This window comes from Acinetobacter sp. ANC 3781 (assembly GCF_004331285.1).
Lineage (GTDB): Bacteria > Pseudomonadota > Gammaproteobacteria > Pseudomonadales > Moraxellaceae > Acinetobacter.
Map to the genome: position 1 here is coordinate 115,344 of NZ_SJOH01000007.1, position 47,453 is coordinate 162,796.

The 47,453-nt window shown below is 40.0% G+C and carries 44 protein-coding genes (1 of these 44 only partly in view); 24 read left to right on the plus strand and 20 right to left on the minus strand.

Features of this window, described 5'->3' with window-relative positions:
* Positions 1-743: the 5' portion of a dicarboxylate/amino acid:cation symporter gene (locus E0H89_RS07130; RefSeq protein WP_131215876.1), read on the minus strand. The gene continues 601 nt to the left of window position 1, outside the view; the window shows 743 of its 1,344 coding nt (coding positions 1-743); its start codon is at positions 741-743; its stop codon lies off the left edge, out of view.
* 426 nt (positions 744-1,169) lie between these two features.
* Between E0H89_RS07130 and E0H89_RS07135 the strand changes: the two genes are divergently transcribed.
* Complete coding sequence (locus tag E0H89_RS07135) at positions 1,170-2,174, plus strand: glycosyl transferase family protein (RefSeq protein ID WP_131215878.1); 1,005 nt, start codon at positions 1,170-1,172, stop codon at positions 2,172-2,174.
* Positions 2,175-2,472: 298 nt separating this feature from the next.
* Here the strand turns inward: E0H89_RS07135 and E0H89_RS07140 are convergent, their stop codons facing one another.
* Together E0H89_RS07140 and E0H89_RS07145 are read right to left on the minus strand one after the other, a co-directional pair.
* Complete coding sequence (locus tag E0H89_RS07140) at positions 2,473-2,745, minus strand: YeaC family protein (RefSeq protein WP_131215880.1); 273 nt, start codon at positions 2,743-2,745, stop codon at positions 2,473-2,475.
* Positions 2,746-2,748: 3 nt separating this feature from the next.
* Positions 2,749-3,690, minus strand: a complete 942-nt coding sequence (locus E0H89_RS07145; RefSeq protein WP_131215882.1) for an NAD(+) kinase — start codon at positions 3,688-3,690, stop codon at positions 2,749-2,751.
* 415 nt (positions 3,691-4,105) lie between these two features.
* Here E0H89_RS07145 and mrcB point away from each other — a divergent pair, with 415 nt between their 5' ends.
* Complete coding sequence (gene mrcB, locus E0H89_RS07150) at positions 4,106-6,502, plus strand: penicillin-binding protein 1B (protein WP_131215884.1); 2,397 nt, start codon at positions 4,106-4,108, stop codon at positions 6,500-6,502.
* A gap of 34 nt (positions 6,503-6,536) precedes the next feature.
* Positions 6,537-7,085 (plus strand): tetratricopeptide repeat protein, encoded by a 549-nt coding sequence (locus E0H89_RS07155; protein ID WP_131215964.1) that lies wholly within the window; start codon positions 6,537-6,539, stop codon positions 7,083-7,085.
* Positions 7,086-7,156: 71 nt separating this feature from the next.
* Here E0H89_RS07155 and E0H89_RS07160 read toward each other — a convergent pair whose 3' ends face one another.
* Positions 7,157-8,056: an NUDIX domain-containing protein gene (locus E0H89_RS07160; RefSeq protein ID WP_131215886.1), complete on the minus strand. Its 900-nt coding sequence runs from the start codon at positions 8,054-8,056 to the stop codon at positions 7,157-7,159.
* A gap of 139 nt (positions 8,057-8,195) precedes the next feature.
* Here E0H89_RS07160 and hemP point away from each other — a divergent pair, with 139 nt between their 5' ends.
* Positions 8,196-8,366 (plus strand): hemin uptake protein HemP, encoded by a 171-nt coding sequence (gene hemP, locus E0H89_RS07165; protein WP_131215887.1) that lies wholly within the window; start codon positions 8,196-8,198, stop codon positions 8,364-8,366.
* Between the two features lie 65 nt (positions 8,367-8,431).
* Here hemP and E0H89_RS07170 read toward each other — a convergent pair whose 3' ends face one another.
* The 4 genes from E0H89_RS07170 to tfpB form a co-directional block, all read right to left on the minus strand.
* Positions 8,432-9,775, minus strand: coding sequence for a sensor histidine kinase (locus E0H89_RS07170; protein ID WP_131215889.1), 1,344 nt, complete (start codon positions 9,773-9,775; stop codon positions 8,432-8,434).
* Between the two features lies 1 nt (position 9,776).
* On the minus strand, positions 9,777-10,436 hold the full coding sequence (locus E0H89_RS07175) for a response regulator transcription factor (RefSeq protein WP_131215891.1): 660 nt from the start codon (positions 10,434-10,436) through the stop codon (positions 9,777-9,779).
* Between the two features lie 150 nt (positions 10,437-10,586).
* A complete protein-coding gene (locus E0H89_RS07180) occupies positions 10,587-10,949 on the minus strand; it encodes a NirD/YgiW/YdeI family stress tolerance protein (protein ID WP_131215893.1) in 363 nt (120 codons plus the stop codon).
* Between the two features lie 96 nt (positions 10,950-11,045).
* On the minus strand, positions 11,046-12,803 hold the full coding sequence (tfpB, locus tag E0H89_RS07185) for a type IV pilus assembly ATPase TfpB (RefSeq protein WP_131215895.1): 1,758 nt from the start codon (positions 12,801-12,803) through the stop codon (positions 11,046-11,048).
* A gap of 254 nt (positions 12,804-13,057) precedes the next feature.
* Between tfpB and E0H89_RS07190 the strand changes: the two genes are divergently transcribed.
* A complete protein-coding gene (locus tag E0H89_RS07190) occupies positions 13,058-14,308 on the plus strand; it encodes an MgtC/SapB family protein (protein WP_131215966.1) in 1,251 nt (416 codons plus the stop codon).
* Here E0H89_RS07190 and tsaA read toward each other — a convergent pair.
* Positions 14,305-15,027 carry a tRNA (N6-threonylcarbamoyladenosine(37)-N6)-methyltransferase TrmO gene (gene tsaA, locus E0H89_RS07195; protein ID WP_131215897.1) on the minus strand — a complete coding sequence of 241 codons (723 nt, stop codon included), beginning with the start codon at positions 15,025-15,027 and terminating at the stop codon, positions 14,305-14,307. The two genes, E0H89_RS07190 and tsaA, sit on opposite strands and share 4 nt — an antisense overlap.
* 105 nt (positions 15,028-15,132) lie before the next feature.
* On the opposite strand from tsaA, the gene E0H89_RS07200 reads away from it, so the two are divergent.
* Both E0H89_RS07200 and E0H89_RS07205 read left to right on the plus strand, forming a co-directional pair.
* A complete protein-coding gene (locus E0H89_RS07200; protein ID WP_131215900.1) occupies positions 15,133-15,912 on the plus strand; it encodes a ferredoxin--NADP reductase in 780 nt (259 codons plus the stop codon).
* Between the two features lie 125 nt (positions 15,913-16,037).
* Positions 16,038-16,826, plus strand: coding sequence for a DUF2071 domain-containing protein (locus E0H89_RS07205; protein WP_131215902.1), 789 nt, complete (start codon positions 16,038-16,040; stop codon positions 16,824-16,826).
* A gap of 326 nt (positions 16,827-17,152) precedes the next feature.
* Here the strand turns inward: E0H89_RS07205 and E0H89_RS07210 are convergent, their stop codons facing one another.
* On the minus strand, positions 17,153-17,785 hold the full coding sequence (locus E0H89_RS07210; protein WP_131215904.1) for a cation efflux transmembrane domain-containing protein: 633 nt from the start codon (positions 17,783-17,785) through the stop codon (positions 17,153-17,155).
* Positions 17,786-17,861: 76 nt separating this feature from the next.
* Here E0H89_RS07210 and E0H89_RS07215 point away from each other — a divergent pair, with 76 nt between their 5' ends.
* From E0H89_RS07215 to E0H89_RS07225, 3 genes are all read left to right on the plus strand, one after another.
* A complete protein-coding gene (locus E0H89_RS07215; protein WP_131215906.1) occupies positions 17,862-18,269 on the plus strand; it encodes a Cd(II)/Pb(II)-responsive transcriptional regulator in 408 nt (135 codons plus the stop codon).
* Between the two features lie 89 nt (positions 18,270-18,358).
* Positions 18,359-19,768, plus strand: a complete 1,410-nt coding sequence (gene trhP / locus E0H89_RS07220; protein WP_131215908.1) for a prephenate-dependent tRNA uridine(34) hydroxylase TrhP — start codon at positions 18,359-18,361, stop codon at positions 19,766-19,768.
* Between the two features lie 14 nt (positions 19,769-19,782).
* The gene (locus E0H89_RS07225; RefSeq protein WP_131215910.1) at positions 19,783-20,049 is read left to right on the plus strand and encodes a YfhL family 4Fe-4S dicluster ferredoxin; all 267 of its coding nucleotides are present in this window, start codon (positions 19,783-19,785) and stop codon (positions 20,047-20,049) included.
* A 265-nt stretch (positions 20,050-20,314) separates the two neighbouring features.
* Here E0H89_RS07225 and ahpF read toward each other — a convergent pair whose 3' ends face one another.
* Positions 20,315-21,880, minus strand: coding sequence for an alkyl hydroperoxide reductase subunit F (gene ahpF / locus E0H89_RS07230; protein WP_131215912.1), 1,566 nt, complete (start codon positions 21,878-21,880; stop codon positions 20,315-20,317).
* A gap of 268 nt (positions 21,881-22,148) precedes the next feature.
* Between ahpF and E0H89_RS07235 the strand changes: the two genes are divergently transcribed.
* Both E0H89_RS07235 and E0H89_RS07240 read left to right on the plus strand, forming a co-directional pair.
* A complete protein-coding gene (locus tag E0H89_RS07235) occupies positions 22,149-22,370 on the plus strand; it encodes a DUF1653 domain-containing protein (protein ID WP_131215914.1) in 222 nt (73 codons plus the stop codon).
* Positions 22,371-22,433: 63 nt separating this feature from the next.
* A complete protein-coding gene (locus E0H89_RS07240; RefSeq protein WP_131215916.1) occupies positions 22,434-23,024 on the plus strand; it encodes an O-methyltransferase in 591 nt (196 codons plus the stop codon).
* Between the two features lie 64 nt (positions 23,025-23,088).
* On the opposite strand, the gene E0H89_RS07245 is transcribed toward E0H89_RS07240, so the two are convergent.
* Entirely contained in the window at positions 23,089-23,295 is a 207-nt protein-coding gene (locus tag E0H89_RS07245; RefSeq protein WP_131215918.1) for a KTSC domain-containing protein, read from the minus strand.
* A 263-nt stretch (positions 23,296-23,558) separates the two neighbouring features.
* Positions 23,559-24,122 (minus strand): alkyl hydroperoxide reductase subunit C, encoded by a 564-nt coding sequence (gene ahpC / locus E0H89_RS07250; RefSeq protein WP_131215921.1) that lies wholly within the window; start codon positions 24,120-24,122, stop codon positions 23,559-23,561.
* 528 nt (positions 24,123-24,650) lie between these two features.
* On the opposite strand from ahpC, the gene hrpA reads away from it, so the two are divergent.
* From hrpA to E0H89_RS07275, 5 genes are all read left to right on the plus strand, one after another.
* Positions 24,651-28,538, plus strand: a complete 3,888-nt coding sequence (gene hrpA, locus E0H89_RS07255) for an ATP-dependent RNA helicase HrpA (RefSeq protein ID WP_502698404.1) — start codon at positions 24,651-24,653, stop codon at positions 28,536-28,538.
* Positions 28,539-28,566: 28 nt separating this feature from the next.
* Positions 28,567-29,676: a beta-ketoacyl-ACP synthase III gene (locus E0H89_RS07260; protein ID WP_131215924.1), complete on the plus strand. Its 1,110-nt coding sequence runs from the start codon at positions 28,567-28,569 to the stop codon at positions 29,674-29,676.
* 11 nt (positions 29,677-29,687) lie between these two features.
* Complete coding sequence (locus E0H89_RS07265) at positions 29,688-30,446, plus strand: lysophospholipid acyltransferase family protein (protein WP_131215926.1); 759 nt, start codon at positions 29,688-29,690, stop codon at positions 30,444-30,446.
* Positions 30,447-30,528: 82 nt separating this feature from the next.
* Positions 30,529-32,535, plus strand: a complete 2,007-nt coding sequence (locus E0H89_RS07270) for a hypothetical protein (protein ID WP_131215928.1) — start codon at positions 30,529-30,531, stop codon at positions 32,533-32,535.
* A gap of 88 nt (positions 32,536-32,623) precedes the next feature.
* Positions 32,624-34,339 carry a DEAD/DEAH box helicase gene (locus tag E0H89_RS07275; protein WP_131215930.1) on the plus strand — a complete coding sequence of 572 codons (1,716 nt, stop codon included), beginning with the start codon at positions 32,624-32,626 and terminating at the stop codon, positions 34,337-34,339.
* 92 nt (positions 34,340-34,431) lie between these two features.
* Here E0H89_RS07275 and E0H89_RS07280 read toward each other — a convergent pair whose 3' ends face one another.
* Positions 34,432-35,379 (minus strand): 3-carboxyethylcatechol 2,3-dioxygenase, encoded by a 948-nt coding sequence (locus E0H89_RS07280; RefSeq protein ID WP_131215932.1) that lies wholly within the window; start codon positions 35,377-35,379, stop codon positions 34,432-34,434.
* 450 nt (positions 35,380-35,829) lie between these two features.
* Here E0H89_RS07280 and E0H89_RS07285 point away from each other — a divergent pair, with 450 nt between their 5' ends.
* Together E0H89_RS07285 and E0H89_RS07290 are read left to right on the plus strand one after the other, a co-directional pair.
* Positions 35,830-36,192 carry a hypothetical protein gene (locus E0H89_RS07285; RefSeq protein ID WP_131215933.1) on the plus strand — a complete coding sequence of 121 codons (363 nt, stop codon included), beginning with the start codon at positions 35,830-35,832 and terminating at the stop codon, positions 36,190-36,192.
* 951 nt (positions 36,193-37,143) lie between these two features.
* Positions 37,144-38,064, plus strand: a complete 921-nt coding sequence (locus E0H89_RS07290) for a LysR family transcriptional regulator (RefSeq protein WP_131215935.1) — start codon at positions 37,144-37,146, stop codon at positions 38,062-38,064.
* A gap of 66 nt (positions 38,065-38,130) precedes the next feature.
* Here the strand turns inward: E0H89_RS07290 and E0H89_RS07295 are convergent, their stop codons facing one another.
* The 3 genes from E0H89_RS07295 to E0H89_RS07305 form a co-directional block, all read right to left on the minus strand.
* Complete coding sequence (locus E0H89_RS07295; protein WP_171459140.1) at positions 38,131-38,799, minus strand: hypothetical protein; 669 nt, start codon at positions 38,797-38,799, stop codon at positions 38,131-38,133.
* Positions 38,800-38,829: 30 nt separating this feature from the next.
* On the minus strand, positions 38,830-39,537 hold the full coding sequence (locus tag E0H89_RS07300) for a hypothetical protein (RefSeq protein ID WP_131215937.1): 708 nt from the start codon (positions 39,535-39,537) through the stop codon (positions 38,830-38,832).
* Positions 39,538-40,302: 765 nt separating this feature from the next.
* Positions 40,303-40,755 carry a DUF441 domain-containing protein gene (locus E0H89_RS07305; protein WP_131215939.1) on the minus strand — a complete coding sequence of 151 codons (453 nt, stop codon included), beginning with the start codon at positions 40,753-40,755 and terminating at the stop codon, positions 40,303-40,305.
* A 140-nt stretch (positions 40,756-40,895) separates the two neighbouring features.
* Between E0H89_RS07305 and E0H89_RS07310 the strand changes: the two genes are divergently transcribed.
* Entirely contained in the window at positions 40,896-41,606 is a 711-nt protein-coding gene (locus E0H89_RS07310) for a pseudouridine synthase (protein WP_131215941.1), read from the plus strand.
* Here the strand turns inward: E0H89_RS07310 and E0H89_RS07315 are convergent.
* The 3 genes from E0H89_RS07315 to E0H89_RS07325 form a co-directional block, all read right to left on the minus strand.
* A complete protein-coding gene (locus E0H89_RS07315; RefSeq protein ID WP_131215943.1) occupies positions 41,599-42,042 on the minus strand; it encodes a GNAT family N-acetyltransferase in 444 nt (147 codons plus the stop codon). The genes E0H89_RS07310 and E0H89_RS07315 overlap by 8 nt on opposite strands.
* An 89-nt stretch (positions 42,043-42,131) precedes the next feature.
* Positions 42,132-42,467 carry a type II toxin-antitoxin system RelB/DinJ family antitoxin gene (locus E0H89_RS07320; RefSeq protein WP_131215945.1) on the minus strand — a complete coding sequence of 112 codons (336 nt, stop codon included), beginning with the start codon at positions 42,465-42,467 and terminating at the stop codon, positions 42,132-42,134.
* Between the two features lie 114 nt (positions 42,468-42,581).
* The gene (locus tag E0H89_RS07325; protein ID WP_131215947.1) at positions 42,582-43,487 is read right to left on the minus strand and encodes a pseudouridine synthase; all 906 of its coding nucleotides are present in this window, start codon (positions 43,485-43,487) and stop codon (positions 42,582-42,584) included.
* 151 nt (positions 43,488-43,638) lie between these two features.
* Between E0H89_RS07325 and tsaE the strand changes: the two genes are divergently transcribed.
* From tsaE to hfq, 4 genes are all read left to right on the plus strand, one after another.
* Entirely contained in the window at positions 43,639-44,115 is a 477-nt protein-coding gene (tsaE, locus tag E0H89_RS07330) for a tRNA (adenosine(37)-N6)-threonylcarbamoyltransferase complex ATPase subunit type 1 TsaE (protein WP_131215970.1), read from the plus strand.
* Complete coding sequence (gene mutL, locus E0H89_RS07335) at positions 44,108-46,066, plus strand: DNA mismatch repair endonuclease MutL (RefSeq protein WP_131215949.1); 1,959 nt, start codon at positions 44,108-44,110, stop codon at positions 46,064-46,066. Before tsaE ends, mutL begins: the two co-directional genes overlap by 8 nt.
* Before the next feature lie 6 nt (positions 46,067-46,072).
* A complete protein-coding gene (gene miaA / locus E0H89_RS07340) occupies positions 46,073-47,017 on the plus strand; it encodes a tRNA (adenosine(37)-N6)-dimethylallyltransferase MiaA (RefSeq protein ID WP_131215951.1) in 945 nt (314 codons plus the stop codon).
* A 91-nt stretch (positions 47,018-47,108) separates the two neighbouring features.
* A partial coding sequence (gene hfq / locus E0H89_RS07345) for an RNA chaperone Hfq (protein ID WP_131215952.1) occupies positions 47,109-47,453 on the plus strand: 345 nt, incomplete at its 3' end.

Sequence of the window (47,453 nt, forward strand, 5' to 3'; positions counted from 1 at the left end):
AACAGCAGACAAGTAATGTAGAAACAGATGATTAACTGGGCCAACTGCGCCAGTGAACCAATACCGTATTTACCAATAGTAAATGCCATCGCACCAAACGCACCAATCGGTGCTAACTTCATAATCATGTTTACGATATTGAAGAATACATGGGCAATTTGGTCGACCAGTTTCAATACTGGTTTACCGGCATCACCAAGTTTATGCAGCGCAAAACCGAACAGAATAGCGAAAAGCAATACTTGTAGAATTTCACCTTCAGCAAATGCACCCACCACCGTATTCGGGATGATATTCATCAGGAAATCGAGAGTCGATTGCGATTGGCCTGATTCTACATATTTAGAAATACCTGAGGTGTCTAAAGATGCAGGATCAATATTCATACCTACACCCGGCTTGGCAATATTAATTACCAATAAACCGATGAGTAAGGCAATCGTTGATACAATCTCAAAGTAAAGTAAAGCAACGCCACCAGTTTTACCTACTGACTTCATGCTTTCCATACCAGCAATACCGCTGACCACTGTACAGAAGATTACTGGGGCGATGATCATTTTAATCAAACGAATAAAAGCATCACCTAAAGGTTTAAGTTGTTCACCTAAGCCTGGAACATATTGTTCTGCACCATTAATTATTTGCGTTCCGCTTGGCGAAAAGTGACCCACCAGAATACCCGCAATAATGGCAACAATCACTTGAAAATAGAGTGACTTATAAATTGGTTTTTTAGCCATGACATTACTTCACGATATATTTCTAAATAAGAAATATTCAGTTTTTGTCTATTTTCAACAAATAAACAGCCCAAAACCCTTTTGCCAAGCAAAAGAGCACCAAAGCATTGAATTCATTCAATACTGAACAATAATACGTATTATAAATGTGATTAAAACCACGATATTCTGAACTTTTCCAAATTCAAAACTGTTAGATAAGCAGGATTGAAATGCAACAAAGGTCTAACATAGGTCAAATTTTACCTAATTTTTTAGCTTTTGTTCTCCCTTATTTGTTAATAAGACTAAATAATCGCCTATTTTTTATTAGACATTGGTCTAAACTCGACCCATCAAGTTTTGTTTGAATTTAGCTGAAATATTTCTATCAACTTTATAAAATAACCGCATACTTATTTTACTTGCCTATTTAAAGTCAGTCTTATGCAAACCAAAAGAAATATCTACAAAGATTTTGAACATCCTTTTGCACAATATGTCCGTATTGTAGGTAAAGGAAAAAATGGTGCACGTTCGCTTAGCTATGAAGAGGCTTATCAAGCCTTTAGCATGATCTTAAAAGATGAAGTGCTGGATGTTCAGCTTGGTGCTTTTTTAATGCTATTACGCGTTAAAGAAGAATCTGTAGATGAACTGGCCGGTTTTGTACAAGCCACCCGTGATCAACTCAATTTTAAAAACTTAGATGTTGACTTAGATTGGTCATCTTATGCAGGTAAGCGCAAGCATTATCCATGGTTTTTACTGGCTGCCCTGACTTTGGCACAACAGGGCTATAAAGTGGTGATGCATGGTGCATCAGGTCATACCATTAACCGTCTTTATACTGAACAGGTATTGGAATACCTCGGTTATGCTATTTGCCAAAATGACACAGATGTGGAACAACAATTACAACAACGCAATTTTGCCTATCTTCCTTTAGAAGCAATTTCACCTATTTTAAGTGACTTGATTGCCTTACGTAACGTGATGGGCTTACGCTCCCCAATTCATACCCTTGCCCGTTTGATTAACCCTTTCAATGCCAAAGCAACGCTGCAAGCGATCTTCCATCCTGCCTATCGTGGTTCGCACCAACAGGCGGCTTTTAAATTAGGCTATAACAATAGTGCGGTCATTAAAGGTGAAGGTGGTGAATTTGAACGCAATCCCGATGCTAAAACTTTAATTTGCGGCATTAAAAATGGCGAGCTATACGAGCACGAATTACCTAAATTGACTGAAAACCGGAGCCCGATTGAAGAAGAACTGAATTTGGCAGTTTTTAAAGCCGTTTGGGAAGGTAAGCAAAGTCATGAATATGGTGAAATTGCCGTGACTGAAACCATTGGGATTGCCTTATATACAATGGGAGCATGTGCTTCTTTTGATGATGCAATGTTAAAAGCCAAAGAGCTTTGGGTGAAACGTCTCCAAGTTATTTGATTGGGTATGTCGATAAATGCCTGAGCAAGTGATGCGCTATTTTTCCTTATTGTTTTTTAGACGTTAAAATAGCATTTAATCACATGAGATCGGCAGGATGCCGATCTCATGTGCTGTGATACAAGGATGTATCATGAGTACAACAAAGGCTTTTGTTTACTTTTGCCCTGTCAAAAGTAAAACTTGCCTATGCAAAGCCATTTGAAGACTTGAGACTTCGTGTGGCCGTGATGTGCTTTAGTTTAAGCTAGGGATCAATAAAAAAGACACCGCAGTGTCTTTTTTTATAACGAAGTACTTAAATAAAACGAATCGGCTTGAATTCTTCGTCTTGCTGTGGGTCATGTGAATCACAATGTTCATCTTCTTCTTTGGTACCGCGGTCAATATAGCCACTACGTTCAGTTTCAGGCAAATTTTTCATTTCCCAAGCATAAACTGCCTGCATACAGGTTTGACGCTGTTCAGCCGTCAAAACAATCCCGTTAGGCCATTTACCAATTTCTACTGCTGTTTTTAAACGCGAAACAATTTCAGGATCGAGTACGGCCAGCATTTGTTCAATATTCATCATTTAATCCTGCTGTTGTAAAGAGTCAAAATCTTGATTCCACCCCAGTTTGGTACGACATGCCATATAGAAGTCATACCCTGGCGGATGAAGTAAATTCAATTTAAATGGATGTTTACGGATATGTAAACTATCACCGACATTCAATGAAACGCTATGCTGACCATCGGCACTAACCATGGGTAACACGCGATTTTCACGAATTATAATCTTAATTTCACTATGTCCACCGACCACAATTGGACGTGAAGACAACGTATGCGGATGCATCGGTACTAAAGAAATAGCATCCATACCCGGATGGACAATCGGCCCACCACCCGATAAGGCATATGCCGTAGAACCTGTAGGTGTCGAGACAATCAGACCATCACTATGCTGACGATAGACATATTGACCATCAATATTCAATTCGAAGTCAATCATGTGAACAGAGCGACCGGAATGTAAAACTATATCATTCAGAGCGATGGCATCATAAATACTCTCACCTTTAGAGCGAATTTCCATTTCCAGCAAGAAACGGCGATCCAGCTGAAATTCACCCTTCAGCACCTGATCGAGTTTGAATATAACTTCGGTCGGCTTAATATCGGTTAAAAAGCCCAAACGACCACGGTTCACGCCAATGACAGGCGTATTATGTTTTACCAGTGCACGTGCGGCATGCAATAAAGAGCCGTCGCCACCGACCACAATCACCAAATCAACCACTTCCCCCAGTAAAGCACGACTGACAGTTTGCGTATTGGGATATGGCACCAGCGCTGCTGTTTGAGAATCAAAAACAGGATGAAGTCCTAAACTTAAAAGATGGTCATGAATGAGACTTAAAGTTTCAACGACGGAGGATTTATCTGGACGTCCTATTAATCCGATGTTTCGAAAAGTTTTATGTGAAATTTGCACCTGAGTGATCGCTCCGCTACGATTCCTGCCTATCATAGCACTAACCCTATTCATTTTAAAAAACTTTAAAGTTGGATATAACCCGTTACCTAGATGAATATGTTACTCAATAACGATTTGCTTTCCCCTACATAAGTGAAGTGTAGTAAACCTCCTGACTGGTTTAGGCAATATTGATTTTTTATGATAAAGATCACATTTTATCAGCGGCATCTTGAAACCTATAATTTTGCCTGTCTCCCCAGAACGAATAATGGGTTTTAAAATTGACCCGATTTTGCCCAATACAGGCTGTACTATAAAAACAGTATCTTATTTAAAATCAAAAGTTAATTATAAATTTTCTTACTTTTTAATTATTATATTTTCTCTTCATTCACAGATTAATTATTGCAAAAAAATTAAAAGCTTCGCATGATTAGCACAATTTATCAGGATCTTACAATAATTGATGAAGTCTGAACGTGGTATCGGTTTACTAGCGCTTATTTTTTCAATATTAGTCATTGGTGCTTTCTTGGCCTTTAGTATCTATTTAATCCGAATGGATAATATTGTGCGGAATAAGTTTGAAGGACAACGCTGGGATATTCCTGCGAAAGTATTTGCGCGTCCTTTGGAAATTTATACCAATGCGCCGGTTAATCAGACAGACTTTACTCAAGAGCTGAAATTACTTGGCTATAAAGGCTCTGATAGCTATACCAAATCAGGTAGTTATGTCACTTCAGGTGATGCACTCTATGTGCATACCCGTGGTTTTGATTTTGGCGATAGCGCAGAACCTGAACAAGTTTTAAAAGTCACTTTTAACAATAATCAAATTGCTGAAGTTAGTGCGACAAAGCCCTCGTCTACCGGTATTGCTCGTTTAGAGCCTTTGTTGATTGGCGGTATTTATCCGCAGCACAATGAAGACCGTATGCTGATTAAACTCGCTAAAGTCCCTAAACCTTTAATTGAAGCACTCATCGCGACGGAAGACCGTAACTTCTATCATCATTATGGCGTTTCAGTCCGCGGTACAGCACGTGCTTTAGTCAGTAATATCACAGGTGGTAAACGTCAAGGCGGTTCAACCCTGACTCAACAATTAGTGAAAAACTTCTATTTAAGCCCTGAAAGAACATTGAAACGTAAAGTTAATGAAGCTTTGATGGCTCTGCTAATTGAACTGCATTATGATAAAGATGAAATTTTAGAAGCTTATTTAAATGAAGTAAATCTGGGCCAAAATGGGAGTTACTCTATTAATGGCTATGGTCTGGCTTCACAATTTTACTTCGGTTTACCACTGAGAGAATTAAATATCGCTCAACAAGCCTATTTAGTCGGTTTAGTTCAAGGACCTACTCTTTTTAATCCGTGGAAAAATCCTGAAGGCGCAAAAAAACGTCGTGATATTGTTTTACACAATATGCTGGTTATGGGTTATCTCACTCAGGAACAGTTTGAGCAAGAAGTCGCACGACCTCTCAATGTAATTGCAAAACCAACCTTAGGCCCGGCTCGCTTCCCCGACTTTCTGGATATTGTCCGTCGCCAACTGCGTACCGAATATCAAGAAGGTGATTTGACCAATCAAGGTTTAAGAATTTTCACTACGCTTGATCCAATTGCCCAAACTAAAGTCCAAGAGGCGTTTAAAACATCTGTTTCCGGTTTAGCCAATGCCAATCCTAAACGCTTAAAAGATTTACAGGGTGCAGTTTTAATTTCGCATCCTGAAAATGGTGAACTGGTTGCAGCAGTAGGTTCTACACAAGATTTTACCGGTTTTAACCGTGCTTTGGATGCCAAACGTCAGGTGGGCTCTTTACTTAAACCAGTGATTTATTTAAGTGCGATTGAATCGGGACGCTATACTTGGGCCAGCCCTATTGAAGATAGTGCGCTGAATATTGCAAGTGGAGGAAAAAGCTGGACGCCTAAAAACTATAGCGGTGGCGAGCATGGTGTAGTTCCCATGGCGGAAGCGCTGGCAAATTCATACAACCTTGCTGCAGTGCGTTTAGGTCAGGAATTTGGCGTTTCAACTTTCAGTAATCACCTGAAAAAGTTTGGCGTAACCTCAGACATTCCTACTTATCCATCTATATTCCTCGGTGCAGTTGATATGTCACCGATGGAAGTAATGAGTATTTATAGCAACTTTGCTACGGGTGGATTTAAATATCCAATCAAATCGATTCGTTCTGTGGTGGATTCAAATGGGCGTTTACTAGACCGTTATGGACTGACCGTACAGCAAACTATTGATCCTTCTGCCGCCTATATTCTGAATTACGGCTTACAACAAGTGATGAGTTCAGGTACAGGTCGTTCGGCTTATAACGCCTTATCTGGCGATTTGAAACTGGCAGGTAAATCGGGAACCACCAACGATACGCGTGACTCATGGTTTGCAGGCTATTCTGGTAATTACCTAAGTGTGGTGTGGCTAGGCCTGGATGATAATAAAGTGACTGGCCTAACCGGTTCATCAGGTGCTTTGCCTGTTTGGACCAATGTCATGAAGCAACTGCGTCAGAAACCTGTAAATTTACGTCAAACAGAAAATGTGCAATGGCACTGGATTGACCGCGCAACTGGGCATTTGTCTGCACAAGGTTGTGAAGGCGCCATGTACATTCCGATACTACGCAATAATGTGCCACGTCAAGCAACCGGATGTGGTTTACCTTATTACCAAGTAGAACCGGTTTACAATTCTGACACTGAAAACAATCAGGCCGAACCTGAACAAAACGATAGTATTGAAAACTATATTCGTGAAAGTGAAACTGAAATGCCACGTGACTCTTCTAATAACAGTCAGGTCATTTCAAGCGGTAGCTATGATAACTAGTGGTGACGATTCAATAATGAAGCTTCGATTCAACATGTATAAGTTGGCTGTGATCGGTTTAGGTCTAATAGGTTTGGTGGGCTGTCAAAGTCTGCCAACGCCTGAGACCAACAAAGCAGAACCCACACCATCTTCTGAAAAGAAAGAAATTAAAACTCCTTCTGGTGTGGTCATTACCCCTTATGACCGTGAAGAAATTCAACGTAAAAAAATGCAAGTGGTGATTCCTGAACAAAGAAGCAGGCAACAATTTGATGATGGCCGAAAACTTCCTGCATTTAAAAAACTCATGCAAAAATCTCAGCTTGCTTATAAACAAGGTCAATGGAATCAAGCTGAAGCTGCAGCACTCCAAGCACAGCGCTTGGCTCCCCAAGCTGCCGAGACTTATTTGTATTTGGCTTTGGTGGCGAACAAGAAAAATAAACCCGCAAATGCAGAGGCTTTAGCGCAACGTGGGCTGAGCTATGCTCAAAGTAATGCAATGAAGAAACAGCTCTGGTTAGCCATTTTGAAAGCTGCACAACAGCAAAAAGACCCAAAAACCATTCAACAAGCACAAACGGCATTGAAAGGCTTATAACTTTTAAGATGTATTGAGTCGTTAAAGCCTAGCTCAATACATCTCCTTCTGTAGTTTATAAATTCTACATTTTATAAAAATCGAATACCCGCAATTCCATAAGCACCCTGCTGCTGAGCTTCTGGCAAATCACCTGCTTGCATTCCACCCAAAGCAAAAACAGGAATTTCGACTTGTGAAGTAAGAACTTTAAACTGTGCCCACCCTAATGCTCGAGTCTCTGGATGCGTTTCGGTAGCGACTACTGGACTTAACAGAATTGCATCACAACCAATTTTCTGCGCCTGAGTCATTGAAACCAAATCATGACAAGCAGCGATATAACGCTTACCGATAATTAAATCGCCTTGCATCAAGGACAGCACTTGCGACTGTTTTAAATGAATGGCTGAAATGGCTTGCTGTTGAATTGAATTTAACTGTTGATAAAGGTCAATATTCACAATCAGTTTAGATAATTGTTCAACGCTTAAGCCTGAAATTTCAATGATCTGTGCCTGAGTACCCTCAACACGCCAATACATCAACTGGTTTGAGTGCAAGTGGTTTAATGCACTTAACTGATCTGAAATTTTAATCTGATGTGCCCAATACAATCGTTTAATCATGGCTTGATTGGCTTTGGGGAAATTTAAACTCAGTAATTCATCACGGCTGTACCACGTCCAGGGCTGTTGAATTTCATTCAAGAGTGCAGTCGGTACGATGGCATGAAATAAATGCAAATTGACGATCACATCATCGTATTCATGGCGAATCACATTAAAAGCATGCCAGTCCTGCAGCCCAATACCCACTTCTTCATAAATTTCACGGCGACAGGCGGCTAAGGGACTTTCTGCTTCTTCAACTTTACCACCTGGAAATTCATGCTTATTTCCCTGATGCTGTTTTGCTTCACGCCATCCTACAAGTACCTTGTTCTGATGCAACAAGATTCCAATTGCAATATGAATCGTAGGTTTCGACATTCCGTACTCCTTTGCGTGAAAATATTACAGAGTGTAAGCAAATTTAGGTTTTTTATAAAATCTTAAATAATTGATTGACAGGTCTATTCGATAATGATTATCATTTAAAAAGTTCACTATATACCACGGAGTCGAAGGAATGAACGCACCATTTAGCTTATTTACCCGTAATAATGATGTAGCACAGTCACTACCGATGTTGCATTCCAACAACTTATTTTCCTTGGGCCGAGAAATTCGAATTATGCATGCTGGCGAAGAATACCGTTTACGTTTAACCCGTAACAATCGACTGATTCTGACCAAATAAAAGAATAACAAGCCAATTAATAATATTCGTGGAAACAAGCAGTATGTATACAAACATACTGCTTTTTAGCGGTGGATATTCACCGGAAATTGCAGTTCAACTTTTAATCCACCATGACTGGATTGAGAAAAATGCATTTCGGCTGCATGCAATTCAATAATTTTCTGACAAATCGAAAGTCCTAAACCTGAACCTTGAGTTTTTGTACCTAAAGCACGATAAAAGCGTTCGCCCAAGCGTCGCAAGACCTCTTCTGTCACACCCTGCCCATCATCCTCAATCGTCATCGTTAGCTTTTGATGCTGATGTTGCACATTAATAAATACATGACCATTTTGCCCGACATATCGAATGGCATTATCCATCAGGTTTCGTATACAACTGAAAATAAGTTTTTCATTAGCCAAAATAGCAAGATGAGGCGAAAGCTGAGTCTGGATTTGAATACTTTTCTTGGTAGCAAAAGGCTGTAAAGCCTGAACAACATCTTTTACTATCACCTGCAAGTCAATTTCAGTTTTTGGTAATTGACGGGTATTGGTCGGATCAAGACGCGCTAGTAAAAGTAGGTTTTCCAAGACTTGTGTGCCACGATTGACATCATTTTGAATACTGACCAAGTCCTGAGTTAAATCTGGATATTTACGTTTTAATACCTGCAAACGCATTTGAATAGCCGATAAAGGCGAACGTAACTCATGCGAGGCATCCGCAGTAAAGCGCTGCTCTGCAACCAAGGATTGTTTAAGCCGCTGCAACATTTGATTCAGTTGCCAGACTATCGGTTGTAATTCTTTTAACTCGGGCACTTGCTGCTGAATCGGAGTGAGATCATTGGCATTTTTTTCAGCAATATTTTTGGACAATTGATGAATGACTTTAAATTGACGTTTCACTGCAAAGTGTAAAATCAGCCACTGCGTCAACCAGAGCAAGACCAATACCAGAGCATAACCCATCACATTCTGAGCCAAATCTTTAAAACGTTCTCCTAGCGGTTGTAACACCAATACCGACATATTCAGCTCAGCATCTTCAGCTCTGTACATACGCCACAATTGCAGGTCTTGCCAAAGAAAATCATAGCCTTCAGATACATTATTTTTGATCTTTGAGGACTGTTCTTCTAAATGGAAATCTTTTGATGCAGTCAGCACCTGCTGCTGATCTTTGAGTTGATATTGAATATCAAATTCATCGCTGAGTTCATCCACCTGTTGTCCTGAACTCGTAGTCACATCCGAAATTAACAGCATGTCTGCAATTTCATTCATGAGTTGATCTTGCACCTGCATGGTCTGATAGAGCGAAACCCCCACAAAAAGCAGCAATGCCAGCACACCCGCCACCATTGAACTGAATAATGATGTCCTGATCAGACGGCTTTGTAGAGACACGGCTTGCGGCATATTAATCCTGACTCATACGATAGCCCAAACCACGAATGGTTTTGATATATTGGCTGCCAATCTTTTTACGCAATTGATAGATAAACACTTCTATCGCATTACTTTCAATTTCATCGCCCCATGCATAGAGTGATTCTTCCAGTTGCTCACGGGTCATTACATGTTCAGGTTTTTGCATCAGCTTATGCAAAATCTGAAATTCCTTGGCAGTTAAATTGACAGTCTGACTATCTTTAATCAGTGTTTTGGCTTGCGGGTCTAACACCAGATTTGCATAACGCAAATATTGATCTGCACTGCTTTGATGCTGTCGTAATTGTGAACGCACGCGCGCAGAAAGCTCTTCCAGACTAAACGGCTTGACCAGATAATCATTGGCGCCTAAATCCAGACCTTCGACACGATCTTGAATACTGTCCCGAGCAGTGATAAAAATCACAGGCGTTTGCTGCTGCTGCGCTCTTAACGTTTTAAGAATTTCATCACCCGTGGCTTTGGGTAGCCCCCGATCGAGCAAGACACAATCATACTGATGCTGCTCAATGGCTAAAATGGCGTGATCACCACGCTCGACCCAGTCAATATTATAACCATCCATTTCTAACCAGGTTTTGATGCTCTCTGCCTGGGAAGCATCATCTTCTGCCAGTAAGATTCGCATATGTTGTTCTCAAGTATTTGGCATGATTGGCTTTTAACATAGCATGCTTTGAAAAAGAGCTTAAACCAAAAGACCACATGAATCATTCATGTGGTCTTGGAAAGAGGCTATGTAAGCCACTGATCGCTTTATTTCAACATCTCAATTATTTTAAAATTGAACTGCATCTACATCAATTTCAACACGTTTTGCAGGTTTGTAATCAATATCCACTTCACCAATCAAAGTAAGTGGAGTTTTGGCATTTATAGGTTTACCTTGCCATAACTCATCATCAATATCGACTGTAATGGTTCCAGTGTTATCACGGAACTGGTATTTTTCATCACCGACCGCTTTCACCACATAACCTTTAAGCTGTACTTTCGTATCATCTTTCAAGCCTAAAGCCTGTTTAACCGAAGTAGTAGTTGTCGGTGCAATAGCCGTTTGATTGATTGCGTTATTTGCCAAAGCAAAAGTAGATGCACCGATCAAACCGGTAATTAAAGCTGCTTTTGAGATCATGTTCATATTGAAGCCCTCATCTTTTTCTTCATCATTTCGATAAAGTGATTAAAACAAATTAAGATGAGGTGAATCTTAAGATTTCTTCATCTTCAAAAATACTTAATTCAAGGGAACAACCCGCAATACCTCTTCCAAAGTGGTCAGTCCATCCAAAACCTTGCGTGCACCTGCAATACGCAACGGTTCTACCCCTTCTTTCTTGGCTTGCTGACGTAATTCATTTAAATTGGCATTTGCACCAATCAGTTGCTTGGTTTCCAGACTTAAAGGCATAAATTCATAGATGCCGACACGTCCTTTATAGCCTGTATATCGACACTCTTCGCAACCGACCGCTTGGAACACAAAGTCTGGCATAGCAATATTAAAGTCGTAGGTCAAATGCTTCCACTCTTGCTCATTAATAAAAGTTTCTGCTTTACAGTGCGGGCAAAGTTTTCGTACCAGACGTTGTGCCAACACCCCTAAAATAGTCGCTGCAGTTAAAAATGGCTGCACACCTAAATCATGTAAACGAGTCAGACTCGATGGTGCATCATTGGTATGTAGCGTGGATAACACCAAATGACCGGTTAATGCTGCTTGAATCGCCATATTAGCAGTATCATGATCACGAATCTCACCGACCATAATAATGTCCGGATCCTGACGCATTAAAGCGCGCACGCCATCGGCAAAACCCAAGTCAATCCCTTGATTAACCTGCATCTGGTTAAAGCTTGGTTCTAGCATCTCGATCGGATCTTCAATGGTACAGACATTGACTTCTTCAGTCGCCAGCTGTTTAAGCGAAGAATATAGTGTCGTGGTTTTCCCTGAACCGGTCGGACCAGTCACCAGAATAATCCCGTGACTATGTGCAGTTAAAGCCCGCCAATCATTCAGCAACCCCCCTTCAAAACCCAGCTGCTGAAAACTGCGAACCAACACTTCCGGGTCAAAAATACGCATCACCAATTTCTCGCCAAAAGCAGTCGGCAAAGTCGATAAACGTAACTCGGTTTCTTGTCCTTTAGGCGTGCGGGTTTTTAATCGACCATCTTGAGGTTTGCGTTTTTCCGCGACATTCATGCGACCTAGAATTTTAATTCGCGAAATCACGGCAGTCAGTGTATTGGCCGGCATTTTATAAATAGTATGTAACACACCATCTATTCGGAAACGTACTTTTCCGGCATCTTTACGCGGCTCGAGATGAATATCACTCGCTCCTTGCTCAAAAGCGAACTGCAACACCCAATCGACAAGTTTTACAATGTGTTGATCATTGGCATCCGGGTTTTGCGTATCGCCCAATTGTAAAAGTGCTTCCACACCTTTGTTATCACGATCATAAGCACTGGACTTTTGTGATGAATTAACTGCACGGCTGACTTGATAATATTCGACCAGATAACGCTGTAATTGATCCGGGCTTAATAAAACACGCTGAATTTTTTTTGGTGCAATCGTATGTTCAAGATTAGCCACCCATTCCGTTTTAAAGGGCTGATCTGTTGCAATCAGGACTTTGTCTGGCTGAATTTCTACCGCCAAAATTTTATTACGTACGGCAAATTCTTGCGACATGATATTGGTTAAAGCACCCACATCGGCTTTTAAGGGATCAATAATATAAAAAGGAATATTGGCTTTTTCTGCAATCCATTGACACAATCGGTTTAGGGTTAAGGTAGATTGCGGATGGGATAGATCGACCAGATTAAAATGTGCAATCCACTGCAAGGGATGCCATTTAAGTTGCTCACGCTGGCGGTGTGTTGTTTGTATCAGTAGCTTGTTACGCTCGGTAATACGTCCATCTTTTTGTAGTTGTTCCAGACACCAAGACGTGTCCATTTCAAAATTAAAATTCATTGTTCTAAGCCCCAAAACCTAAGCACACTATAGCAAACTAAATTTCATCTGACTTATAGCAGTTTTAGAAAAAAAATTTCCTTAGACTTTTTAAAGCCAATCCAGCGTATAGGTCATTCAAATGAAAACTATAACTTTTTTGGCAACTATGATGCTTTTACTTTCACTCATTAATAGCCAATAATACTAAATATGCTGATGAATTAAGCAACTGAACTTTCCATACAAATACTTGGATAAACCCTTTGAATAATATGCTCAATCAGTCACTGCAAAGTACCTCATTTCAAGAACTGCTAATGATGATGGCAGCAGCTTTAGGCTGTGGTTTGCTGATTGGTTTAGAACGGGAACGAAGCAAACAACGTGAAAACCAGCACAGTTTTGCCGGAGTTCGCTCCTTTGTAATCTGTGCATTACTTGGTGCACTATGCTTTAGCTTTGGACCTATTTTTGGGGTTGTAGGTGCAATGAGTGTGGCTGCAATTAGTATTTTTTCGCTTAAAAATCAGCTAAAAGATCCGGGAGTAACCACTGAACTGGCTTTCGTGATGACCTATTTTATTGGCGCGCTGTGTATTTGGAATGTCACACTGGCTGCCAGCTTATCCGTAGTACTTACCTTTATTTTAATGATGAAGCATTCGATTCATGGGTTTGCAGGCAAATGGATTACTGAAGCAGAATTTAAAGATGGTTTATTTTTACTGGCACTGATTTTAATTGGTCTACCGCTCACCCCCAATGTCCCTTTATGGGGTGCAGTGCTTAACCCGCATATTATTTTAAAACTGCTTACTCTGATTCTTGTTGTTCAAGCATTGGCACATATTGCTAAACGCTTACTTTCAAAAAAAAGAGCACTCATTCTTTCTTCAATTGCTTCGGGGTTTGTATCCAGTACCGCAACGATTGCGCATTTAGGCATGCAAGTACGTAATGAAGGGATCGATGCCCGATCAAATGCCGGTGCAGCACTGATGTCCTGTATTTCAACTTTGCTACTGTTATTCATTGTGGTAGGAGGTGTCTCTTTAACTTGGCTAAAATTACTGATATTTCCCTCACTCATTGCTATCGCTATTCTAGCGTTTTGTGCTTATTGGCTTTTACGTAAAGCAGAACCTGTCGAAGAAATAGAGCCTGAAGATAGTCCCATGTTTAGCTTAAAAGAAGCCGCGATTATTGCAGTGACTTTAACCATTATTCAGGCTGGCGTGTATGGGCTAGAAATTTTACTCGGTAATTCCGGTTTAATTGCAGGTACGCTCCTGGCCTCACTGTTTGAAATTCATGCCGCTGCGGCGGCTGTAGTGATTCAAGGTGAACCCACAAACACCAGCTTGATGTATGCAATGATGATAGGTCTGGGTGCTCATGCGGTTTCTAAATCCATTAATGCAGCTATCAGTGGTGGCTTAAAATTTGCACTCTATTTTGCACCTGTACAAATTCTACATATGACCGTTTTAATTGCTGTACTTTGGTGGATGGTACAGCATTAAACTGAAAGTTCAATAATTTCTGTCACAGTAATTGAAGCCAATCCCACCCTAAAACTGACATCAAAATGGGCGAAATTCATTTTATAAATACGCTCAGGATCCTTTTGATAAGCCGGTCTTGGATCGAGCGATAAAACCTGTTCCAGTTCATTCACAATTCGGTGATCTAGCTTTTTACATTGAATTAATTCTTGCTTTTGCTGCTCAGCACTTTCTGTCCAAATCACTGGTATTCGCGCAGGTTCATCTTGTGCATAACCACTTTGTGCATTCAGTACTACATCGGAATACTGAATATAAGGCTTGATATCTATAATGGGTGTGCCATTCAATAAGTCACTGCCTGTGACATAGACCCGAACTGACTTACCGACTTTCTTGACTTCTTTGAGTTGAACCACAGACAAACCCATGGGTGCAGGACGGTACATGCTGCGTGTCGCGAACACACCTATTTTCTGATTCCCCCCTAAACGCGGTGGACGGACTTGAGGGCGAAATTTTATCCTATCTTGTTGATTTTTATTATCATGGAATTGCCAGATAATCCACAAATGACTGAATTCATTGATTCCCTCAAATGCAAGTAAATCATTATACGGTTCAAGCATTTCAATATAAGATTCGACCTGAACCAGATTTGGCTGTCTAGGGATGCCAAATTTTTCACGGTAGGGAGAATTCATATACCCGATTATTGGCACTTTAATCTCAGTCATAATCACTTTTTCTGATAAGGTCAATTAAATATATTCAGTTTATCGAGAATGTTTTTAGATTAGAATAGTAAGCTGTTCTAATTTGATAATTTATTGAGACCTTTAATGGCTGCTTTCAACGTCGAAAAGATTACTCACGTACACCACTGGAATGACACATTATTCAGTTTTAAAACCACTCGCGACACTGCGTTACGTTTTAAAAATGGTCAATTTGTGATGATTGGACTGGAAGTAAATGGTAAGCCTTTAATGCGTGCTTATTCTATTGCTAGCGCTAACTATGAAGAAGAGTTAGAGTTTTTCTCTATTAAAGTGCCAGATGGTCCTTTAACTTCTATTTTACAAAAAGTAAAAGTGGGCGATGATATTTTAGTCTCCCGTAAACCGACAGGAACTTTGGTTCTTGACGACTTAAACCCAGGTAAAAACTTGTACCTTCTTTCTTCTGGTACTGGTCTTGCGCCGTTCTTGTCAACGATTCGTGACCCAGAAACCTATGAACGCTTTGAAAAAGTGATTGTGGTTCATGGTACGCGCTTTATCTCTGAATTGGCTTACCAAGACTTGATTCTAAACGAACTTCCAAATCACGAATTCTTTGAAGAACTGGGTATTAAAGACAAATTGATTTACTACCCAACAGTAACGCGTGAAGAATTCCACACTCAAGGTCGTGTAACCACTGCTATTGAATCTGGTCAACTGTTTGAAAAAATTGGTTTACCACGTTTCAACCCGGAAACTGACCGCGCAATGCTTTGCGGTAGCCCGGCATTCCTAGACGACGTAGTTACTTTGCTTGACCAGCATGGTCTAAAAGAATCCCCTAAAATGGGTGTTCTTGGCGACTATGTGATTGAACGTGCATTCGTTGAAAAATAAGATGACGTGTTATTTCCAATAACACCGAATCGAAAAAACCGAGCGACATCGCTCGGTTTTTATTTACTTATTGCAAGCATTTCAATAAGATCAGAATAAGAAAAAAATAATTGATTATTAAAACAATGAACTTTCCAAATTTAAAATTTCAAGATTACTTACATCTACGTCCAGAACCCAAAGGCCTTGATGTTGTTTGTAAATTACAGCATTTTGCTTTAATTACCTATGCCATTGACCCTGCACGTTTTAAAGACATTATTCCAGCACGTTTTAAGCTCGATACCATTCAATATCAAGGTCAAGAAAAAGCGCTCATGTCGGTGGTTCCTTTTATTGATGTCGATTTTACTTCTGCAGTTTACCCATTTCCTAAATTTCAAATGGGACAAACCAATTACCGTATTTATGTGATTGATCAAGAAACCCAACAACGCTGCGTATGGTTTTTAGGAACAACTTTAGATTCGTGGACAGTTTTTGTACCCCGGATTGCCTGGATATTACCTTGGCATAAAGCTGTCATTTCATTCGACTGCCAGCAAGATGAACAGGGACTTTATCAAAAGTATCACATGACCACTCAATGTGAATGGGCAAGTTCAGAAATTCAGCTGATTCAGTCTTCAGAAGATGTCTGGCAATTTGAAGGCTTTCCCGATCTGGAAACTTATCGGGTTTATTTAACTCATCCTCTAGCCGGGTTTTATCATCGTCGTGACGGTAAATTAGGTACATATCGGGTCTGGCATGACCGCCTGCAACCTAGGCCAGCCAAACTGCATCATGCACGTTTCGAACTTTTGGCACGCATGAATTTGGTTTCATTTGAAGATCAGTTACAGCCCTATAGCGTGCTAATTGAACCGGTGAATGAGTTTACGATTTATTTACCGCCCACAGTGTTGGGATGACTTAAAAAAGAGGGTTTTTCTGCACTACTGTCCCATAGTTGAAGTCCATATCTTCGATTCGCGAGTGTGGCAGGGATGCCACACATTCTCCATCACGACAGGATGTCGGGTTTGGGGAATAAAGACTTTTGCCTACTTTTGGTCTGTCAAAAGTAGGGTTTAGCCTACACAAAGCCATTTAAACATCTAAAGAAAAGACAAGGCTGTGAAAAATATAAATATCAAATATTTAAAGATAACAAATTATCAGGCTGGTTCAGTATTTAAATAAAATTTAAATTATGGGACAGCAGTGGTTTTTCAGCCCTCTTTTTTTATTGATACGATTAAATGTGTTCAATATTTTTATAGGTTTCGCGCTCCTGTAGCGCTTTCTTCATTACCTGATAGCCACCGCTTAAACCTAAACTCGCCATAATCACTGCCACCCCAATATCCGGCCACATGCTTCCTGTACCCAATATTCCCACCGCAGCTAAAACCACTGCAACATTACCAATTGCATCATTACGGCTACATAGCCAAACTGAACTCATATTGGCATCACCATCACGGAAGCTATATAAAATTAAAGCCGAACTCACATTGGCAACTAAAGCCAGAACCCCAATTGCCCCCATAGTGATCGCTTCAGGTGGAATGCCCTGCACATAGGCAAAAACCGTTTTTCCAATCACTACCACACCAAACAGTGCCATAGTTACACCTTTCACCAACGCAACTGTGGCTCGCCAATACAGGCTTGCCCCCAATACTGCCAGTGATACCCCGTAGTTTACGGCATCCCCAAAGAAATCGAGGGAATCTGCCCAAAGTGCAGAAGAATGTGCATAAGCCCCACCAATCAATTCAATCAAGAACATCACCAAATTGATACATAATGCAATCCATAAAGCCATTCTAAATTTGCTGTCCGGTTTGGGTGGTGCAGGCTCATCACAACAATGGTTACACGCCATAAGATCACTCCAATTCAAATGATTACCATTTTGTATTATTCTTATTTAAAACTATGGAGTAACTCCAAGGTCAAGTATGAATATATCTAAATATTATTTAATTAAAGATTTAGCACTTAAAACTGGACTCAGTAGCGACACCATTCGCTTCTACGAGAAGAAAAATCTGATCAAACCCAGCTTCCGTGGCGATAATAATTATCGCTATTATGATGAAAATACATTCAAACGACTGGTATTTATTAAACGCTGTCGTGCGTTAGATATTTCATTAAACGAGATTGAAGTGTTGCTTGAATTGGAACAACAACCCTTACAAAGCTGTCATGCAGTGAATCAACTGATTGAACAACATATTGAGCAAGTAACTGATAAAATTATAGAATTAAAAAAATTTCAACAACAGCTCATCCAGCTACGCGCCTCTTGCAATACCACGGAAACCATTGATAGTTGTCAGATTTTAAAACAGCTTGAAGCCTAAAATAAGTAAAAATCCAACTAAAATACTAGGTTGAATCATTTTTTTAGATCCTTACAATAAAGCCATAAATTTTTTATGCCTTTATTAACATGACCATTTCGCACGTAACCGAACTTCTCTCTCCTGCCGGCTCACTGAAAAACATGCGCTATGCATTTGCTTATGGTGCAGATGCCGTATATGCAGGTCAGCCACGTTATAGCTTACGTGTGCGTAACAATGCTTTTGATCATGACAATTTAAAAATTGGCATTGAAGAGGCCCATGCTTTAGGCAAAAAATTCTATGTGGTGGTGAATATCCAACCGCATAACAGCAAGCTAAAAAACTTCATTCGTGACTTGGAACCTGTGGTTGCCATGCAACCTGATGCCCTAATTATGTCTGATCCGGGTCTGATCATGATGGTACGTGAACATTTTCCAGACATGCCAGTACATCTGTCTGTACAAGCCAATGCAGTTAATTGGGCAACGGTAAAATTCTGGAAAAACACGGGACTAACGCGTGTCATTTTGTCGCGTGAACTTTCTATTGAGGAAATTGAAGAGATTAAAAATCATGTGCCTGACATGGAAATTGAGGTTTTTGTGCATGGCGCATTGTGTATGGCTTATTCCGGTCGTTGCTTACTTTCTGGCTATATGAATAAACGTGATGCCAATCAGGGTGCATGTACCAATGCCTGTCGTTGGGATTATAAAATTCACGATGCAGCTGAAGATGAAACTGGGGATGTGATTCCAGTTCAACAAATTGAAGAATCACTTAAACAAACCTCATGCTGCAAAAATAAAGATGCCGATGAGCAACACGCCCTAGAACAACACCAATTTGGCGAGCCGGTTTTATTACAACGCAATGAAGAAGACATATTTGCCGCTGAAGAAGATCAACATGGCACTTACTTCATGAACTCTAAAGATTTGCGTGCAGTGCAGCATGTCGACCGTTTAACCAAGATGGGGATTCATTCGTTAAAGATTGAAGGTCGTACCAAGTCTTACTTCTACTGCGCCCGTACTGCACAGATTTACCGTAAAGCGATTGATGATGCGCTTGAAGGCAAACCTTTTGATCCAGCATTAATGAGTCAACTGGAAGGGTTGGCGAATCGTGGCTATACCGAAGGTTTCCTGCGCCGTCATGTGCATACTGAATATCAAAATTATGAAACCGGTTCATCACGTTTTGACCATCAACAATTTGTCGGTGAAGTGTTGGAGCGTAACGGTGACTACATTAAAATTGAGGTGAAAAACCGTTTTGTGGTCGGTGATTCGCTTGAGCTGATGACCACTTCAGGCAACATCACTTTTACCTTGACTGAAATTAAAGATAAAAAAGGCAATTTGATTATTGACGCAAAAGGTTCAGGCCATGTCGTCGATATTCCAGTTCCTGCCGATGTCGATATGTGCTATGCCCTGCTGATTCGCAACTTGCCGAATTCAACGGCTGATATTTCTGCTGCGTCTTTGGCTTATCAAGCCGTCTAATTAGAGAGATTAGGATGGCTTTGCTGATTACTGATAAATGCATCAATTGCGATATGTGTCTACCGGAATGTCCGAATGATGCGATTTATGAAGGGACAAAAGTATATGAAATTGATGTTGATCGTTGCACTGAATGTATGGGCTTTTATGAACATCAAACCTGTATAGCCGTGTGTCCAATTGAGTGCATTATTCCGCATCCTGAGCATATGGAAACACAAGAGCAATTGATGCATAAGTTTAAGGCTTTGAATTTATTTAATTACTTATCCAATAAATGAAAATGGAACAAAAATTGCTGTTTGTAATAAATCAACCTTGGAGAAAGAACAATAAAAGGGCGTAAAACAAAAAAGGAAAATGCAAAATGTAAACCGTCCAAGTATGTGGGGATACTTTAGCTGGTGGCATATTGCAGGCATAAAAAAAGGAACTTGGGTGTTAGCCTCCAAAGTTCCTATAAAACGAGAATATTAAGAAAAATAATATTCAAAATAAAGCGCTAATCAAGGTCAGTGTGCTTGGGGACACACTGACCTTTTTCTTTTATTGCCCGGAACGGATAATGTAATCAAAAGCAGACAGGGATGCTTTGGCGCCTTCACCCGTTGCAATGATGATCTGCTTGTACGGTACTGTAGTACAGTCACCGGCAGCAAAGACACCCTTCACATTGGTTTCGTTACGATCGTTAATCATGATCTCGCCACGATTGCTCAGTTCAACTTTTGACGCTTTCAGGAAATCCGTATTCGGCAACAAACCGATCTGTACAAAGATCCCGGCCAATTCTACCGTGTGTTCAACATCGGTGGCACGGTCTTTGTATTTCAGTGCAGTCACCTGTGAACCGTCACCGACCACTTCAGTCGACAAGGCATTCTTGATCACGGTGGTATTTGGCAAGCTGTTGAGCTTGTCCTGCAAGACTTGGTCGGCACGCAGTTTGGTATCGAACTCAACCAGTGTTACATGCTCGACAATCCCGGCCAGGTCAATCGCCGCTTCCACACCCGAGTTGCCGCCACCAATTACCGCAACACGTTTGCCTTTGAACAATGGACCGTCACAGTGCGGACAATACGCTACACCGCGGGTTTTATATTCCTGCTCACCTGGAACATTCATCTCTCTCCAGCGGGCACCGGTCGACAGGATGATGGTTTTCGATTCCAGCTTGGCACCGTTCTCCAAAGTCACTTCAACCAGACCGTTGGCGGTTTCATCGGCACCTTTAATGGCTGCTACTTTTTGCAGGTTCATGATATCGACATCATAAGCACGTACATGCGCTTCCATTTCAGCGGCAAACTTCGGACCTTGGGTTTTCTGTACCGAGGTATAGTTTTCAATGTCCATGGTGTCCATCACCTGACCGCCAAAGCGTTCAGCCACGATCCCGGTCTGGATGCCTTTACGGGCTGCATAGATTGCAGCAGTGTTGCCCGCAGGTCCGCCACCAATCACCAACACATCAAAGGCGCCTTTAGCATTGAGTTTTTCTGCATCTTTGGCTGATGAACCCGAATCCAGTTTGGCCACGATTTCTTCCAGGGTCATGCGGCCCTGACCAATATGCTCGCCATTCTGGAACAGCATCGGAACGGCCATGATTTTGCGCTGTTCCACTTCTTCCTGGAAGAAAGCTCCGTCAATCATGGTTGCTGTTGCGCCCGGATTGTAAATCGCAATCAGGTTCAGGGCTTGCACCACGTCCGGACAGTTATGGCAGCTTAAGGAAACAAATACATCAAAATCATCAGTTAAATTTAAACCCTTGATTTGGGCTAGTACGTCATTCGACACTTTCGGTGCATAGCCGGAAACTTGCAGCAAAGCTAAAATTAAAGAGGTAAATTCATGTCCCATCGGCAAACCGGCGAAGTTGACGCGTGGCTGTTCACCGACTTTGGCAATCCCGAAGCTTGGTGCACGTGAGTTTGTACCATCAAAACGGGCGGTAACCTGATCAGACAGCGCCGCAACTTCCGTGACCAGTTCTTTAATTTTGTCTGACTTGTCAGAACCGTTCAAAGTAGCCACAATTTCAATCGGGCTTTCCAGACGTTGAAGAAGTGTTTTTAACTGAGCTGAAGTATTTTGGTCTAACATGGCTAACGTCTCCAAGGGAGTAAATGTTTATTTAATAAGGCTATACTAAAACAAATGATGAAATAGGTAAAACGATTCATTTTGATATTTATGATCGGATAAATAGATTTTAGATTCGTTTAGATGGATAAGTATTCGATGTTAAGGATGGGGGTTAATTAGAATATTCACATATTTATTTGGTATTTAAGGGAAAGAATTAAATTTGTGTCAGATCAATAGAAATTTTGATTATGATAAGGATGATTTTTTTAATAGGTAAGGGTAGATGAAGCTTAAATCTGGAATTTATCAACATTATAAGGGCAATTTATATCAGGTTTTTCATGTGGCAACGCATAGTGAAACACATGAAAAGCTTGTAGTCTATCAATGCTTATATGACGATTATTCTATGTGGGTGCGTCCTTTAGAGATGTTTCAGGAAACAGTCACTCTCGCTAACGGTGAAGTGTTGCCCAGATTTAAATTGATTCAAGAAACTGCTTAGATATAGATTTTTGTCATAGATCAGTTAGACTCAAAATAACTGTAATGGATAGGGACATCTGATATGAGCATGGATTTGGCTTTTCAAACACGGATGCATGAGTTGTATCAAGGTTTTATCAAATTTGATGCCTTACAACATGACCGTATTCAGCGTTATAGAAATATTGAACCTGATTCTGCATTATTTTTAGCGATGCAAATTCGTATCCAGCAATCGAAATCAATTCTAGAAATCGGAACCTCTACAGGTTATTCGACTCTATGGTTGGCAAATGCAGCGCAAACTACACAAGGTCATGTAACCACACTTGAAATAGATCTATCACGCACTGCTCAGGCGCAACAATATGCGCAAGAATTAGCCTTGGATCAGGTAATTGATTTTTGGGTAGGAGATGCGCAAAAGTTTCTTGAAAAATGTACCCATCAATATGATTTCATTCTGTTAGATGCTGAGCGCGATGCGTATGTCGATTACTGGGCTTATCTGCAAAATATGATTCATCCGCAAGGCGGCGTTCTAATTGTCGACAATGTTATCTCTCACGCAGCGGAAGTGAAAACTTTTATCGAACTGGTTAAAAATGATGGACGTTTCCTCACCCTGACCCTATCAAAAGGAGCGGGTTTGTTTATAATTTGCTATAAATAAAATAATAATACAAAACTGGTTAAATCATAAATCAGGGAAATTGCCCTGATTTATCGTATTTGATTTATTGAATTGAAATACGGGTAAAATGCACATCGTATTCCAAGTATTTATGTACAAAAGCGGTTTTATCATTACAGCGCAGTAAATTATTATAAATGAATTCCGGCACAGGATGATAAAGCTCTCCAGATCCATTGCTATAAAAAATTTTTAAATAGCGTGAAGATGCATTGTATTTATAAGAAGTGACGACAAGCATTGTTCCCATAAGCGCCCCTCATTTTGTAGGGATATAAAGTAGCACGCATTGACTACATCCTTTGAAACTATGATAAAAAGAACAAGGTATGTATAGCAGAATTGTAATATTTCTAATCAATGAATACGGTTATATCAATACTCGGGATGCCTGGAATCTATTGTTACGCAATTTTAATTGAGCTGTAGAATTGAATACTGAATGTTTCATATAATCCATAAAAAACCACGCTAAAAAGCGTGGTTTTTTGAATCAGTTTAATCTAATAAAAATTAGATTTTACCTACTAGGTCGATTGAAGGAGCTAAAGTAGCATCGCCTTCTTTCCATTTAGCTGGGCAAACTTCGCCTGGGTGAGCGTGAACGTATTGAGCTGCTTTAACTTTACGAAGAAGTTCTGAAGCATCACGGCCAACACCACCAGCATTGATTTCAACGATTTGGATTTTACCTTCTGGATCGATAACGAAAGTACCACGATCTGCAAGGCCGTCAGCTTCGATTAATACGTCGAAGTTTTTAGCAAGTGTCCAGTTCGCATCACCTACCATTACATATTGGATTTTTTTGATTTCTTCTGAAGAATCATGCCAAGCTTTGTGAGTAAAGTGAGTGTCAGTAGAAACTGAATAGATTTCAACACCTAATTTTTGGAATTCAGCATAGTTGTCTGCAAGGTCGCCAAGTTCAGTTGGGCAAACAAAAGTGAAGTCAGCTGGGTAGAAGAATACTACAGACCATTTGCCTTTAAGATCAGCTTCAGTTACTTCGATAAATTGACCATTTTGGAATGCAGTTGCTTTAAATGGTTTAACTTCTGTATTAATTAAGCTCATCATTGTCTCCATGATTGAGGTTTATATTTGATATCCAAAAGAATAGCGAATTTTTTGTTATTGATGAAACAGTATTTTTATATAATTGAAATCGGAAAAACCGAATTAACAAAGATAAGGGTCACTATTTCACCAAATCTGATTTATCCATCTATTCAGTCCTATAAACATGAGGACTAAATGACAAAAGATCAGTTTTTCAGCTTGCCTAAGAAGATGAAGGTGCAAGGACTAAAATTCAAGGGCAAATTTTTTTTAATTCAACTTATTTTTCTGGAATAAATTATTGGCGTGCTAAGTTATCATCATAAAATGAAGTATTTGAATATCTTTAAAGAATATAAACAGTCGATTTAGCTTTACTTGAAATCTATTTTCCATAGTTTTGAAATTCTTTACATCAAACATTATGAATAAACATTTGCTTGTCTTTCTCTCGAGAGCGTTACAGCGTAAAATATTCAGTTCAATTTTTCGTTTTGGGATAGATTATCTGTGTTAAGTCATTTAAATGTAGATCAATGGGTCATGGCACGTGACCGTCATCGTTTAAATCGGCTACGCAAAGGTAAAGATGCCAGTGAGGCGCAATATCAAGAATTATTAGAAAAATCGAATCATAAAGTTCGTGAGCGCCTGTCCCGTGTACCGAACATCAAACTGAATCAAGACCTGCCGGTTACCCAATATAAAGACAAGTTGATTAAAGCAATTCAACAGCATCAAGTGATTATTGTGGCAGGTGAAACCGGTTCGGGTAAAACTACCCAGTTACCGCAAATTGCCATGCTTGCCGGGCGTGGTTTAACCGGCATGATAGGGCATACCCAACCTCGTCGACTGGCTGCGCGTAGCGTGTCGCAGCGTATTGCTGAAGAAGTCGGTGAAAAACTGGGTGAATCAATCGGGTTTAAAATTCGTTTTAATGAACAGGGTTCACAAGACTCCATTGTCCGTTTAATGACCGATGGTATTTTGCTGGCTGAATTGTCCAATGACCGATTCCTCACCAAATACGACACGATTATTATTGATGAAGCGCATGAACGTTCACTCAATATCGACTTTATCATGGGTTATCTCAAACAGCTTTTGCCTAAGCGTCGTGATTTAAAAGTCATCATTACTTCAGCAACCCTAGATGTGAACCGCTTTAGCAGTTACTTTTTTGATGCCCCGGTTTTTGAAGTTGAAGGACGTAGTTTCCCGGTAGAGCTGCGTTATCGTCCGATTTCAGAAATGACGATTGGCGGCAGTGATGACGATGAGTTTGATGACTTTGAAGAGAACCTGCCACGTGCAGTGGTTCAGGCGGTCAACGAGTGTTTTCAGGATGCTCAGGATAAAGGTCATCCCGAACATGCCGATATCCTGATTTTTGCCAGTACCGAACAGGAAATTCGCGAACTGCAAGAAACTTTGCAAAAGCATGGTCCGCGTCATACCGAAATTTTACCTTTATATGCACGCTTGGCTTTAGCTGAACAGCAAAGGATTTTTAATCCGGGCGGTAGTGGGCGACGCATTATCATTGCCACCAACGTGGCCGAAACTGCTTTAACGGTTCCCAATATCCGCTATGTGATTGATAGCGGTTTTGCCCGTATTTCACGCTACAGTTATCGTTCTCGTGTACAGCGTTTACCGATTGAAGCTGTGTCGCAAGCGGCAGCGAATCAGCGTAAAGGGCGTTGTGGCCGTATTGCGCCGGGTGTGTGCATTCGACTGTATTCTGAAGAAGATTTTCTCAGCCGTCCTGAATTTACCGAACCTGAAATCAAGCGTACCAATTTAGCCTCTGTGATTTTACAGATGCAAAGTCTGAATCTGGGCGAGCTGGAAAGTTTCGATTTTATTGAGCCGCCAGATCATCGCTTGGTGAATGATGGCCGCAAGCTGCTGATTGAGCTTGGGGCAATGCATGAGAAAAACTCTCCTAAAGCTGAGGAAGAAAAATTATCCTCAAAATCTAGTACTTCTAAAAAATTGGGAACACAAGGCGGATTAACCAAAATCGGTCAGCAAATGGCGAAGATGCCGATTGACCCGCGTTTGGCCCGCATGATTTTGGGTGGCGCGCATTTTGGTGTGCTGAATGAAGTGCTGATTATTGTGGCTGCGCTGGCAGTACAAGACCCACGTGAACGTCCGGCCGATAAACAGACCCAAGCCGACCAGAAACATGCCTTATTCAAGGAGGCTGATTCTGACTTCCTGTTCTACATCAAGTTATGGGAAACCTTGCAAAATAATCGTGCGTCTATGAACGAAAATAAACGTCGTAATTTTGCACGTCAGCACTTTTTAAGCTGGTTGCGTTTGCGTGAGTGGAAAAAAACCCATGAACAATTGACTGAATTGGCTCAAGGGTTAAAGCTTTCCTTTAATGATAAAAAAGCCAGTTATGAAAATCTACACCGTGCTTTGTTGACCGGTTTGCTTTCGTTTATTGCTAACAAAACCGATGAACGTAATGTGTTTATGGCAGTGCGCCAACAAAAAGCCCGTATTTTTCCCGCTTCGACCTTGCATAAGAGCAATACGCCTTGGGTCATGGCCTTTGAGATGGTAGAAACCTCTCAGGTGTATTTGCGTACGCTCGCCAAAATTGAACCTGAATGGATTCTGCTTGCAGCGCCCGATTTGCTCAAGCATCACTATTTTGAACCACACTGGTCGAAAAAAGCCGGCATCGTCAATTGTTATGACCAGATTTCATTGTTTGGTTTGATTATTGAGCCTAAACGTTTGATGGATTATGAAAAAGTCGATCAGCCGGCAGCGCACGAAATTTTTCTGCGAGATGCCTTAACTACGGGGCATTTAGGTATTACACCACCATTCTTGAAGCATAACTTGCTTAAGCTTGAAGAAGTCGAACGGGTGGAAGATAAACTGCGTCGTCGGGATCTGGTGGTGGACGAAGAAACCATCTATCAGTTCTATGCATCCAAAGTGCCGGAAGAGGTCGCCAGCCGTCGAACCTTTGAAGACTGGCGTGCCACGGTTGAACCGCAAAATCCACGCTATTTATTTGTCGATGATGATGCGTTGTGGATGAATGATCGTCCCACCACGCAGCAATTTCCTGACTATCTGCACAACGGTTCTTTACGTCTGGCTGCGAGCTATCGCTTTGACCCGAGCCATGATGAAGATGGTGCAACGGTTAAAATTCCGGTACAGGCCTTGCCGCAGGTGGATGAAAATATCTGGTCATGGGGGATTCCGGGCTGGCGTCAGGATTTGATTGAAGCATTGTTAAAATCACTGCCTAAAGATAAGCGTCGTAACCTGGTTCCGATTCCGGATACTGCGCGTAAGCTAATGAGCGGGATAGATGCGGTACATTTACGTGAGCACATTTTCAATTATTTAGCTTTTCAGTTACGTGGTGAACAAATCACCGCAAAAGATTTCTCCTTTGATCGGGTTGATCAGTATTTGATGCCGTTCATTAAAGTCATTGACGAAAAAGGCCGGGTGCTTGAAAAAGGCCGCGATCTGGCTGAACTTAAAGCACGTTGTCGTACCGAAACGCATAGTCCAGTGAAGCAACTTAAAGGTGAGTTTAAAACCTTCCCGGACAATTTTACTTTTGAAGCATCGCAAAAAGTGACAGGGGTGATTGTTAAGCAATATCAAGCCTTGGTTCCGACCAAAGCATTTGCAGAACTGGATGCAAAAGATGAATCTGGTGTGGTCATTCAAACCTTTAATGATCAGGCTGAAGCTATTCGCCAGCATCGTGAAGGGGTGATTCGCCTGGTTTACATGCAGTTGGGTGATTTGGTTCGTCAACTGAAAAAACAGATTTCAAAACCACTGGCTTTGGCCTATTCACCACTCGGTGACAAAGCTCAATTAGAACAAATGTTAGTGTATGCGACACTTCAGATGACAATAAGTGAACTTCCTGTCAATGCTGAAGAGTTTCAAAACTTGCTTTTAAATGTAAAAAAATCTTTCCTAACGAATGGACAAGAGGCATTATTAGTACTAAGTGATATTTATATCCAGTGGCAGGATATTCGTCGGAAATTGTTGGTTTTAGACGATTCTCTTTTTGGGAAAAATATCGATGACATTGAAGATCAGCTTGATTTAATGAATCTTTCCAACTGTGTGTATGTGAAATCTACGGACATCTGGCAGGAATTTCCCCGTTATTTGAAGGCGTTAGTTTTGCGTTTGGAGCGCTTGCCCAATAACTTACAAAGGGACAATTCTGCCATCGATCAAGTTGATCCATGGATGGAAAGATTATTTAAGTTTAAAAATGATGCTCGCCTGAAAGAACTGTACTTCATGATTGAAGAATTTCGCATTTCTTTGTTCTCCCAGCCAATGAAAACAAAGATGCCGATTTCTCCAACCCGATTGCAAAAAGTATGGAATCAATTAGGCATCAGTTAACATAGCGGGATATTAGCAGGAGTTTTACATGGGCATTCGTATTACAGGTACTGGCCTTTATCACCCAGAAGAAGCTATTAGTAATGAAGAATTGGTTGCAAGTTTAAATGCTTATGTGGAACAGTTTAACCACGACAATGCTGAAAAAATCGCAGCGGGTGAAATTGAAGAACGTCTTGGTTCAAATGCTGAATTTATTGAAAAAGCATCGGGTGTTAAAAGTCGTTATGTGGCTGAAAAGTCAGGTATCCTAGATCCAAAACGTCTATATCCACGTTTACGTGAACGCAGCAACGATGAACTTTCCATTCAGGCAGAATGGGGCGTTACAGCAGCCAAACAGGCGATGGAAAATGCCGGTGTTACAGCCGAAGATATCGATGTTGTGATTCTTTCATGTTCTAACATTCAGCGTGCTTATCCTGCTGTAGCCATTGAAATTCAAACGGCTTTAGACATTGAAGGTTATGCCTATGACATGAATGTCGCCTGTTCTGCTGCGACATTTGGACTAAAACAGGCGGCTGATGCCATCAAATGTGGCGCACGCCGTGTACTGCTGGTGAATGTAGAAATTACTTCCGGTCATACTGATTTCCGATCACGTGACTGCCACTTCATTTTTGGTGATGTCGCAACAGCCTCTATTATTGAAGAAACCACCACTAAAACCGGTTTTGAAATTCTAGATACGCATTTATTCACCCAATTTTCAAACAACATTCGCAATAATTTTGGTTACTTGAACCGTAGTGAAGATGCAGTTGTAGATGACAAACTTTTTCAGCAAGACGGTCGTAAAGTCTTTAAAGAAGTTTGTCCACTGGTTGCGAAAATCATTACCAAGCAACTTGAGAAAAATCAGATTGCACCGACCAATGTGAAGCGTTTCTGGTTACATCAGGCTAATGCCAGCATGAATGATCTGATCTTGAAATACGTGGTTGGTAAAGATGCTGACCGTGCACTTGTGCCTATTATTCTTGATGAATTTGCCAATACGTCTTCTGCAGGTGTAATTATTGCGTTACACCGTACTGCACATGAAGTAAATGACGGCGAATACGGTGTACTTTGCTCATTCGGTGCAGGTTATTCTGTCGGTTCAATTCTGGTACAAAAACACGTTGTTGCATAAGGAACACTATATTGCAGGTTGAGCATGATGCAAAATGGATCAAATGCCTAAGTGCGTTGTCCAAACAGTATTTTACACCCAGCTTCTTCGGTGCTGAACATATTGATGCATCCAAACCTGCAATGTATGTCGGTAATCACACCCTGTATGGAATATTTGATTCACCCATCCTGATTGATTACCTCTATAACAAGCATAAGGTGGCTGTGGTCAGTATTGCTGATCATGGTCATTTTTATTTGCCAGGTTGGCGCACCCTGTTTAAAAAATTTGGTGCGGTCGATGGTAAAAAAGAATATATCCGTGCTGCGATGCAACAGGGTTATTCAATTCTGGTCTTTCCTGGCGGAGGGCGAGAAGTCCTAAAAAGAAAAGGTGAGGCTTATCAGCTGATCTGGAAGCAGCGTTATGGTTTCTTAAAACTGGCGCAAGAGTTTAACTACGAGATTGTTCCATTTGCAACTTTGGGTGGGGATGAAGTTTTTGAACTCGGTTTTGATGCTAATTTGATTATTGAAAGTCAATGGTTTCAAAAGCTTTTGAAAGTACCTCAACTGGATAAATTACTCCGACATGGCGATGTGATTCCTTCCTTGCCTAAAAATATTATCCCGAAACGATTACCTTTTTATTTTCAATTTATGCCGCGACAAAATTTAATGCATATTAAAGATACTGAACAATTGAAAGATTTTCGCGATCAGATTCAGCAACAAATTTATGCCGGTTTAGAACATTTAAAACAACAACGTGAAGTTAAGAAAGTTTGATTAAACTCTTAAGTCAGCATAGAGAGTAGCTTTACTATATTATTAGGTACATCTCAGGATGGTTGTTTAATTTGAGGCGAGTATGAAACAGGATCGTTTAGTACCGCAGTATCCATTGATTGCGAAACAGTTACTCAGAATTTCTAAAAGTCTAAATGAAATTTTTCAAGATCAGCTCAATATTGTCGGTGATCTGAATGTGCAAAATATGTTTCGTATTGATCAAGAGCGGCATGTCGTAAAAATAGCCAATGGTTTGTTTCAACTCGAATTTCATTCGCCCGCCTCAGATCTGAAAAAAATCTTGCAGTGTGATTTTACTTATTTGGGGCAACATGCAGAATTAGTTGAAGAATTTATTCTGCATGATCTATATTTTTTAACGGGTGATTTAAAGCTCCAACATTCATTATTTTTACGCCAAAAAGCCCAGCAACTTCGGCAACTGTTACTCGATCAGGCTTATTTATGGGTCAATGGAGCAGAACGGGTCAGTGCCTATTTAAAATGTCTGTGTGTAGATGAAGCTGAAATTATCGATCAGCTGATGATGAATGCAAAGATTTATCACTCGAAAGTGCTGACCAATTATGTCATGAAAAAAATGGCTTTGCCTGAAACTGTTGTACAAATGCTGCAACAGGTTTGCTCGATTCAAATTGTATGTGGTGAGGAGTTTTTACCGATCCAGCCCTTGATGGAATGTCTGGATGAATTCTGTTTTAGTGCGCAGCAGTTTTTACCTGCTGCCATGTATCGAATTATGGCATTGTCATTTGAAGAGCGCTTTAATTTAAATGAGTTGATGGAACATCAAGATGATATTCAGTTGTTATATCGTCATGCAGAAGAAAAATCACACTTATTAGGCTTCGTACGGTTAATGCGCCGTGAACTTTGGCAGCGTGATGATTTATTGTCAAAGCATAATTTTCTTTATGCGACCTCTACAGTTTGGCAAAAGAAAGTCGCAAAACAGCCAATATTTGACTATCCTCGTGCGGTGAACTGGTTGTTTAAACAATCGGGTGAGGTGGTGGATTGGCTCAGTCGCCATATTCAACACAGCAGTGTCAGGGTAGCGGTGACAGCTTTAAGTTTTGTGGATACCAGTCAAGTTCATCCGCAGGTCATTTTAGCTACCTTGCAGTATTTTCAGCATTCTTCAGCACGTATGTTCATTTATAGCTGTCACTATTTTGCGATGCAAGAAGCTTGGTTTGAGCATAAAAACAATCTTACTCTAATGCTTAAAGGTCAGAGACAAGCCTTGGATGATCATCGTATTGCAATCAGTCCTTCTATTTTGTACTTGGATGAATGGATGGAGCTCATGCGTAATGTTGTGAGAGGGAACCAGCAAATCGTAAAAAGGGTCTATTTACGTTTAAGTTGGGTAATACAAGCTTATATGTTGTATCTACAGAAAATAACGCACGCCTTACCTGAAGACTTAATGTTATATATCCGCCCTGAGACCCATCAAAATCGTGATTTTTATATAGTATTACAACGCTATAAAATGCAGCCGGATAAGTTTCGGCAAATCTTTTATTTACGTGAGCGACATGTAAAAGTGTCAGTTTTTGATTCCTATGTGCGGGATTATTTGGTTGATTATTTTAGCGACAATAAAATGGTGCTCAAAAGTACCAGATGGATGGGGCTGTTTCATCAAGCGATTCATTGGCATGATCACATCCAGAAACAGGAAATTATTGCGCAGTTAAAGAAAAGTTATGTCGAAGTTGTATGGCAACCGCTGATGGTTGAGAAAAAGATTCAGTTCGCAGGTTGGAGTTTTGAAGAGTTGGCAGACTTAGATCGAATTATTGAAGAATCAACATGGTGTCATCACTGCCTAGCTGTCAGCTATGCACAGCGAATTATTGATGGAGAATATGTGGCTTTTCATATGACATCTGAAACAGGTATGCATCATATGACTTTAGGTTGTCACTTACAGGGCGGGCAATTGGTCTATGACCAGTTGGAATATTCACATAATCGAAAAGCTGAATATTTTTTTGTGAATGTCGCTTTACAATTTATCTCCTGGTTAAATACACAGTTAATATCGTTTAAGTGACAGTTACTGTCGTTAAACTTTTTTCTGTGCTTAACTTTTAGGGAAAAAATCGTTAGGCTATAGCCGTTAATTTACGGTTATAGGTCTTATGAAACAAGAAACTGCACTCAAGCTTTTAAAAGCGGGCGAAAATGTCTTTTTAACAGGTTCGGCTGGTGCAGGGAAAACCTATACTCTCAATCAGTACATCAATTATTTAAAAGTCCGTAAAGTACCGGTGGCCATTACTGCATCGACTGGTATTGCTGCAACACATATGAACGGCATGACTATTCATACCTGGGCCGGGATTGGGATCAAGGATTTTTTATCCGATGCCGATCTAAAGAACATGAAAGAGCGTAAATATTTAAAAGAGCATTTAGAAAATGCCCAAGTGCTGATTATTGATGAAATTTCAATGTTGCATGCCAAGCAGTTGAATCTGGTCAATCAAGTTCTCAAATATTTTAAAGAAAGTGATGAAGCCTTTGGTGGCATTCAGGTCATTGTCGCAGGTGACTTCTTTCAGTTGCCGCCAGTGGGTAAAAATGATGAACGTAATCGTGATAAATTCTGCTTTATGTCAGATGCCTGGGTTGAAGCAAAATTTCGGGTCTGTTATTTAACAGAGCAACATCGTCAAGGCAATGATTATTTAAATGACATTTTAAATGCAATTCGTAGTCAAAGTATTACTGCTGAGCATTTAAAAGCTTTAGAACAAACCCGCCAGCAAGATATTGGTGAAACCTTCACGCGCTTGTATACCCACAATATGGATGTGGATGTGATTAATTTTAAGCATCTGAATGCCATTGAAGCGGATGAGCGGCAGTTTGAAGCCGTGTGTGATGGTAATGACAAACTGATTGAAACTTTAAAGTCGTCAGTGCGTGCGCCTGAAAATCTCACCTTAAAGAAAAATGCCAAAGTGATGTTTGTAAAGAACAACTTTGACATGGGTTATATCAACGGTAGTTTGGGCGAAGTGATTGGCTTTGAAGAAGATGATGATCATGGCATTTTACCTAAAGTGAAGCTCACTGATGGTACGGTATTGATTGTTGCGCCTGAAACTTGGTCGGTGGATAACGATGCCGGTAAAACCATTGCCAGTTTTCAGCAAATTCCACTGCGTTTGGCGTGGGCGATTACCATTCATAAATCTCAGGGCATGACCTTGGAAGCGGCTGAAATCAATCTGGCTCACACTTTTGAAAAAGGTCAGGGCTATGTCGCAATATCGCGTCTAAAAGCTTTAAGTGGATTAAAACTGCTCGGAATTAATGAGCAGGCTTTGGAACTGGATAGTTTAGCGATTAAAGCTGATCGACGTTTTCAGGAATTATCCAATGAAGCAGAAAATCACTTTGAGTCGATTGATTTGGCGCCGCAACATAAAGCCTTTATTCGTCATTGCGGCGGTACCTTGAATGAAACTGAAATTCAGCGCAATGAAAAGAAAATTGCAAAAAGTGGCGGCAAAACCAATTATGCCACTGCGACCCTGGATGAAACACGTGAACTTTTCGTTGAAGGTTATGAAATTCAGGATATTGCGGTTGAGCGCGGATTAACGCCGGCAACCATTATTAATCATTTAGCGAAATTGCATAAAGAGCAGGGCCTGGATATTTCTGTCGCTCACCCGGGTGAAGAAGTGGTTGAACAAGTGCGTAAAATTTATAAACGCTTAATGAAGCGTCAAAGTCCTGAACATTTTAGTGAAGATGGTGTGATTAAACTGCGCCCAATTGTGGAAGCGACTACACCGCGTATGGGTTATGATCAGGTGCGCTTGGCTTTACTTTTTGTTGAATAAGTTTCAATGCTTCGATCAGAAAAGGACATCATTCGATGTCCTTTTTATTTAAATGAGTGCTGCTAGATGAATGTTTATGACTTGATAAAAGTTTATGATTTGGGTTCAGCGGTCATCATGCCCATACCTGCAATCCATTCCTGAATCGGCTCATAATAATGCACCTCCGAATCATATTCGCCACTTGCAGAAAGTGCAGCAAAAGCCGCAATCCAGGCACGGATTTCCTGACCACCCCGTCCGCCATCGCGACGAATTTCTTCATTGCTCATACTGGCTAAATAATCAAAATCTGCATTTTTAAAGCGTTGCAATAAGTCTTTATCCCATTCCGGGTTCAATGGAAGCGCAGCTGATAAGTCACCATCGGCTAGGCGTTGTCCGACTGCAATGACTTTGGATTGGCGATGCTCACGTGCTTCTGCTGTCGGGTTGCGGCCCGCAATTAAGAATTCCTGAACTTCGGGGGGGGCAGTGCTAATTTGAGGGGTCGGTGGATCATGGGATAAACCACCGGAACCAATAATTAAAACGCGCTCATCTAAGGTTTTAAGATATTCACCAATTACCTTACCCAGTTCGATTACACGCTTGGTCCGTGGCATCGGTGCAGCAGCGCCATTAATAAATACCGGAATGACGGGATAACGATCGAGCTGACCTTCACAGAGTAAATCTAGCGGTTGGGTAAAACCATGATCGGCTTGCATACGATATGAATAGGAAACGTCAACATCATGTTCTAAACAGTGTTCAATTAAACCGAGGGCTTTATCTTCTGGAACATTTAATGGGGCAGGTCCATAATTCCAGTCACCCGCAGCAGTTGCACGTACACCGACACAGAAACTTGGCATCAGGTCATAAAAAAAGCCATTAAAATGGTCTGGACCAAAGACCACAATTAACGTGGGATCATAGGCTTTGACTTGTTCTGCCAGTTTTTGAAATGTTTGACGTGCAGCTGCTTCTATATCTGCAGGAGGAGATGCAAAATCCAGTAAAGGTGTGTGCGAGACACAAATGAGTTTTATCGGCATTGTTTTCGCTCAAATCTGCATTGATCAATGATTTGAGCTTAAATATAAACGGATAGGTAAATACAATATTTATCTTTGATCGAATCATAGTAAAAATATTCAGATTAAATAGAGAAAATTGGATTATTTGTTTTAGAGTATTGAAATACAATATTTTATTTTATTAGTGATGGATGTTAGAGAGAGAGTCTTGAAAATTTCATCCTAAGTTTAGTTTTAATTCTTGCATAGCTAAGACCAAAGTTTTAAAGATGTTCGGATTCTTAAAGGCAGTATGAGCAAGATTATTTAACATTAAATTTAAGACATTAGAAAAGTAATACTTTGAGTTGAAAAAAGAATTTGCTATGGTGTTTCTGAATAAGAACAATTTGAATAAGTTTTAAAATAGAAAACAGGATGATTTTTTATATTATTCGAGACAATTAAAACAATAAAAAGGAAGAATTTATGAAACAGTATCAGAGAGCAGCCTTAGCTTTAGTAGTGGCAAAACTAGAGTTTGGCAACACTAAATCCAATATTTATGATTATAACGAAAGCCTATATCCTCAAATTAGCGGAAATGTTAACGCACAGGAAGCTAAACTTTTTGATTATCAGAGATCGGTAATTTTTGAAGGACGACATACCGGCCGAGAGTTTAATTTATATGATTATGGTCATAGTGAATTTATCAGTTTAAAAAAGAAAGGAATAAAAAAGTACGAAGGTTATCATTATGGAAATTCAAGTTATTTCGAGATTACGATTTCGGGTTCTACCATAAATTTTTATGACTTTAGTACTGCACAATATTATCGCTTTTCTTAACAGATAATTTATTTTATTTCATATAAAAATAACCCCTAAAAAGGGGCTATCTTTGCTGTGAAATAGTTACCTGCAATTAATTAAGCAGCTTCAGTCAACTCTTCATGAACTTCTTTCGCTATTTTCATGCATGCAGCCATGCTGTTTTTGTTTCAGTTCACTTAAGTGTTTTTAAACCAAAGTCTGGATTACCTATAAGCGTTCAGCAGGGATGGTTTATAAAGTTTCATTAATCACTAAGTATGTTGTCGAACTTTGAATATCAGAGATACTCAGGACTAATCGCATTTACATAGCTCCTGTTCATGGCAGACTTTAAGAAGCGGTAGACCAGAATGTAAGATTTCAAGGGGGACGATATCTGTATCCATAGTTGTGATTTATGACAAGTGGTCTTGAATGTCTCAGTAAAGTAAGTTTTTGCTTAGGCAGAAAATTCGACTTGAGTAAATGCATCTTTCCAGTAATTTTTCATGAGCAAATTTAAATTTATGTTTTACTTCAATATGTAGATAGCCAAGAATGTGACAAAGCAAGACTCATGATTTTTTCCTACACAGAAATTATTTTGGTTAAAACACCATCGAATAAAAGTTAACATGAAGAAAAATAATTAATTTTAAGGTATGATGAATTATATTCATTATTTCTTGGATTTTATCTGAGTGTTTGTGGTTAAGCAAAATTATTTTTATAAGTTTTCTGCACGTATATTAAAGCTAGTCTATCTTGCACTCGGATAAGTTTCATTTTTTATATTCATAATATTTTCAATAGAGTTGAAAATATTATGAATATCGTTTTTATAGGTTCGTCTGATTCTTGCCACTCGAAGCATAGCATCCCGTGTTGCATTCAGGCAGTGCTTACTTTCTTTATTGTCCTTCGCACTTCCAGCATAGCTGTAAGTCTTGCGCAAGGGCAAAACGATGTTTTGCTGGATCCTTGCTCATGTTAGAAATTCGTCATTTAAAAACTTTAACTGCCTTACGTGAGCATGGCTCATTGGTGGCTGCAGCCAATGATTTGTGTTTAACACCGTCAGCAATTTCTCATCAACTTAAAGAACTAGATCATTGGTATGGGGTAGAAGTGGTAAATCGCCGCAGTCGTCCAGTGACTTTTTCTAATGTTGGACAGCGTTTGCTGAAATTGGCGGATGATGTATTGCCACAAATTCAAATTGCCCAAACAGACATTACTCGTATTGTACATGGTCAGACCGGGCGTATTATTTTCTCATCTGAATGTCATAGTTGTTTTGACTGGTTAATGCCTTTACTTAATCAGTACCGTCATTTATATCCAGATGTAGACCTGGATTTTGCTTCAGGTTTTGAAGCCAATCCGCATGAGCTTTTGCAAAATGCAGAATTTGATCTATTAATTACCGCTGACCCGATTGCGTTAAAAGGGATTGAATATTTCCCGATTTTTGAATATGAATCACGTCTGGTTTTATCCAATACTCATCCACTCGTACGTGCAGAACGTATCACTGTGCAAGAATTGGCTGAGGAAACACTGATTACTTATCCGGTAGACAAGCATCGTTTAGATATCATGGCGAAACTGTTTATTCCTGCAAATATTCAACCGAAACAGATACGGACTACAGATTTGACCCAGATGTTGATTCAATTGGTGGCCAGTGGTCGTGGGATTGCTGCATTACCAGATTGGGTTGTAAATGAATATGAACAAAAGGGCTGGGTCTCATCACGCCGTTTAGATTGTGTCTCTGCTAGTGGTTTGCGCCGTACTTTATATGCAGGCTATAGGACCGAAGAAAAAGAGAAAAGTTATTTTGAAGGTTTCTTAAAGCAATTGGCTAAATTTTCTCAAAAACGGAATCAGTATTATATGAATTGATCTGTACTTGAATACTTTAGCTGGGCATATTCAATACGTTTGTATATTGCGTATGCCTTAAATTGATTATTTACGGCTCAATACATCTGCAATCAGATTGGTGCGCGTAAGAATAAAGATAAATATCGAGAGAAAGATTGCCATAATGGCTAAATATCGAGTCCATGAATATTTGGAACCTTTTCCTTCCCAAACTTGTAACTGCACGCTTTGAAACTGAAAGTTGCTGCGCTCGGTAATTTCAGCATGGGTGGCAAAACTTGAGTCTGATGTATCTTGTGTAGCATCAACAGAAAATGGATCCGAAGCCAGTACCAGTAAGACAGGCTCGTTGGCTTTATAATTATGAGTATCATCTTCACGGAAAGCTTCTGGGTGATAGCCATTTCCGCTCATTCTTTCAGTTCCTCCAATAAAGCGTAATTCTACTTCACCATCTGCAATAGCATAGCCACGTGCTACCATAACAAAACGGTAAGGGTTATTGGCTGCTGTTGCTTCATAGCCGATTGAGAGTTTGGGGCGTTTATCTATATCGGGTTTAGGCATTGTGGTGTTGTTGAGTGCCTCAATTTCTTCAAGGGTGAGGTCATAGCTACCTATGAGTTGTTGTCCATACTCACCAGGTTTAGGTTCATGAGAAACTTTAGCGCAAGCAGTAAGAACCAGTATTAATCCCCCAAACAATAAGACCTGCGTTTTTTGTAAAATATTTATATTTTTTAAGAGTTCCATAATTATTCCTTTTATTAGTGCATATTAGGTTTAAAAAATAACAAGCGAGTCATGCTGTTTGAAGAATAGACGCAATGCTGCACTTTGTTGTTGTAGTGTTGGACGACTTAACATCACCTCAAGACTACGTATAATGACGTCACAGCTTTTTGGATTTTCCCCAGCAATATCATGCAATAACCAAATATCATCACCAAACTCAGAACGAAGGTCTCTAGAAATTTCGGACCATTGGCTTTTAGCGAAATTTTCATCATAAGGCACAGATGCTTGTTTGTGCTTCAGTACTGCTGTGATTGCCAGTATGGTTTTTTGCTGTGTGGATTCAGAAATGGCATTCTGAACTTGAGCAATATCTTTATTATGGCCAGGTGAGGTAATTAGAGCACATGCTTTATTGCGCCGGGCATCACGCAGTTGCTGAACATAAGCTTCAGACCATTGCACAAGTACAGTATCGGGTAGTTTAAAAGGAATCAGAGGATCGATATTGTGATGTAAGATTGAAGAAACAAGAGACTTAAAGTTTTGATCATCCATGCTATTGTTAGGTAGTTTAATTAATTCACTGTAAGCAACCGAATCACCAGTTTCAAAAGCCCGCAGGATTTTGAACTGTTGTAATATTTCTTGTCTGTGCTGAATTGGACTATCACTGTATTGATATTTATTTTGTTCCTGTTTGGCTTGATATTGATTGATTCCCCAAAACAATAGGCAAAAGCCAATAACGGTCATAGTGATGAATTTCATAATGATTATAAGTGTGCTGTTTTTATAAGTGAATAATATAATATTGTTTGAAATTTAAACACATGTTTTATAGGAAATTTTCGCTTAATTCATTATATTATTCACTATGCAAAGCACAGATCGATCAGACCATAGAGCTATCCTTTCTTCATATTTTGGCAATCAGAAAATAGAAAAATTAATCACGTGCCTTAAAACAGCTAAAACCAGTACCCTGACACGGAGTTAGCCTATCCAGTTTCTTCTAAAATTATTAGCACTTTTTCTTTAAATCTCCTGCATTTTTTTTGGTCGCTTATGTCTAAATCTAAAAGACCTTCGCAAGAACTGATGTCAGTCATTTAGCCACAAATGGCTATTTTGAAGCTTGGACTTGATCTGAATGCAGTTATGACATTGGTGGCTGAGCAAGCTCAAAGCATTACCCAAGCCAAAGGAGACTGTGGTTAAGTTGGCTGAAGACGGGGTATGGTGTGCTATGCTGTATCGGGTGGTGCTTCACAGTTTCCGGGCTTGCAGCGGAAACTGCAAAATAGTTTATCTGACTTATGGATTGCGCAAAATGTAACCTTTTATTGTCAAGATAGTGAGGTAGAGATGCTTTTAAAGTCGGTGAGTTACAGATTTTAAGCTTGATCTTAGAGTTGATCGCAGCTGCGATGTAGCATGTAACACAGTTTGGTGCGCAGGAACTTTATAAACTGGCGACTCAAGATAATCTCACTGATTCAGCTAATCAGGCTCACTTTTTCAAGAATGTCCAATAAACAGGGTCAATATACCGGCGGCAATTAAAGGACCTACAGGAACACCACGCAATACAGCAACACCTGCAACCGTACCAATCAGTAAACCTGCAACTACATCAGGTTGATTGCTCATCAGCTTAACCCCGCGCCCACCTAACCAGGCCACTAAAACACCAATCGCAATAGCCAATAATGATTTCCAGCTCATAAAGGATTTTAAAATCGCCTCTCCCGGAATTTTTCCACTAGCAATAGGCGTTAAAACACCAATGGTTAAAATAATAATGCCAATATTTAAACCGTGTTGTTGCAAATAAGGAAAAAATTCACTCAGCGGGGTAATGCGAAAAACAATTAAAACACCGGCAGCAATCGTGACTGCACTATTATGACTAAAGATACCGCAAGCCAATAAAGCCAGAAGGACGATCAGATTTAAATCTAAATTGGACATTACTTTCAGGGAGATTGAAAAAAATAAGCTCTATTGTATCGGGTTTTGCGCTTAGATTTACTTTAAAGCCTAGGAACAATAAAATTAGTCTGTAATTCAGTATAGAATGCGCTTTTTATGTTAGTGAAAAGGTTAGGTTTATGTTTTTGGAAAAGATGTTGCAATCGCAAGGTTTTGGTTCGCGTAAACATTGCCAGCAGCTCATTAAAAATGGAGCGATTGCCGTCCAAGGTGAAGTTATCACCAATGCAAAACATAAACTGAATTTAAAGAATTTAAGTTTTTCCGTCTATGGCGAAAGCTTTGATTATCGTGAAAAGGTTTATATCGCTTTAAATAAACCTCAAAATTACGAATGTTCACATCAGGCCACTCATCATTTTAGTGTGTTTGATCTTTTTGATGATGCTTTGATAAACCGTGGTTTGCAATGTGTAGGACGTTTAGATCAAGATACCAGTGGGCTTTTATTGCTCACGGATGATGGACAATTTTTACAAGCACTAACCCATCCAAAAAAACATGTAGCTAAAATCTATCGAATGCAAACCGCCGATCCTGTGACAGAGCAACAAATTCAGCAATTACGGCAAGGTGTGGAATTACGTAAAGAATCAGGTGTTTTTGCAGCGACAGAGGTGATTCAACATGCAGAAAATGAATTACAGTTGACTATTCATCAAGGTGTTTATCATCAGGTGAAACGGATGTTGGCAGCGGTGGGAAATAAAGTTGAACGACTGCATCGTCAGCAGATTGGTGCTTTGGCACTTCCTGAATTAGAACAAGGGAAGTGGATTTATTTAACTGATCATCAAGTAGAGCTGGCCAAAACACGTATGTCTATTTAAGGAAGCAATGATAAGTTTGAAATTCATCATCTTTCACAAAACCCATTTTTTCATATAGTTGATGTGATTGGTAATTGGTTTTTTGCGTTTCTAAGCTAATGCGTAGTGCATTTTCATGGCGTGCAAATAAAATGGCTGTATCAATCAGTTGTTTTGCAGAGCCCTGACGTCGAAAGGTCGGGGTCACATAAACATCATCTAAAATATAATAGATGGAACACGCTACTGAAGAAAACCCTAAGTAAAGTAAAACGAAACCTGTAAAGACATCGTCTTTAATATGAATAAAAATTACACTTTCCTGATTTTCAAAGCGTTGTTTTAAGAATTGATAAGATAAGTTTAGGTTGGAAGAAGCACCATAAAATTGGCGATATTCATCGAATAAAACTGAAAGTGGATGTAAATCTTCTAGAGTTGCACGTCTTACGATCATTCTATACTCCATGCTTTTATTGCTTTGCATGAAGCATAACTAATTTTTTATATTCGTTTTTTTTAAATTTGTTTGTAAATGCAACACTGTTAAGTTTTGTCACTTTCACCCAGTATGGCATTTAGTTCTTCAAACAGGTCTAAATGGTCATCATCTAAAATAATTTCTTCGTCAGCCTCCACGGATTGATTTGCTTCACCGTCTAACGTACTTTGTTGTTGCTTTAATTTACGGATTTTATACAGTTGTTCAATGTTAATATTTTGATTTTCAATAGAAAATGGAATTGATTTGGTTATCACGACTTGTTTGAAAAATAGTCGAATTGCTTGTGCTGGCGTAATCCCCAATTGTTTAAACACTGCAAAAGCATGTTTTTTTTCTTGGGAGTCAAGTCTTATTTGATAAACTTCTGTTTTTCTCATGATTTTTAAATACGTCTAATTACTTAACTTTTCAGCATTTATTTTAATCAAATCTAGTACGATTTCAATATTCATACACTATATTTACGAAAATAATTTGTAATGACAAGAATATTACAATGTCAATTCAAATTTAGATGAAAATTCCATCTCTTGATTCGTGATTGGGTCATTGAAGCGAATATGTTTGGCTAAAAGCTGAAGTGGGGTTGAAAAATCATCCTCTCTTTTATGCTGTACCGCAGGATAAAATGGATCATTTTTTATCGCAATGCCCAAACTGCTTAAGTGAACACGTAATTGATGTTGCTTACCGGTGATCGGTTTAAGTTCATATTTCGCCCACGCAGAATCATGTTCGATTAAATCAATTTCCGTTTCACTATTTATTGTACCTTCAACCACTTGCATAGTGTAAAAGGGTTCGCCTTTTTCCATTCGATAACGGGTATAGCAGGGAAATGTTATATCGGCATGAAAAGGTGCAATCGCATGGTAGGTTTTTTTAACTTGGCGTTGTGCAAACATATCTTGATAGATTGCTCGAGTAGACACCTGTTTAGAGAATAAAACTACACCAGCAGTTTCACGATCGAGCCGATGAATAGGGGTTAAAAATTCATTACCCGTTTGTTTTTTTAACCGCACTAACAGGGTTTCTTGAACATATTGTCCGGTGGGACTAATGGTTAAAAAATGCGGTTTATCGATAACTAGTAAATTTTCATTTTCAAATAAAATTTCATGTTCAAAAGGTACATGTATTTCATGGGCTAAAAAACGATAATAAAACACGTGGCTATTTTCAATATAGGGTGCATTACAGGTTAAGACATTACCCGAAGCATCATAAATTAATCCGTCAGCAAAACGTTGTTCCCATTCAGATCCATCAATATGTGGAAACTGTTGACATAGATATTCATACACACTATTGGGTGTTAGAGCCGTTTTGGGAAGGAACACTTTACTTGCGCTTACACCCGCAATCATAGGCGGAATAAATTCAGTGTGAGTCATATGATTTGTCGTGGATTAATCAGTCGTGTATAGAAATCAAAGCTATCTACAATGAAATGTAGGAAAAGTTACACATTTAGAAGTGCGAGCATGGGCAATAAAGCAGTGCGATGCTATCATAATTGTTCTTTGGAATCATGTCGTGAGTAATATGCAGTATTCATTTAATTTGGCCTTAAACAATGAAAACGATACCCAAAATCTAGCACAGGTTTTGGCGCAGCATTTTAGCACGGGGGTGGTTTATTTAATTGGTGATTTAGGCGCAGGAAAAACGACACTAACACGTTATTTTTTGCATAGTTTAGGGCATCAAGGTGCGGTAAAAAGTCCGACCTATACCTTGGTTGAACCCTACAATATTAATGGTAAAAACATTTTCCATTTCGATTTATACCGTTTAAATGATCCTTATGAAGTGGAACTGATGGGTATTCGCGATTATCTGGAAACACCGAATGCGCTATTTTTATTTGAATGGCCTTCAAAAGGTGGCGATGAAATTCCACCCGCTGACCTGATTATTAATATTGAAAAGTCTGAAGATGAGCTGACGCGTACAGCAAGTTTAAGTTTTGGATCACCAGCATTAAACCAAGCATTAGAGAGCCATTTTAACAATGCGTAATGATTTAAGCGAACGTCGTATTCATACCCTTAATCCTGCACTGGCGAATCAAATTGCGGCAGGCGAGGTGATTGAACGTCCAGCGTCGGTAGTGAAAGAATTATTAGAAAATTCAATTGATGCGGGTGCGACTGAACTTATTGTTCGTGTCGAACAAGGGGGTAGTACCCTAATTGAAATCATTGACAATGGTCATGGGGTTCATCCAGATGATTTAGCGTTGGCCGTCATGCGTCATGCCACCAGTAAAATTCAAACGGCGGATGATTTACAAGCCATTGTCAGTTTGGGTTTCCGCGGTGAAGCACTGGCCTCTATTGCTGCCGTTTCCCGTTTAACCCTGACCAGCAGCCAGAATGATGAAGGTATCGGTTATCAGGTGGAAGTAAATGGTACCGCTTTTGATCATCAGGAAATTCAGGCGGTAGCGACTCAAAAAGGCACCCATATCCGGATACAGGATCTGTTTTTTAATGTGCCAGCTCGTCGCAAGTTCTTAAAAAAACAGGGGACTGAATTTGGGCATATTGAAGAAATTGTCCGCCGTCTGGCCTTAACCCATTTTGATATCCGTTTTGTTCTGGAGCATAACAATAATATTCGTTTGAACTTGCCGGTTGCAGATAGTGGCGAACTCCGTTTTCAGCGTGTTCAGCAGTTATTAGGTCGCCAATTTACTGAAAATGCCTATTGGATGGATGCAGATAGCATCAGCATGCGTCTATCTGGCTGGCTCGGGCATCCATCCGATGCACGTTCACAAGCAGATTTGCAGTATGTCTACGTGAATGGACGTATTGTGAAAGATAAAACCATTTCACATGCCTTGCGTATGGCTTACGACGGGATTTTGCATGGTCATCAACATGCGGCATATTTATTGTTTCTAGAAATTGATCCTGAAAATGTTGATGTCAATGTGCATCCAACCAAACATGAAATTCGCTTTCTAAATCAACGTGAAGTGCATGAATTTGTGCGTCATTTTGCCAAAGAAACCCTGTCTCAGTTTCAAACGGCAAGTGCTGACTTAGCGCAGGCCATGAAAACGCAGGATGAAACTACTCAGAATCCTCCAACGCAACATCCGCGTTATCAGGAACAGTTTCAATTGCATCGTGCTGTGAAGACTCTACAACCTGCCATGTCAGTTGAGTCATCTACTGAATTATTAACTGATTTTAACGCTAGCAGTCCACAAACTGTTCAATATTCATCTCAGTCTTCACAAAGTCGCTATGCGGGATCCCAGCAACTGAATAATGCCTTGCAAAGCTATTTAGCGCCATTACGTGAATCAACATCATCAACTGCCAATGCAGCGTTGAATCACTTCGAACAAAGTACAGCAGTTCATGTGGATGAGCATCCGTTGGGTATTGCGATTGCACAATTGCATGGGATTTATATTCTTGCGCAGAACACTGAAGGCTTAATTATTGTAGATATGCATGCCGCACATGAGCGGATTGTATTGCAACAAATGAAAGCCGCTTGGGATAAACCCGAATTCTGGACTTCACAGCAATTACTGATTCCCAAAGTTATTAGTACCAGTCGTATGCAAGCCATGCGGGTGGATGATCTGAAAGATCAGCTCGCACGTTTAGGTCTAGAAATTGACCAATATGGCGATGAACAGGTGATTGTACGTGGGGTGCCTGCCATTTTGCATAAGGCCGATTTTGAATCTTTAGTACCTGAATTGCTAAATGATTTAGATCCAAGTGATAAAGCCCAAGGCTTGCTGCAAAAGCGTGATCAAATTTTGGCGGGAATGGCGTGTCATGGTGCAGTTCGTGCGCATCGTATACTCAGTCTTTCTGAAATGAATGCTTTACTGCGTCAAATGGAACAAACTGAATTTGCCAGTCAGTGTAATCATGGACGTCCAACCTGGCGTGCATTTCCACTTTCACAATTAGATAAACTTTTTGCTCGAGGAGAGTAGGTGTACATGTCAAATCAATTGCCGGTCATCAATTTAATGGGACCAACTGCAAGTGGTAAAACCGCTTTGGCATGTGAACTTTATGAGCAAGGTCATTTTGAGCTGATCTCCGTCGATTCTGCGCTGGTTTATAAAGATATGGATATTGGGACAGCCAAACCGACCAAAGAGGAACAGGCACGCTATCCGCATCATCTGATTGATATTATTACCCCTTTGGAAGTGTATTCGGCAGCTAATTTTGTCGAAGATGCCTATGCATTGATTGATGATATTCATGCGCGTGGTAAAACCCCGATCTTGGTGGGTGGAACCATGCTTTACTTTAAGGCATTGCTAGAAGGCTTATCTAGCAATTTACCCAGTGCAGATCAGACTATTCGAGCTGAAATCCAAGCGCAAGCAGAGCAGCAGGGCTGGGAGGCAGTTTACGCAGAATTGTGTGCAGTAGATCCATTGGCTGGCCAGAAATTTAAAAGCAGTGATAAGCAAAGAATCATTCGTGCATTAGAAGTATTTAAGCTCACGGGACAGCCGATTACAAAACTACAAGCTGAACAACCTAAAAATGTACCATATCGTTACACTTTTCATAATCATGCTTTGTTGCCTGATCGTGTAGAATTGCATAAACGTATAGAGATGCGACTTAAAACTATGTGGGATATCGGATTTTTACATGAAGTAAAAGGTCTGATTGGAAAATACGATTTAAATGATAATTTACCCTCAATGCGCTCCGTCGGTTATCGTCAAACTTTAGAATTCCTGCAAAAAAGTGATCAAAGTAACGAAAAACGGCAAGAAATGGAGGATAAGTCTTTGTTTGCGACACGACAACTTGCAAAACGTCAATATACTTGGTTAAGATCTTTGCAAGAGTCGCATAATTTTAAAACATATTTGACGATAACGCAGGCTCAAGAAGACTTGCGAAACTGTTACGGATAAAGCAAAATTTAGTAACTATCTTTTTATAATTTTTATTGAAAAATAGAGATAGTTTTTTGCGCTGATTTTTAAATTTTTTTGGAGTTATAACATGTCTAAAGGTCAAACTTTACAAGATCCATTCTTGAACTCTCTCCGTAAGGAACGCATTCCTGTTTCTATCTTCCTTGTTAACGGTATTAAATTACAAGGTCATATTGAATCTTTTGACCAATATGTCGTTTTATTAAAAAATACTGTAAGCCAAATGGTTTACAAACATGCGATTTCTACAGTGGTTCCTGCGCGTAATCCACGTCCTGCTGGTGCTCCTGCTGGTGCTCAAGGTGCTCCAGGTAGTTTTGGTGCTCAAGGCGGTCAAGGTGGCTTCGGCGGTCAAACTGGCGGTTTCGGTGGTCAAAGTGGTGGCTTTGGCGGTCAAGGTGGCTTCGGTGGT

What these genes read in the sequence shown, in the direction of transcription:
- E0H89_RS07135 (WP_131215878.1), top strand. Translation starts at nt 1,170, where the DNA reads ATGCAAACCAAAAGAAATATCTACAAAGATTTTGAACATCCTTTTGCA.
- E0H89_RS07140 (WP_131215880.1), bottom strand. Translation starts at nt 2,745, where the DNA reads ATGAATATTGAACAAATGCTGGCCGTACTCGATCCTGAAATTGTTTCG.
- E0H89_RS07145 (WP_131215882.1), bottom strand. Translation starts at nt 3,690, where the DNA reads ATGATAGGCAGGAATCGTAGCGGAGCGATCACTCAGGTGCAAATTTCA.
- mrcB (WP_131215884.1), top strand. Translation starts at nt 4,106, where the DNA reads ATGAAGTCTGAACGTGGTATCGGTTTACTAGCGCTTATTTTTTCAATA.
- E0H89_RS07155 (WP_131215964.1), top strand. Translation starts at nt 6,537, where the DNA reads ATGTATAAGTTGGCTGTGATCGGTTTAGGTCTAATAGGTTTGGTGGGC.
- E0H89_RS07160 (WP_131215886.1), bottom strand. Translation starts at nt 8,056, where the DNA reads ATGTCGAAACCTACGATTCATATTGCAATTGGAATCTTGTTGCATCAG.
- hemP (WP_131215887.1), top strand. Translation starts at nt 8,196, where the DNA reads ATGAACGCACCATTTAGCTTATTTACCCGTAATAATGATGTAGCACAG.
- E0H89_RS07170 (WP_131215889.1), bottom strand. Translation starts at nt 9,775, where the DNA reads ATGCCGCAAGCCGTGTCTCTACAAAGCCGTCTGATCAGGACATCATTA.
- E0H89_RS07175 (WP_131215891.1), bottom strand. Translation starts at nt 10,436, where the DNA reads ATGCGAATCTTACTGGCAGAAGATGATGCTTCCCAGGCAGAGAGCATC.
- E0H89_RS07180 (WP_131215893.1), bottom strand. Translation starts at nt 10,949, where the DNA reads ATGAACATGATCTCAAAAGCAGCTTTAATTACCGGTTTGATCGGTGCA.
- tfpB (WP_131215895.1), bottom strand. Translation starts at nt 12,803, where the DNA reads ATGAATTTTAATTTTGAAATGGACACGTCTTGGTGTCTGGAACAACTA.
- E0H89_RS07190 (WP_131215966.1), top strand. Translation starts at nt 13,058, where the DNA reads ATGCTCAATCAGTCACTGCAAAGTACCTCATTTCAAGAACTGCTAATG.
- tsaA (WP_131215897.1), bottom strand. Translation starts at nt 15,027, where the DNA reads ATGACTGAGATTAAAGTGCCAATAATCGGGTATATGAATTCTCCCTAC.
- E0H89_RS07200 (WP_131215900.1), top strand. Translation starts at nt 15,133, where the DNA reads ATGGCTGCTTTCAACGTCGAAAAGATTACTCACGTACACCACTGGAAT.
- E0H89_RS07205 (WP_131215902.1), top strand. Translation starts at nt 16,038, where the DNA reads ATGAACTTTCCAAATTTAAAATTTCAAGATTACTTACATCTACGTCCA.
- E0H89_RS07210 (WP_131215904.1), bottom strand. Translation starts at nt 17,785, where the DNA reads ATGGCGTGTAACCATTGTTGTGATGAGCCTGCACCACCCAAACCGGAC.
- E0H89_RS07215 (WP_131215906.1), top strand. Translation starts at nt 17,862, where the DNA reads ATGAATATATCTAAATATTATTTAATTAAAGATTTAGCACTTAAAACT.
- trhP (WP_131215908.1), top strand. Translation starts at nt 18,359, where the DNA reads ATGACCATTTCGCACGTAACCGAACTTCTCTCTCCTGCCGGCTCACTG.
- E0H89_RS07225 (WP_131215910.1), top strand. Translation starts at nt 19,783, where the DNA reads ATGGCTTTGCTGATTACTGATAAATGCATCAATTGCGATATGTGTCTA.
- ahpF (WP_131215912.1), bottom strand. Translation starts at nt 21,880, where the DNA reads ATGTTAGACCAAAATACTTCAGCTCAGTTAAAAACACTTCTTCAACGT.
- E0H89_RS07235 (WP_131215914.1), top strand. Translation starts at nt 22,149, where the DNA reads ATGAAGCTTAAATCTGGAATTTATCAACATTATAAGGGCAATTTATAT.
- E0H89_RS07240 (WP_131215916.1), top strand. Translation starts at nt 22,434, where the DNA reads ATGAGCATGGATTTGGCTTTTCAAACACGGATGCATGAGTTGTATCAA.
- E0H89_RS07245 (WP_131215918.1), bottom strand. Translation starts at nt 23,295, where the DNA reads ATGGGAACAATGCTTGTCGTCACTTCTTATAAATACAATGCATCTTCA.
- ahpC (WP_131215921.1), bottom strand. Translation starts at nt 24,122, where the DNA reads ATGAGCTTAATTAATACAGAAGTTAAACCATTTAAAGCAACTGCATTC.
- hrpA (WP_502698404.1), top strand. Translation starts at nt 24,651, where the DNA reads ATGGCACGTGACCGTCATCGTTTAAATCGGCTACGCAAAGGTAAAGAT.
- E0H89_RS07260 (WP_131215924.1), top strand. Translation starts at nt 28,567, where the DNA reads ATGGGCATTCGTATTACAGGTACTGGCCTTTATCACCCAGAAGAAGCT.
- E0H89_RS07270 (WP_131215928.1), top strand. Translation starts at nt 30,529, where the DNA reads ATGAAACAGGATCGTTTAGTACCGCAGTATCCATTGATTGCGAAACAG.
- E0H89_RS07275 (WP_131215930.1), top strand. Translation starts at nt 32,624, where the DNA reads ATGAAACAAGAAACTGCACTCAAGCTTTTAAAAGCGGGCGAAAATGTC.
- E0H89_RS07280 (WP_131215932.1), bottom strand. Translation starts at nt 35,379, where the DNA reads ATGCCGATAAAACTCATTTGTGTCTCGCACACACCTTTACTGGATTTT.
- E0H89_RS07285 (WP_131215933.1), top strand. Translation starts at nt 35,830, where the DNA reads ATGAAACAGTATCAGAGAGCAGCCTTAGCTTTAGTAGTGGCAAAACTA.
- E0H89_RS07290 (WP_131215935.1), top strand. Translation starts at nt 37,144, where the DNA reads ATGTTAGAAATTCGTCATTTAAAAACTTTAACTGCCTTACGTGAGCAT.
- E0H89_RS07295 (WP_171459140.1), bottom strand. Translation starts at nt 38,799, where the DNA reads ATGGAACTCTTAAAAAATATAAATATTTTACAAAAAACGCAGGTCTTA.
- E0H89_RS07300 (WP_131215937.1), bottom strand. Translation starts at nt 39,537, where the DNA reads ATGACCGTTATTGGCTTTTGCCTATTGTTTTGGGGAATCAATCAATAT.
- E0H89_RS07305 (WP_131215939.1), bottom strand. Translation starts at nt 40,755, where the DNA reads ATGTCCAATTTAGATTTAAATCTGATCGTCCTTCTGGCTTTATTGGCT.
- E0H89_RS07310 (WP_131215941.1), top strand. Translation starts at nt 40,896, where the DNA reads ATGTTTTTGGAAAAGATGTTGCAATCGCAAGGTTTTGGTTCGCGTAAA.
- E0H89_RS07315 (WP_131215943.1), bottom strand. Translation starts at nt 42,042, where the DNA reads ATGATCGTAAGACGTGCAACTCTAGAAGATTTACATCCACTTTCAGTT.
- E0H89_RS07320 (WP_131215945.1), bottom strand. Translation starts at nt 42,467, where the DNA reads ATGAGAAAAACAGAAGTTTATCAAATAAGACTTGACTCCCAAGAAAAA.
- E0H89_RS07325 (WP_131215947.1), bottom strand. Translation starts at nt 43,487, where the DNA reads ATGACTCACACTGAATTTATTCCGCCTATGATTGCGGGTGTAAGCGCA.
- tsaE (WP_131215970.1), top strand. Translation starts at nt 43,639, where the DNA reads ATGCAGTATTCATTTAATTTGGCCTTAAACAATGAAAACGATACCCAA.
- mutL (WP_131215949.1), top strand. Translation starts at nt 44,108, where the DNA reads ATGCGTAATGATTTAAGCGAACGTCGTATTCATACCCTTAATCCTGCA.
- miaA (WP_131215951.1), top strand. Translation starts at nt 46,073, where the DNA reads ATGTCAAATCAATTGCCGGTCATCAATTTAATGGGACCAACTGCAAGT.